General features: G+C 67.1%; 35 protein-coding genes. 11 read left to right on the top strand and 24 right to left on the bottom strand.

Features of this window, described 5'->3' with window-relative positions; all coding sequences use genetic code 11:
* The first annotated feature begins 22 nt into the window (after positions 1-22).
* On the top strand, positions 23-814 hold the full coding sequence (locus tag P2Q66_RS17515) for a putative hydro-lyase (RefSeq protein ID WP_275730208.1): 792 nt from the start codon (positions 23-25) through the stop codon (positions 812-814).
* A gap of 24 nt (positions 815-838) precedes the next feature.
* Here P2Q66_RS17515 and P2Q66_RS17510 read toward each other — a convergent pair whose 3' ends face one another.
* The 6 genes from P2Q66_RS17510 to P2Q66_RS17485 all read right to left on the bottom strand — a co-directional run bounded on the left by P2Q66_RS17510 (position 839) and on the right by P2Q66_RS17485 (position 8,771).
* A complete protein-coding gene (locus P2Q66_RS17510) occupies positions 839-1,552 on the bottom strand; it encodes a GntR family transcriptional regulator (RefSeq protein ID WP_275730203.1) in 714 nt (237 codons plus the stop codon).
* A gap of 46 nt (positions 1,553-1,598) precedes the next feature.
* Positions 1,599-3,332 carry a biotin carboxylase N-terminal domain-containing protein gene (locus tag P2Q66_RS17505; RefSeq protein ID WP_115523977.1) on the bottom strand — a complete coding sequence of 578 codons (1,734 nt, stop codon included), beginning with the start codon at positions 3,330-3,332 and terminating at the stop codon, positions 1,599-1,601.
* Positions 3,329-5,008: a 5-oxoprolinase/urea amidolyase family protein gene (locus P2Q66_RS17500; protein WP_275730199.1), complete on the bottom strand. Its 1,680-nt coding sequence runs from the start codon at positions 5,006-5,008 to the stop codon at positions 3,329-3,331. The genes P2Q66_RS17505 and P2Q66_RS17500 overlap by 4 nt, the downstream gene beginning before the upstream one ends.
* Positions 5,005-5,763: a 5-oxoprolinase subunit PxpA gene (locus P2Q66_RS17495; RefSeq protein ID WP_275730196.1), complete on the bottom strand. Its 759-nt coding sequence runs from the start codon at positions 5,761-5,763 to the stop codon at positions 5,005-5,007. The genes P2Q66_RS17500 and P2Q66_RS17495 overlap by 4 nt, the downstream gene beginning before the upstream one ends.
* 158 nt (positions 5,764-5,921) lie before the next feature.
* Complete coding sequence (locus P2Q66_RS17490; protein WP_275730194.1) at positions 5,922-7,151, bottom strand: beta-ketoacyl-[acyl-carrier-protein] synthase family protein; 1,230 nt, start codon at positions 7,149-7,151, stop codon at positions 5,922-5,924.
* A gap of 6 nt (positions 7,152-7,157) precedes the next feature.
* Positions 7,158-8,771: a peptide chain release factor 3 gene (locus tag P2Q66_RS17485; RefSeq protein WP_275730192.1), complete on the bottom strand. Its 1,614-nt coding sequence runs from the start codon at positions 8,769-8,771 to the stop codon at positions 7,158-7,160.
* Positions 8,772-9,040: 269 nt separating this feature from the next.
* Between P2Q66_RS17485 and P2Q66_RS17480 the strand changes: the two genes are divergently transcribed.
* A complete protein-coding gene (locus P2Q66_RS17480; RefSeq protein WP_275730189.1) occupies positions 9,041-9,277 on the top strand; it encodes a hypothetical protein in 237 nt (78 codons plus the stop codon).
* A 41-nt stretch (positions 9,278-9,318) separates the two neighbouring features.
* A complete protein-coding gene (locus tag P2Q66_RS17475) occupies positions 9,319-9,825 on the top strand; it encodes a 2'-5' RNA ligase family protein (RefSeq protein WP_275730187.1) in 507 nt (168 codons plus the stop codon).
* A 27-nt stretch (positions 9,826-9,852) separates the two neighbouring features.
* Here P2Q66_RS17475 and P2Q66_RS17470 read toward each other — a convergent pair whose 3' ends face one another.
* A complete protein-coding gene (locus P2Q66_RS17470; protein WP_275730185.1) occupies positions 9,853-10,875 on the bottom strand; it encodes a DUF808 domain-containing protein in 1,023 nt (340 codons plus the stop codon).
* A gap of 400 nt (positions 10,876-11,275) precedes the next feature.
* On the opposite strand from P2Q66_RS17470, the gene disA reads away from it, so the two are divergent.
* Positions 11,276-12,352 carry a DNA integrity scanning diadenylate cyclase DisA gene (gene disA / locus P2Q66_RS17465; protein ID WP_079596836.1) on the top strand — a complete coding sequence of 359 codons (1,077 nt, stop codon included), beginning with the start codon at positions 11,276-11,278 and terminating at the stop codon, positions 12,350-12,352.
* Positions 12,353-12,378: 26 nt separating this feature from the next.
* On the opposite strand, the gene P2Q66_RS17460 is transcribed toward disA, so the two are convergent.
* Positions 12,379-13,071: a hypothetical protein gene (locus P2Q66_RS17460; RefSeq protein ID WP_275730182.1), complete on the bottom strand. Its 693-nt coding sequence runs from the start codon at positions 13,069-13,071 to the stop codon at positions 12,379-12,381.
* A 283-nt stretch (positions 13,072-13,354) separates the two neighbouring features.
* On the opposite strand from P2Q66_RS17460, the gene P2Q66_RS17455 reads away from it, so the two are divergent.
* From P2Q66_RS17455 to P2Q66_RS17445, 3 genes are all read left to right on the top strand, one after another.
* Positions 13,355-14,173 (top strand): A/G-specific adenine glycosylase, encoded by an 819-nt coding sequence (locus tag P2Q66_RS17455; protein ID WP_275730207.1) that lies wholly within the window; start codon positions 13,355-13,357, stop codon positions 14,171-14,173.
* Between the two features lie 72 nt (positions 14,174-14,245).
* The gene (locus tag P2Q66_RS17450) at positions 14,246-14,677 is read left to right on the top strand and encodes a DUF3592 domain-containing protein (RefSeq protein ID WP_275730180.1); all 432 of its coding nucleotides are present in this window, start codon (positions 14,246-14,248) and stop codon (positions 14,675-14,677) included.
* Positions 14,678-14,787: 110 nt separating this feature from the next.
* Complete coding sequence (locus P2Q66_RS17445) at positions 14,788-15,279, top strand: hypothetical protein (RefSeq protein WP_275730179.1); 492 nt, start codon at positions 14,788-14,790, stop codon at positions 15,277-15,279.
* A gap of 16 nt (positions 15,280-15,295) precedes the next feature.
* Here P2Q66_RS17445 and P2Q66_RS17440 read toward each other — a convergent pair whose 3' ends face one another.
* The 6 genes from P2Q66_RS17440 to P2Q66_RS17415 all read right to left on the bottom strand — a co-directional run bounded on the left by P2Q66_RS17440 (position 15,296) and on the right by P2Q66_RS17415 (position 19,444).
* On the bottom strand, positions 15,296-15,466 hold the full coding sequence (locus P2Q66_RS17440; protein ID WP_176156831.1) for a hypothetical protein: 171 nt from the start codon (positions 15,464-15,466) through the stop codon (positions 15,296-15,298).
* A gap of 80 nt (positions 15,467-15,546) precedes the next feature.
* Positions 15,547-16,242 (bottom strand): dihydroxyacetone kinase phosphoryl donor subunit DhaM, encoded by a 696-nt coding sequence (gene dhaM, locus P2Q66_RS17435; protein ID WP_275730176.1) that lies wholly within the window; start codon positions 16,240-16,242, stop codon positions 15,547-15,549.
* Positions 16,239-16,871, bottom strand: coding sequence for a dihydroxyacetone kinase subunit DhaL (dhaL, locus tag P2Q66_RS17430; RefSeq protein WP_275730206.1), 633 nt, complete (start codon positions 16,869-16,871; stop codon positions 16,239-16,241). Before dhaL ends, dhaM begins: the two co-directional genes overlap by 4 nt.
* A 2-nt stretch (positions 16,872-16,873) precedes the next feature.
* Entirely contained in the window at positions 16,874-17,875 is a 1,002-nt protein-coding gene (dhaK, locus tag P2Q66_RS17425; protein ID WP_115523967.1) for a dihydroxyacetone kinase subunit DhaK, read from the bottom strand.
* 208 nt (positions 17,876-18,083) lie between these two features.
* Complete coding sequence (locus tag P2Q66_RS17420; RefSeq protein ID WP_275730174.1) at positions 18,084-18,773, bottom strand: FAD-binding oxidoreductase; 690 nt, start codon at positions 18,771-18,773, stop codon at positions 18,084-18,086.
* A gap of 161 nt (positions 18,774-18,934) precedes the next feature.
* A complete protein-coding gene (locus P2Q66_RS17415; RefSeq protein ID WP_079596844.1) occupies positions 18,935-19,444 on the bottom strand; it encodes an amino-acid N-acetyltransferase in 510 nt (169 codons plus the stop codon).
* 449 nt (positions 19,445-19,893) lie between these two features.
* Here P2Q66_RS17415 and P2Q66_RS17410 point away from each other — a divergent pair, with 449 nt between their 5' ends.
* Positions 19,894-21,369, top strand: a complete 1,476-nt coding sequence (locus P2Q66_RS17410) for an amino acid permease (protein WP_275730172.1) — start codon at positions 19,894-19,896, stop codon at positions 21,367-21,369.
* A gap of 173 nt (positions 21,370-21,542) precedes the next feature.
* Here P2Q66_RS17410 and P2Q66_RS17405 read toward each other — a convergent pair whose 3' ends face one another.
* The 5 genes from P2Q66_RS17405 to lysS all read right to left on the bottom strand — a co-directional run bounded on the left by P2Q66_RS17405 (position 21,543) and on the right by lysS (position 29,269).
* Positions 21,543-23,660 (bottom strand): prolyl oligopeptidase family serine peptidase, encoded by a 2,118-nt coding sequence (locus P2Q66_RS17405; RefSeq protein ID WP_275730170.1) that lies wholly within the window; start codon positions 23,658-23,660, stop codon positions 21,543-21,545.
* A 552-nt stretch (positions 23,661-24,212) separates the two neighbouring features.
* The gene (locus P2Q66_RS17400; protein WP_079596847.1) at positions 24,213-26,705 is read right to left on the bottom strand and encodes an ATP-dependent Clp protease ATP-binding subunit; all 2,493 of its coding nucleotides are present in this window, start codon (positions 26,703-26,705) and stop codon (positions 24,213-24,215) included.
* A 357-nt stretch (positions 26,706-27,062) separates the two neighbouring features.
* On the bottom strand, positions 27,063-27,398 hold the full coding sequence (locus tag P2Q66_RS17395; RefSeq protein WP_079596848.1) for an Lsr2 family protein: 336 nt from the start codon (positions 27,396-27,398) through the stop codon (positions 27,063-27,065).
* A gap of 138 nt (positions 27,399-27,536) precedes the next feature.
* On the bottom strand, positions 27,537-27,728 hold the full coding sequence (locus P2Q66_RS17390) for a hypothetical protein (protein WP_275730165.1): 192 nt from the start codon (positions 27,726-27,728) through the stop codon (positions 27,537-27,539).
* Positions 27,729-27,730: 2 nt separating this feature from the next.
* The gene (gene lysS / locus P2Q66_RS17385; protein ID WP_275730162.1) at positions 27,731-29,269 is read right to left on the bottom strand and encodes a lysine--tRNA ligase; all 1,539 of its coding nucleotides are present in this window, start codon (positions 29,267-29,269) and stop codon (positions 27,731-27,733) included.
* Positions 29,270-29,338: 69 nt separating this feature from the next.
* On the opposite strand from lysS, the gene P2Q66_RS17380 reads away from it, so the two are divergent.
* Positions 29,339-30,235, top strand: coding sequence for an alpha/beta hydrolase (locus tag P2Q66_RS17380; RefSeq protein ID WP_275730160.1), 897 nt, complete (start codon positions 29,339-29,341; stop codon positions 30,233-30,235).
* Here the strand turns inward: P2Q66_RS17380 and atzF are convergent.
* From atzF to P2Q66_RS17355, 5 genes are read right to left on the bottom strand one after another with little or no spacing between them, the layout of a single operon-like run.
* The gene (atzF, locus tag P2Q66_RS17375; protein WP_275730159.1) at positions 30,183-31,967 is read right to left on the bottom strand and encodes an allophanate hydrolase; all 1,785 of its coding nucleotides are present in this window, start codon (positions 31,965-31,967) and stop codon (positions 30,183-30,185) included. The genes P2Q66_RS17380 and atzF overlap by 53 nt on opposite strands.
* The gene (gene uca / locus P2Q66_RS17370) at positions 31,964-35,725 is read right to left on the bottom strand and encodes an urea carboxylase (RefSeq protein WP_275730158.1); all 3,762 of its coding nucleotides are present in this window, start codon (positions 35,723-35,725) and stop codon (positions 31,964-31,966) included. Before uca ends, atzF begins: the two co-directional genes overlap by 4 nt.
* Entirely contained in the window at positions 35,722-36,399 is a 678-nt protein-coding gene (locus tag P2Q66_RS17365; protein WP_275730156.1) for an urea amidolyase associated protein UAAP2, read from the bottom strand. Before P2Q66_RS17365 ends, uca begins: the two co-directional genes overlap by 4 nt.
* Positions 36,396-37,271 (bottom strand): urea amidolyase associated protein UAAP1, encoded by an 876-nt coding sequence (locus P2Q66_RS17360; RefSeq protein ID WP_275730154.1) that lies wholly within the window; start codon positions 37,269-37,271, stop codon positions 36,396-36,398. The genes P2Q66_RS17365 and P2Q66_RS17360 overlap by 4 nt, the downstream gene beginning before the upstream one ends.
* 54 nt (positions 37,272-37,325) lie before the next feature.
* The gene (locus P2Q66_RS17355) at positions 37,326-38,828 is read right to left on the bottom strand and encodes an amino acid permease (protein WP_275730153.1); all 1,503 of its coding nucleotides are present in this window, start codon (positions 38,826-38,828) and stop codon (positions 37,326-37,328) included.
* 226 nt (positions 38,829-39,054) lie between these two features.
* Between P2Q66_RS17355 and P2Q66_RS17350 the strand changes: the two genes are divergently transcribed.
* Together P2Q66_RS17350 and P2Q66_RS17345 are read left to right on the top strand one after the other, a co-directional pair.
* Positions 39,055-39,726, top strand: a complete 672-nt coding sequence (locus P2Q66_RS17350; RefSeq protein ID WP_275730152.1) for a TetR/AcrR family transcriptional regulator — start codon at positions 39,055-39,057, stop codon at positions 39,724-39,726.
* Positions 39,727-39,797: 71 nt separating this feature from the next.
* Positions 39,798-40,595 (top strand): alpha/beta hydrolase (locus P2Q66_RS17345; RefSeq protein ID WP_275730149.1); only part of this gene is annotated, 798 nt, incomplete at its 3' end.

Below are 40,595 nucleotides of genomic sequence, written 5' to 3'. Positions count from 1 at the left end.
CGCAAACCCGCCCGCCGCCGTCGTGCGTCCGGAGAACCCGGCCGCGTTGTCCCCCGCCCAGGCGCGGGCCCTCTTCCGGGCTGGCCTGGTGACGCCCACGTCAGGGTGGAGTGCAGGCTACACGCAGGCCAACCTGATGATCGTTCCGAAGGCGCAGGCCTTCGACGTGCTGCTGTTCGCGCAGCGGAACCCCAAGCCGTGCCCCGTCCTGGGGGTGCTCGACGCCGGCGAGACGAGCAGTGCGCTGCTCGCCGGCGGTGACATCCGGACTGACGTGCCGAAGTACGCCGTCTACGAAAACGGCGTGAAGGTGGACGAGCCAACGGACATCACGGAGTACTGGCGGGATGACTTGGTCACCTTCATCGTGGGCTGCAGCTTCACGTTCGAGGCCGCGCTGCAGGAGGGCGGCATCCGCATCGCCCACATCGACCAGGGCGTCAACGTCCCGATGTACCGGACCTCCGTCCGCTGCGAACCGGCCGGCGCCCTGGCCGGGCCGCTGGTAGTGTCCATGCGGCCTGTTCCGGCCTCGCAGGTGGCCGACGCCGTCCGCATCACGTCGCGCTACCCCGCCGTCCATGGCGCCCCGGTCCACGTGGGCAATCCGTCCGAGATTGGCATTGCGGACCTGTCCCGTCCCGACTTCGGCGATCCCGTCCGGATTCCGGAGGGGCACATTCCGGTGTTCTGGGCATGCGGGGTGACCCCGCAGGCAATGGTGATGGAATCCCGGCCGGCACTGGCCATCGGGCACGCGCCGGGGCACATGCTGATTACGGACGCCCGGGACAGCTCCTACCTGGTGCCCTAGGCACTGCTGCAGAAGCCAGGCAGCTTAGGCAGGGTCCACGGCGGCCGGCCCGGCCGGGACAGCGCCGATATGGACCAGCAGCTCATGCTCAGCGGTGTCCAGGTAGCGCCGGAGCTCGGCGGCTGCCTCTTCGCGCTGGCCGGCACGGATTTGCTGCACCAGGGCGACGTTCCGGTCCACGTAGTGGCTGTGGAAGTCAGGCGTGGTGGCCATTGCATGGAAGACCAGGCGCATTTCCGCGAGCACCTTTTCCATCAGCTCGGACAGTGATGCGCTGCCGGACAGGGCCACCAGGGCCTTGTGCAGCTCCTGGTTGGCGTCGGCCATGTCGGGCACCGAGTTGGCAGCCTTGGCCGCCTGCGCCCTGGCAACAATGGCCTCCAGGTGTTCCAGCGCCCCGGGCGGCATCTCGCCCCATTGGACGGCGGCCGGCTCGATCAGCCGGCGAACCCGGTAGATCTCCCGCACATCCTCAGCTCCGGGAGCGGCAACATAGACGCCCCGGTTGGGAATCCGCTGCACCATCGACTCCCCGGCCAGGACCGTAAAGGCCTCCCGCAGGGTGTTCCGGGAAACGCCGAGGGCTTCAGAGAGCTTCTGCTCGGAAAGTTTGGTCCCCGGCGGAAGCTCACCGGCCGAAATGCGCGAGCGGAGCACGCTGGCTACCCACGCCCCCGTGTGGGCGTGGGCTGCCTGGGCGCCGTCGGCGATCCCCTGGAGTGCTGCGTTCATGGGCATCGTTCCAATCTATCGAAAGATTGGCCTTCCCCAGTTCAGGCGGCCGCTATGCGATCCGGCAAAGGACGTCACCGCGGCCGACGACGTTGCCGGGCTCCTGCGGGCCCCGCGCCAGGGTGCCGCTGCGGTGGGCGGGCACCACGGTTTCCATCTTCATCGCCTCCAGCACGGCCACCGGCTGGCCGGCCTCAACGTGTTCGCCATCCTCGGCCACCCATTTCACCAGGGAACCTGACATCGGTGAGGCGAGTTCGGCGTCGTCCTCTTCCTCGGCCGCCGCAGAGGAGTGGCCTGCGCCGCCGCCTCCGCTGAGCAGGGCTTCGTACAGCTTCGCCGGCAACCCGAGCTGCACGGCCTTGCCGTCCAGCTCCACCGTGAAGGTCCTGCGGGCGGCACCGGGCTGGGTGCGGGCTATCTCCGGAGAGGCCGCCAGCTGCTCCGCGAATTCATTCTCGATCCAGGTGGTGTGCACGCCCAGTCCTTCCTCGGCCGTGAAGGCGGGATGGCGGACCACGGCACGGTGGAACGGCAGGACGGTGGGCAGCCCCACGATGCGCATCTCCTCGAGCGCGGCGGCGGCGCGGCGGAGCGCCTGCGGCCGGTCCTCGCCGTGGACGATGAGCTTGGCGAGCAGGGAATCGTATTCACCCGGGACCACGGAGCCGGACCGGACGCCGGAGTCGACGCGGATGCCGGCGCCGGTGGGCGGTTCAAAGGCCTCAATGGTGCCCGGGCCGGGGAGGAAGCCGCGGGCCGGGTCCTCGGCATTGAGCCGGAATTCGATGGCATGGCCGCGGGGCTCGGGGTCGGACGTGATGCCAAGGACGCCGCCGGCGGCGATGCGGAACTGCTCGCGGACCAGGTCCACGCCGGACGTTTCTTCGGTGACGGGATGCTCCACCTGCAGGCGGGTGTTCACCTCAAGGAAGGAGATGATCCCGTCCTTGCCCACCAGGAACTCGACGGTCCCGGCGCCGTGGTAGTCCGCTTCCCGGCAGATCGCCTTGGCGGATTCGTGGATCAGCGAGCGCTGCTCCACTGTGAGGAACGGTGCCGGGGCTTCCTCCACGAGCTTCTGGTTGCGGCGCTGCAGCGAGCAGTCGCGGGTTCCCAGGACCACCACGTTGCCGTGGGTATCGGCCAGGACCTGCGCTTCGACGTGCCGGGGCTGGTCCAGGAACCGCTCCACAAAGCACTCGCCGCGGCCGAACGCCACAGTGGATTCACGGACCGCGGATTCGAACGCGTCTTCCACGTCCTCCATCCGCCGGGCCACCTTCAGTCCCCGGCCGCCGCCGCCGAACGCGGCCTTGATGGCCACCGGCAGGCCGTATTCCCGGGCGAAGGCCAGCACTTCCTCGGCATTGGCTACGGGTCCGTCGCTGCCGGGCACAAGCGGCGCGCCGGCCCGGACGGCGATCTCCCGGGCGGTCACCTTGTTGCCCAGGGCACGGATCGAATCGGGCGACGGACCCACCCACGCCAGGCCAGCATTGATGACGGCTTCGGCAAAGTCCGCATTCTCGGAGAGGAACCCGTAGCCGGGGTGGATGGCGTCCGCACCTGAGCGCTTGGCGGCGTCCAGGAGCTTGGCGATGTCCAGGTACGTTTCGGCGCTGGCGGTGCCGCCCAGAGCGTACGCCTCGTCAGCGAGCCGCACGTGCAGGCTGTCGGCGTCCGGGTCGGAGTAGACGGCGACGGACCCGAGCCCGGAGTCCGAGCACGCCCGGGCAATCCGCACTGCAATTTCGCCGCGGTTGGCAATCAGGACTTTTTTCATGGCTGGCTTCCTTCAAACGCGGTGGCGCCTACGGCTGATTCACGGGGGGTTTCCTGGCGGGCTGCCTGGTCAACAACTTCCTGGTCAACAGGCTCCAGGGTGCGGGGGTCCACGATGGTGAACTCCACGTGGCGCCCGGGCGGCAACTGCGCAGCCAGGGGCAGGTCTTCGGGCACGACGACGGCGATCACCGGGTATCCGCCGGTCACCGGGTGGTCGGCCAGGAACAGGACCGGGTGTCCGTTGGGCGGCATCTGCAGTGCCCCGGCCACCGTTCCTTCACTGGGCAGTTCACCGTCCCGGGCGCGTTCAAGGGCGCGGCCCTCCTCCGGCGGGGCGAGCCGGACACCGATCCGGTTGGACTGCTCGGTGACCAGCCACTGCTGGCCGGTGAAGAGACCGATGGCTTCGGCGTCGAACCAGTCGTCACGGGGGCCGAGTGTCACGCGCAGAGTGGTGGTCGATGATCCGTCTTCCAGCATGCCGTCCTCCGGTATTCCCACCGGCCGGACTCCTGTTATCGGGGCAACGGGCAGGAAAGTCCCCGCCGCCAGCGGGGCCGGTCCGATGCCGGACATCGAATCGCTGGAACGGCTGCCCAGGACCTGGGGAACATAGAACCCGCCGCGCACGGCCAGGTAGCTCCGCACGCCGGCGCTGGGCGGACCGATGGTGAGTGTCTCGCCGTCGAGCAGGGCAAAGGGTGTATGCATGGCCGGGTGCCGCAGGAGCGTCCGGGATTCGTCGCGGATTTCAAGGACAGCCGGAGCACCGGCAACAGCCAGCACCTGGTCGCCATTCGCCCGCACAGTGAGGCCGCCGAGGAGGTTTTCGACGACGGCGGCATCGGGTTCGTTGCCTGCCAGGCGGTTGGCCTGGCGGACGGAGCGCTGGTCGGCGGCGCCGGACACGGAGACACCGAGGTCTCCGAAACCGGGCCGGCCCAGGTCCTGGACCAGGGACTGCAGCCCCGGGGCCTGGACGGTGAGCCCGGAGCGGGATTCCGTGTTTTCTGGAGCAGCCGGCTTGGCCTCTTTAGCTGAGGGGGCTGCCACTGCTTCCCGCACCGCGACGTAGCGGACGGTATCTCCCGGGCGGACCAGTGCCGGGGACTCCCGGCCCAGGTCCCACATCACCGCGCTGGTGTGGCCGAGGAGCTGCCAGCCGCCCGGGGACTGACGCGGGTAGACGGCGGAGAATGCGCCGCCAAGCGCCACGGAGCCGGCGGGCACGGCGGTGCGGGGCGAGCTGCGGCGGGGCACGTTCAGCGAGCCGTTCTCGCCCACCAGGTAGGTGAAGCCGGGGGCGAAGCCGCCGAACGCCCCGGTCCATGCCTGCCCGGTGTGGGCGGCAATCACGCCGTCGGCACCCAGCCCGGTAAGCCGGCCCACTTCGGCGAGGTCTTCACCGTCGTACACCACTTCAATGGTGACCTCGTTGCCGGTGCCATGGTGGCGGGCCGTGAGGTCAAGGTTCGGAAGCAGTTCGCGGGCGGCGCCGGTGTGGAACCGGGAAGCAAACTTGACCAGCACGGTGGCTGCGCCGGCGATGGCATCGAGCTGGCCGGGCAGGGGTTCGGCCTCCAGCCGGTGGTGCAGGGCGAGCACCGATGCGAGGTCGGTCAGTTCCACGAGGACCGCACGGGGGCCGGCCCAGCGGAGGCCTATGATGCTCATACAAAGCTCCGGACGGTCACGCCGGCTTGTTCGAGCCCCGCGCGTACGGCTCCGGCCATGGCAACGGCGCCCGGGGTGTCACCGTGGACGCAGATGCTGTCCGCCTGGACCTGCAGCACGGACCCGTCACGGGCAATGATCGTCCTGTCGGTGGCGAGCCGGACCATGTTCTCGGTGATGGCGCTGTGGTCGTGCAGTACGGCACCTTCCTCCCGGCGGGAGACGAGGGTTCCGTCGGGGTTGTAGGCGCGGTCCGCGAAGGCTTCGGAGAGCGACGTAAGGCCCCGGGCAGCGGCCTTTTTCGCTGCAACGGCGGCCGGGAGGAGCAGCAGCGGGAGGTGCGGGTTGAACGCATGAACGGCGTCCACCACGGCCTGGGCGTGGACCTCGTGGTGCACGATGGTGTTGTAGAGGGCACCGTGGGGTTTGACGTACTTGACCTCGGCGCCGGCTGCGCGGGCAAGTGCCTGCAGCGCGCCGAGCTGGTACAGGACATCATCGGCAAGCTCGGTGGCGGAGCAGTCTAGGAACCGGCGGCCGAAGCCGGCAAGGTCACGGTAGCCCACGTGCGCACCGATGGTGACGCCGGCAGCGACAGCGTCCCGGCAAGTTCGGGCAATGGTGGAGGGATCGCCGGCGTGGAAGCCGCAGGCCACGTTGGCGCTGGTCACGTGGCGGAAGACGGCGGCATCGTCGCCCATGGTCCAGTTGCCGAAGGATTCCCCGACGTCGCTGTTCAGATCGATGAAAGGCATGTGACCCTCGTCTCAGGTTGGATTCTTCATCCATCATGCCTTACGAACCAAGATTGTTCAACAATCTTTTTACCGCAGTCTGGTTAAAGCAACGCGGGGTCACTTTCGGCCCAATCCGCACCTCGGATTGGGCCCGTAGTGACCCCGCGTTGCTGTGCTTACTCCCCGGTGATCACCAAGGCGACACTGTGCCCGCCGAAACCAAAGGCGTTCACCAGGCCGGCCCGGGGGTTTCCCGCCGGCAGGGCGTGCGCTTCCTCGGTGATGACGTTCAGGTCCACTTCGGGGTCCTGCGCCTCAACGTTCAGGGTGCCCGGAAGCTGGCCTGTCCGCAGGGCTTCAAGCACAACGACGGCGGCCAGCGCGCCGGCCCCGCCCAGCAGGTGGCCGGTGTGCCCCTTGGTGGAGGTGACGGGCACGTCCGCGCCGAAGATCGCGTTGATGGCCTGGCCTTCGAGCCGGTCCCCCACCGGGGTGGAGGTGGCGTGGGCGTGGACGAAGCCGATGTCCGCGGGCTGCATGCCGGCCGATTCCAGCGCCTTCTGCATCACGCGCCGCTGCATGGCGGGGTCTGCCGCCACGATGTCGTTGGCGTCGGAGGTGACCGCGCCGCCGGCTACGGCTCCCAGCACCGAAGCGCCGCGGGCGCGGGCGTGCTCTTCGCTTTCCAGCACCACCACGCCGGCGCCTTCCGCGAGAACAAAGCCGTCCCGGCCGCCGTCGAACGGGCGCGAGGCCCGCTGTGGGTCGTCGGAGCGGGTGGACAGTGCGCGGATCTGGGAGAAGCCGGTGATCACCAGGTCGTTGACGGAGGCGTCAACGCCGCCGGCGATCACGACGTCGGCAGCGCCGGAGCGGATCATCTCGGCTGCCTGGACAATCGCCTCGGCGCCGGATGCGCAGGCGCTGACGGGCGTGCGGGCGCCGCCGCGGGCGCCGAGGTCGATGGATACCCAGGCCGCGGGGCCGTTGACCATGAGCCGGGTCAGGGTATGGGGAGACACCTTGCGGGGCCCGGATTCCGCGAGGGTGCGGTCCTGTTCCAGGGTGGAGCCAAGGCCGCCGTACGCGGAGCCGATCACCACGGCGAAGCGTTCCGGGTCCACCTCAGGGGCGCCGGCCTGCTTCCACGCTTCCCGTGCGGCAATGAGCGCGAGCTGGCCGCAGCGGTCCATCCGCTTGATCTCGCGGGTGCTCAGGTGCTCCGAAAGGTCCGCGGGCGCCTGGCCGGCGATCCTGACGGGCAGCTGCTCAGCCCATTCCTCCTCCAGGGCGGCGATGCCGGACTGCCCGGCCAGGAGGGCCGTCCAGGTTTCGGCCACCGACGATCCGAGCGGGTTGATGGTCCCGGCACCGGTGACCAGCGCGCGTGGTTGTGATGCTGTCATGTCGCCCTACTTCGCGGGGTTGTGGGTGCCGATGGGCACCAGGGTGAGGTCCGGGTGGTTCTTTTCGATCCGCCGCAGTGCCCAGACGTCGTTGAACAGTGCGAGGTATTCGCCGTCTGACCGCAAAAGCACCTCGGCGCCCGGCACGTTTGCCAGCGCCGGCATGGCATCCGCCGTCGAAATCCTGGCCAGTGAGTACGGCAGGCGCTCCAGGCGCATGGGGGCGCTGAAGTCGTGGGCCATGCGGTCCTCCACCACTTCGAACTGCATGGGGCCGACGGCGGCGAGCACGGGCGCCTGGTCTCCGCGGACGTCGGAGCGGAGCACCTGGATGACGCCCTCGTGCTCGAGCTGTTCGATGCCGCGGCGGAACTGCTTGAACTTGCTGGGGTCCTTGGAGCGCGCAACCTGGAAGTGCTCGGGAGCGAACAACGGGATGGCGGGGTACTCCACCGGTTCCTCCAGGAACAGGCTGTCGCCGACGCGCAGGGAGGAGGCGTTGACCAGGCCCACCACGTCGCCGGGGTAGGCCTCGTCAATGACTTCGCGTTCCCGGCCGAACACCTGCTGCGCGTATTTGGTGGCGAAGGACTTGCCGGTGCGGGTCTGGGTGACCACCATGCCGCGCTCGAAGACGCCGGAGCAGACGCGGATGAAGGCCACATGGTCGCGGTGGGCCTTGTTCATGCCGGCCTGGACCTTGAAGACGAAGCCGGAGAACGGTGATTCGACGGGCCTCGGGGTGCCTTCCACGTCCGGGCGGGGCGCTGCGGGCGGGGCGAAGTCCACCAGCGCGTCCAGCAGTTCCTTGACGCCGAAGTTGAGCGCGGCGGAGCTGAACAGGATGGGGGTGGCCTTGCCGGCGTGGAAGCTCTCGACGTCGAACTCGAGGTTCGATTCGATCACCAGGCCGGCCTCGTCCACGGCGTCCGACCAGTTGCTGCCCTGGCTTTCCGCCGCTTCCTCGGGGGTGAAGTATTCGGTGATGGCGATCTGCGCGCCGGCGTTGTTGCGCTGGAACCGGGCGAAGCGGTCATTGCGCAGGTCCCACACGCCGCGGAAATCGCCGGAGATTCCCACCGCCCAGGTCAGGGGCATGGGCTGCAGGCCGGTGCGCTCGGTAATCTCGTCCATCAGGGCCAGGGCGTCCAGGCCGGGGCGGTCCCACTTGTTGATGACGGTGATGATGGGAAGGTTGCGCTGCTTGCAGACCTCGAACAGCTTCATGGTCTGGGTTTCCAGGCCCTTGGCGGCGTCCACCAGCATCACGGCGCAGTCGACGGCGGCGAGCACGCGGTAGGTGTCTTCGGAGAAGTCGGCGTGGCCGGGGGTGTCCAGCAGGTTGATGACGGTGTCCCGGTAGGAGAACTGCAGGGCGGCCGAGCTGATGGAGATGCCGCGGTCCTTTTCCATCTGCATCCAGTCCGAGACGGTCTCCTTGCGGTTCGCCTTGCCGCTGGAGGCGCCGGCCGTGCCGATCACCTTGGCGTGCAGTGCAAGCGCCTCGGTCAGCGTGGACTTGCCGGCGTCAGGGTGCGAGATGACAGCAAAGGTCCGACGGCGGCCTGCCTCTTTGTGAATCGCCGAGATCCGGGCGGGGGTCAGGACATCTTGGGACACGGTGCTACTTTCGCTGCGGGTGGGACTGCCCGGGCGCCTTTCGGGCACTGCGCACCGGGGCGCTGGGGCCCGGGGCCGGGAAACGGGCTGGCGGAAAGCCAAGTTCCAGTTTATCGCAGCGCGGCAAATCCCAGCGGTCCCGCTTAACGCCGCCGAAACCAGCAGTTCAAAGCCGCGAAATGAGTCCCCGCTACCGTGGCCGCATGATGACGCGTGGCAATGCCTTCCGCGGCAGTTGCACATCCTGCGGGGAAAGGAACTGATCAGCCGTGCACGGTATCTCTTTTTCGGGCAACCTCTTTTTTGATCCCCTTGCGGGCGGGCTGTCAGCACCCGGCGGTGGCGCCGGTGTGCGCGGCAGCGAATCCGTGGACGGTGCAGGCGGCAGGCCCCCGCGCCGCGGGACGCAGACGCTGGCTGAACAGAAGGCGCTCCGCGCCGCGTCCCTTGTGAAAGTCAGCAGGGATCTGGAACGGATGCTGCGGGAGCGCACACGCTCCCGGTGACGCTTCCTGGTGTTTATGGCCTGTAGCGGCATGATGGGTGCATGCGCAGTATCGAGTTGACGTTCGACGACGATACGGACGCCCGCATCAGGTCCGACTGGGCCAGGCTCGCCGGGGCGGACGTGTCCAGCCTTGCTGCCCACACGGCCCCCAGCAACCGCCCGCACATCACCCTCGCGGCGGGTGCCGGCCTGCAGCTGTCCGGCGAAAGCCAGGGGTTTCTGCAGATGCTGCCGGTTCCTGTTGAGTTTTCCGGTGTCCTCGTTTTTCCGGGCGGTCCGGGAAAGTACGTTCTCTCCCGGTCCATCGTGCTGACCCGGCAGCTTCTGGAACTGCATCGCCTCGTGCATGAGGCGGCGGCTGGAGCCGTACCCCTCACGCGGCCCGATGCCTGGACACCGCATGTCACCCTCGCCCGCCGCGTCCCGCCTCACCTGCTCGGCAGGGCAGCAGAACTTCTCGACCTGCGGCTGGAAGGCGAATGCACCAACGCCAGGCTGTGGGACAGCGGCACCAAGACCGTCACGTCACTGGGAAGCCACCCCTAGGTCTGGCTTGGGCGTACCGGCCGGAACCTAAGAGGCGGGATCGTGAGGTTTCGTCGGCTTATAGCCGGCGAGTTCGGCGCGGATGTCGCCTTCCTCGTGCCCGCCCTTTTTCTTGCCAATGGACAGCGCTTTCAGCAGGGGGTGCACAACAGCCATGACGACGAGGCCCCAGGCCAGGCCGACGACGGCCGAGCACAACGTGTTCACAAGCCAGGCCAGGAAGCCGCCAACTACGGCGATGCCGGCGAAGGGCTTCTCCAGGACATGGACCAGGTCGTAAGGGGCGTGCCAGCCAAGGTCGTGTGCACCCTGCAGCATGATGTGGCCGCCCACCCACAGCATGGCGATCGTCCCCACAAACGTGATCCCGGCCAGAACGGCGGGCATCCCCTTGACAAGCAGCTCGCCAAAGCGCTTGGAGCCGGCAGAGTCCTTGGTGGTCAGGTGGAGGCCGATGTCGTCCATCTTGACGATGAGGGCAACGGCACCGTAGACCAGCACCGTGATGACGAGAGCCACCACTACCAGGATGAGTGCGCGGACCCACAGGGATTCATCGGCCACCTCGTTCATCGAGATGACCATGATTTCGCAGGACAGGATGAAGTCGGTGGTGATGGCGCCCTTGACCACCTTGGCTTCCGCGCCCGGTCCGCGGTCCACCGCCGGTGCGTCCTCCTCGGCGGTGTGGTGGCCGCGGAGCTTGTGCCAGACCTTTTCGGCACCCTCGTAGCAGAGGTAGGTGCCGCCCAGCATCAGGATGAACGGGATGGCCCAGGGGACGAAGGCGCTCACCAGCAGCAGCGCCGGCAGGATGATGAGCAGCTTGTTCCGCAGTGAGCCCCAGAAGATCTTCTTGATCATGGGAAGTTCGCGGGACGGGTCCCTCCCGGACACGTACTGCGGTGTGACGGCGGCGTCGTCAATCACCACGCCGGCGGCCTTGGCGCCTGCCTTGGCGGCGCCGGCCGCGACGTCGTCCACCGAGGCTGCCGCGATGCGGGCCAGGGCTGCGACATCGTCCAGCAGGGCGACGAGACCGCCGCTCACAGGAGGTCCCCGTGCTGCGCGACGGCGGACGGCTGGGCGGAGATGCGTCGGTTCAGGCGCGTGTTTGGCATGTTTGGAGTATATGACGGCGGGACTGCCGTGGGTGAGAGCATGAGCGTTAACAGGGAGGGTGCCAGCGCCCGGGTGCACCCAACCTGCTTCTCCGTCCGGAAGCAGGTCCAAGCCAAAGTGCCTTTCGGGCACCCGCCGCGGAACGCGCTTCCAGCGGCTTCCGCAGCAGCCCCTAATGGGGCACTTTGGGGCTTGCCCGTGCGGAAGTTGGGGTTTCTTACCCCTATCATTGAGCTTGCGGGAAACTGAGCATTTTCAGATCCTGCCGGCCATCCAATAAAGCCGGCATTCTTGCGGGCGGCGGTCCGCACCTTTGAAGGGAACACCTATGGCGCGGAGCCCCGAAGAGTCACTCAGGGCAACTCTGGGCAGGGTGGCACCCGGAACCCCCCTCCGTGACGGCCTCGAGCGGATCCTGCGGGGGCGGACCGGCGCGCTGATTGTCCTGGGCTCGGACCGGACCATCGACTCCATCTGTTCCGGCGGGTTCGATATCGGCATCGACTTCTCCCCCACCCGCCTCCGCGAACTCGCCAAGATGGACGGCGCCATCATCTGCGACAAGGACGCCGGAAACATCCTCCGCGCCGCCGTCCAGCTTGTCCCGGACTCAAGCATCGAAACGCAGGAATCCGGCACCCGGCACCGCACCGCGGAACGCGTGGCCATCCAGACCGGCGTTCCCGTGATCTCGGTCAGCCAGTCCATGCAGATCATCGCCCTCTACGTGAACGGCCTGCGCCACGTGCTGGAAGGCTCGGAAAAGGTCCTGGCCCGGGCCAACCAGGCATTGGCAACCCTGGAACGCTACCGCTCCCGCCTGGACCAGGTCACCAGCTCACTCTCGGCCCTCGAGATCGAAGCAATGGTCACCGTACGGGACGTCGCTGTCACACTGCAGCGGCAGGAAATGGTCCGCCGCATCTCGGAGGAGATCTCCCAGTACGTCCTGGAACTCGGCGAGGATGGCCGCCTGCTCTCGCTGCAGCTTGACGAACTGACCGTGGGCCGCGGGCCGGGCAGCGACGTCATCATCCGCGACTATGCAAGCCCGGATGCCTCCGCCGAGGACATCGAAAAGGCCGTCAGCGAGCTGGTGAACCTCGGCCCCACCGAGCTGATCGACCTCGGCAAAATCTCCGGGATTGTTGGCTTCGCCGGCGGTGAAGCCAACCTTGACGCCGTGGTCCAGCCCCGCGGCTACCGCCTCCTGTCCGGCCTGAAGGCAGTACCCAAGGCCGTCGCCGACCGCCTGGTGGACCACTTCGGGGGGCTGCAGTTCCTGATGGCCGCCACCATCGACGACCTCATGACCGTGGACGGGATCGGCGACCAGCGCGCCCGGACAGTCCGCGAAGGCCTGAGCCGCATGGCTGAGGCAAGCCTGCTGGACCGCTTCCTCTAGGCAGCCCTCCGGAGCCGTCGTGAGCCTCAGTTCAGCTGGAAAACAGCCTTGGGGCTGGCCTTCGAACCGAGCTTCGCGGTGAAGATGTAGTACGCCCCGCCGGTTCCCGGCTTGGACTCCACCGCCTGGCAGCCCTCCACGGTCCTGTTCCGGGACCACGGGAAGTTGGCCGTCTCGCTCGCGCCGGGTGCGATGGTCTTCACCAGGTCCTCGCTGGTGGCCTGGCAATCCCGCGACGAGAAGATGCGGTCCGGCCCGCTGGTCACCAGGAATTCCATCTGGGAGGTGCCGATGTTGACCTGGCACGGCATGGTGCCGCCGTTGGTCACCTTCAGTGTCAGCATGGGGTTTTCCTCCGGACCGTACGCGGCCTTGTCCGTGGAAGCGGAGACCGTAACCAGGTTCTGGTTGCACGTGGGCGTGGGGGAAGGAGTGGGTGTGGCGGGCGGTGCGGAGGCGGACGCGGACGGTTCAGGCGTGGCGGTTGGCGACTCTGAAGCCGCAGGGCTGCCCGCGGGATCCGTGGACGAGGCCTGTTCGGACCCCGAAAACACTCCCGCCAGGGCGAACCCGCTGACCACCAGGGCGATGACCATCAGCAGCGCGCCGCCCGCAAACAGCCGGCGGCGGCGGTAAACGGCAGGGCTGGCCTTCCGGACGCTGCTGGAACCGGATGCCGATGCTTTGCCGCGCGCTGATGAATCCCCTTGCCTGCCCATCCTCCTAGGCTAGAGAAGCGCACCGGTTCTGCCTGGCCACCACGCCGCCGGGCCGCCATTGCTCTGGTCACATCCGCTTTTCAGGCTCCCGGAACACATCCATTACAGTGTTGGGATCGACACTAAGACTCCCCCTCCGGCCGCGCCCGCAACACTGCAGGGAAGCGGCGTGGAGCTTCAGCAGCTGCACAGCAGGATCACCGGCTGGTTCGCCGAAACCGCCCGGGACCTGCCCTGGCGCGAACCCGCATGCTCCGCGTGGGGCGTGCTGGTCAGCGAGATCATGCTGCAGCAGACGCCCGTGGTCCGCGTGCTGCCGGTCTGGCAGGAATGGCTCAAACGCTGGCCCACACCGGCAGGCCTGGCAGGTGAACCTGCCGGTGAGGCGGTCCGCTCATGGGGCAGGCTGGGATACCCCCGCCGCGCCCTTCGCCTGCACGCGGCGGCAGTTGCCATCGTCCAGGACCACGGAGGCAAGGTCCCTGACACCTACGCGGAACTGCTGGCTCTTCCCGGCGTGGGAAGTTACACCGCCGCAGCCGTCGCGGCGTTCGCCTACGGCCGCCGGGAGACGGTGGTGGACACCAACATCCGCCGCGTCCACGCACGTCTGGTTTCCGGCGTCGCGCTTCCCGCCCCGGCGCTGACGGCAGCGGAGATGCGCCTTGCCGCCTCCCTTCTGCCGGACGACGACGGCACGTCCGTGCGCTGGAACGCCGCGGTCATGGAGCTGGGCGCCTTGGTATGCACCGCGCGTGCGCCAAAATGTTCCGCCTGCCCTGTGAGGGACTCCTGTGCATGGCTCGCGGCAGGTGAGCCGCCGCCGTCGTACGTCCCCAAAGGCCAGGCCTGGCACGGCACTGACCGCCAGGTCCGCGGCGCCGTGATAGCCGTGCTGCGCGTGGCTGAAACGCCCGTGCCGGCCGAGATGTTCACCCATGAGCCCGCCGACCTGGGCTTTGCTCCCGAAGGAATCGGCGTGCCGCTGGCAGCCCTGCACCGGCTGAACCCGCCCCCCGAGCAGCTGGAACGTTCCCTGTCGGGGCTGCTCGCGGACGGACTCGCCGAAATTCACGACGGCGGATACCGGCTTCCTGCCTGAGCCCACCAGGATTTGACGTGCAATTATGCCTGACCTGGCATACTTCTTGGTGACCGGAGCCGGGGGGAAGCCATGAAAATCATCCTGTACATCGTGTGGGCGCTGTTCGTCGCCGCCGCCGTCTTTGCACTGATCCATGCGGCGCGGAAGACCAGGCGCCAAGAGCAGCTCATGACGGGCTGGCCGAAGGCGCAGGCTACAGTGACCGGCAGCGTGGCTGGTTGGACAAGCGGCGGCGGCGGCTCCAGCCGGAACCGTCGCTTCTTCCCCACCTACCAGTTCACCGACACCCGTGGCACCCTGTTCATGGGCAGGTCCGAGATCTCCCTTGCCGCCCAGCCCGTTCCCGGTTCGCTCATTGAGGTGGCCTACAACCCCGCCGACCCGAATGAATCGCTGCAGGTTTCGTCGGCCCCGCGGACCACGCTCGGCTGCCTCATCCCGTTCTTTGCCGTCTTTGCCATCGCCCTGTTCTGGTTCATCGGCATCTTCCCGGTGGGCTGACGCGGCGCCCGGTCTCTTTTTGGCTGTCGACAGGCCTGCAGCCATAACAATGCCGGTACCAGTTTGGCCGCTCCGGGGAACACTTGCGCGGGCCGGTCCTACGCTGAAGTATGCGCAAGCCGGGGCTGCTTTTGGCATTGATGACGACGGCGGGACTCGCCTCCGGATGCGGGCCCGGCCCCGGCGCGGTCCCCTGCCCTGCCATCGCGCAGGCGACGGCTGTTTCCGTGACGGTCGCGGCGGACTATGCGCCGCAGGTTGGCGCTCTCAACCTCAAGGCATGCCAGGACGGCACCTGCAAGGAATCCGGCGTCGAGCTGCATCCCGGGAGCGCCTCAATTGACCAGGGCTGCACCCCGGACGGCGTCTGTTCCGCAACGGCTTCGCCGGACGGCACCAAAGTGGGGGCGCTGATGCTGGAGACGCTGACGGAATCGCCCATGACGGTAACTGCTTCCGGGACCGCCGCCGACGGGACGGCCCTGCCTGTCCGCACCCTTGATTTCCGGCCCCGCGGTGAGTACCCCTTCGGGGAGCAGTGCGGCAGGTTCGTCACTGCATCAGTGACCCTGGACGCCTCCGGCCTTAGCGAGAGGATCTGACCCGGGAAGGCTTGATTCAGAACAGTGCAGGTTGGCTGAAGGGATGTCCCGCTTCCCCCGCGGCACCGGCAGCCGCAGCTTCGGCATCCCAGTCCAGGCCCAGTTCGGCGAGCAGCTCCTCCACAGACATCTGCCCGTCCAGCACTTCAATTTCGGGGGAGTTGTCGTCAAGGTGGAGCCGTTCCATGGCATCGAGCTTATTCGCAGCTTTCCCCAAAGATGCCCTGAACACACCGCGATGTCGCGATTCGGCACTCGCGGAATAACCTACGGCTCGCCGAAGCCCGCCTGCACCAGCCCGCCCACGTAGTTCACGGCCCGTTCGGCGTCCACGCCCCACGCTTCAACATGCAGCAAGGACCCCTTGCCGGCAGCCAGCGTCATGAGCGACGTCATGGAAGTGCCGTCCACCCCGTTGATGGTGACCTCGGCGTCCAGCGAGGACAGCCCGCCGGCGATCTTCGCCGCCGGCCGCGCATGCATTCCGGCCTGGTTGATGAGTTCGAACTCGCCGGTGCAGGCCGGACCCTGGCCGGTGACCGAGCCCTCCTCCACTACCTGCTGCGGCGGAACGTCGGTACGCCGCGGCGGGCCACCCGCTGTCTCCGCAGCGCGCCGGACCGCCTGGAGGTCCGCTCCGCCCTGCGCCGCGACGGCGGCCGCCACCAGCCCCTCTACCAGCGGCGCGTCCGCCAGGACCACACCGGCCGGGCTGTCCGCGAACTCCAGGGCGGACTCCGCCGTCATGACCGCCGACCCCAGGTCCGTGAGGATCACGGCGCCGTCGTTGCCGGCGGCCTGGTCCAGGGCGGCCAGCACCTTCTCAAGGCTGGTGCCGATCCTGCCGTCGCTGGTGCCGCCGGCTGCGACGATCACGACGTCGGGCGCCATTTGGGCGGCGAGTTCCACGGCGCCGTCGGCAATCTTTTCACTATGGGAGACCACCACAATGCTTACGGTCACGCAGCCGCCCCCACCGCAGCCCGAAGAATCAGCGCAGTGGACGCCGCCCCGGGGTCCCGGTGCCCGATGCTCCGCTCGCCCAGGTAACTGGCCCGGCCCTTCCGCGCCATCAGAGGATCGGTGGCCACAGCCCCGGCTTCAGCAGCCTCCGCAGCCGCCACCAGAACGGTCAGGACGTCGGGGCCGCCGTTCTCGGCAGCGGCCCGGGCAGCCTCGGCTGCGGGCGTCCAGGCATCCACCATCGTCTTGTCCCCGGGCTCCGCGTTGCCCCTGGCCACGATCCCGTCCCGGGCAGCGGCCAGGGCGCCGGCCCAGGCGGCCGGTTCGATCTCCGCTGAGTCACCCAGCGCAGCGGCCGCGCGGAGGAACGCCGTACCGTAAAGGGGCCCGGCCGCGCCGCCCACCTTGGACATCAGGGTCATCGCCGTCAGCTTCAGGGCCGCACCGGGTGTTTCCGGCGCGGCTTCGGCCAGCTTGTCCAGCACGGCCTGGAAGCCGCGGTCCATGTTCTCGCCATGGTCGGAGTCACCGATTGCGCGGTCAAGCTCAATCAGTTCAACGCGGTGCTCGGCCATGGCCTGGGCGCACAGCGTCAGCCATTTGACTGCCCACACAACATCCAGCACCACGGCTACACGCCCCAGCGCAGCGCTGCGGTGTGCACGGGCGCGTCCCACAGTTCGGTCAGTTCATCGTCCAGCCGGAGGACGGAGATGGAGCAGCCCTGCATCTCCAGGGCTGTGATGTAGTTCCCCACGAGTGAGCGTTCCACCACGGCTCCCCTGTCCGCCAGGATCTGCGCGGCCCGCCGGTAGACGATATACAGCTCGCTGAGCGGAGTGCCGCCCATCCCGTTGACGAAGAGCAGCACCTTGTCGCCCGGCTGGACTTTCAGGTCACCCAGGACCGGCTCAAGCAGGCGTTCGGTGATTCCGTCCGCATTTTCCATGGGGATGCGGTGCCGGCCCGGCTCCCCGTGGATTCCGATCCCGATCTCTATCTCATCCTCGCCAAGGTCAAAGCTGGGTGACCCGGCGTGGGGAACGGTGCAGGCGGAGAGGGCCACGCCCATCGTGCCAACGTTCGCATTGACGCGCTCACCGATGCCGGCCACGGATTCCAGGTCGTCGCCCCGTTCGGCGGCGGCGCCGGCAATCTTCTCCACCAGCAGTGTTCCTCCCACGCCGCGGCGCCCTGCCGTGTACAGGGAATCCTCGACGGCGACGTCGTCGTTGACAAGGACGGTGCGGACACTAACGCCTTCCGCTTCGGCCAGTTCGGCAGCCGTCTCGAAGTTCAACACGTCGCCGGTGTAGTTCTTGACGATATGCACGACGCCGGCGCCTGAGTTCACAGCGAGGGTTGCGGGAAGGATCTGGTCCGGCGTCGGTGAGGTGAACACCGCCCCCGGCACGGCGGCGTCGAGCATTCCCTGCCCCACGAAGCCTGCGTGCAGCGGCTCGTGGCCACTGCCCCCTCCGGAAACCAGCCCGACCTTCCGGTTCACCGGCGCGTCCTTGCGGGTGATGAACGTTGGGTCCGTGCTGACGGTGACCAGGCCTGCGTGCGCCAGGCCGAAGCCCTGGACAGATTCTTCGACGACAGACCGCGGATCGTTGATGAGCTTTTTCATGGCGGTGCTCCTGGCCGTGTTCCTGGAGGGTATCCCTTTGACCCTACTACCGGCACACCGCGCGACGGTAGATTTCCGCTGGTGGGAGGCAGACGCAGCAAAGGGACAGCCCCCAATGACTGTCCCTTTCCTGAGGCCCCCCATTCCTGGCCTCGAGTAGTTTATCCATCAACTCGAATAAAGCCAATGCCTGCCGTATGTGACGCTGCTAGCTGGCCAGGACGTCTTTGGCGTGAGCGCCGTCGTAAAAAATGCCGCCGGCATACAGTTGGCCGGCCGGGAAGAGAGAGAGCTCCATTGCGGTGACGATTCCGAAGTTGCCCTTGCCGCCGCGAAGCAGGGAGAACAGTCGCGGCTCGCTGACGGCGTCCACACGCCGCAGTTCGCCGTCGGGCGCGACCAGGTCAAAAGCCAGGACATGGTCAGAGGCGAAGCCGTATTTGCGGCCCATGAGCGGCAAGCCGCCGCCAGGGGTGTAACCAATCACGCCGACGTCGGTGGTGGACCCGTGCAGGCCGGTCAGCCCGTAGGGTGCAGCCGCATGGAGGACGTCGCGCCAGCGGACGCCGGCCCCAACGTGGGCAGTCTGCTCCTCCGGATCGATGGATAGCTCCAGCATGTAGCGGGTGCTGATAAGGAGCCCGTCAGTGATGGCGTTCGCGGTGCCATGGCCGGTGGACTGGACGGAAATGGACATGTTGCGGGCAGAGGCCCACTTGACCGCAGCCACGACGTCATCGGCGTTGACTGCGGCCAGGACCAGGTCCGGCGTGTGCCGGGTGGCGAGATTGAAGGCTGCGGCTTCTGATTCGTAGGAAGCGTCGCCGGGGGCATAAACCAGGCCGCGGACAAGCAGCTGCAGTTCGGTTTTTGCCGTATGGGTAGGGGGATTGTGCATTTCTGGCTTTCACTAGTTGGGCCGCTCCCCAGCAAGCCTCAACCAGTTTATCCATCGAATGGATGGATAGGAAGGGCCGAAAAATCATCCATAATCCGGCACAGTACTAGGCACGATGGGACGACCCCGCGCTCGCGCCCCTGACCCGGTTCCGCGCGGTCCTAAAGGAACCTGATCATGCGGGTGTTGCCCAAGGTGTTCGGCTTGACCCGGGCAAGGTCCAGGAATTCGGCAACGCCTTCGTCGTGGGAGCGGAGGAGTTCTGAATACACCACCGGGTCCACCGCAGACTGGTCCGCCATGACCTCGAAGCCGTGGCGCTTGAAGAAGTCCACCTCAAAGGTCAGGCAGAAGACGCGTGCCACACCCAGGGCGCGGGCTTCGTCCAGCAGGCTCTCCACCAGCACGTGCCCCACTCCCCTGCCGCGCCAGTCCTCCGAGGCCGCCAGGGTGCGCACCTCCGCCAGGTCCTCCCACATGACGTGCAGCGCCCCGCAGCCGATGACGTCGCCGTCACTGGACTCCGCAATCCGGAACTCCTGCAGGCTTTCGTAGTAGGCCACCGTCTCCTTCGCCATCAGGATCCGCTGGTCCGCCAAAGGCGCCACCAGCTTCTTGATGGCGGACACATCACTCGTGCGGGCAGGCCGGATATGGAAGGAGTCAGTCACAGGCCAATCCTAGTTCGATCAAGCCGACCACCCGCCAACCGAACGCCTACTCCCGTTTCCGCGGGAGGGGCAGGTCGGTGCCGCCAACCAGACCTTTGCCGGCGCCTGCTCGTTCCTCGCTTTGACGGCGCCTACACAAATGCCTGCCAGGCTGCACCTTGTGCGGCACAAGCGAGGGCACCGGGGTCATTTGTGTAGCTTGCGTCAAAGCGACGGAGGAGCAGCAAGCGGCAAATGGCGCCGGCGCCGGAGCGGAGATGAGCAGCAGACGCTTCATGAGGCGGTTGAGTTGAAGTTCTGCTTATGCTCAGTAGTCGGATATGGGTGTGACTGCACAGAGTTCTGAGATGTGCCGCGGTTGCGTTTGCGCAGGTGGACGCCGAACAAGGAGTGTTTCCGGTGTTACCCCCGTCACGCCGATGGGCAATGATGCCCACCCCGGAGGAAAAATGGCTTTAGGCTCCCCCACCCTGTCCGACACCCCACCGAAGCGCGACCAGGAGCACAGCGAGAAACGCGGCTTACGGCGCTCCATGGAGGCCCGCCACCTGGTGATGATCGCGATGGGAGGTGTCATTGGTTCCGGCCTCTTCCTTAGCTCCGGCTACACGATCGCCCAGGCCGGCCCGCTCGGCGCCATCATCGCCTACCTGATCGGGGCGGCCGTGGTCTACATGGTGATGGCCTGCCTGGGCGAACTCGCCGTTGCCTATCCTGTGTCCGGAGCTTTCCACATCTACGCGGCGAGGTCCATTGGCCCCGCGACCGGGTTTGCCACCGCGTGGCTTTACTGGCTCTGCTGGGCAGTTGCCCTTGGCTCTGAATTCACCGCTGCGGGACTTTTGATGCAGCGCTGGTTTCCGGAGGTGGATGTCTGGATCTGGTGCTTTATTTTTGCCGCGGTCCTGTTCACGCTGAATGCGATTTCGTCGCGGGTCTTCGGTGAATCCGAATTCTGGTTTGCGCTGATCAAGGTAAGCGCAGTCATCGGGCTGATCGTCCTGGGCGGGGCGGCGTTGTTTGGTTTCCACCCGCTGGCTGAAAATGCTTACCCCTTCCTCGGCGAGAACCTGAATACCCCCCAAGGACTGTTTCCCAATGGAATTACTGGTGTCCTCATCACCACGCTTGCCGTGTTTTACGCGTTTTCCGGTTCGGAGCTAATTGGCGTTGCCGCCGGAGAAACCGCCAATCCCGCCGTCAACATCCCCAAAGCGATGCGGACCACCGTTATTCGCCTGCTGATTTTCTTCGTTGGTGCCATTACTGTGATTACCTGCACTGTTCCATACGAGGACGCCTCGTTGGAGGCAAGCCCCTTTGTCACCGTCTTCTCACAGCTCGGCATTCCCTACGCCGCCGACGTCATGAATTTCGTCATCATCACCGCCCTTTTGTCCGCGGGAAACTGCGGCCTGTTTTCCTGCGCGCGGATGCTTTTCTCCCTTGCGGATGAAGGACATGCACCCAAGGCGCTGGGGAAACTGACAAAACGTGGAATTCCCATGCTTGCCCTGTGCGTCAGCATGCTGGGCGGCCTGGCGTCCCTGGTGAGCAGTGTGGTGGCCCCCACCACCGTGTACCTAGTGCTTGTGTCGATCGCCGGGTTCGCCACGGTGGGGGTGTGGATGTCCATCACGGCATCCCACTTCTTCCACCGCCGTGCTTTTGTGCGGTCAGGAGGCCGCACCGCAGACCTCGCATACAAAGCACCACTGTTTCCGCTGCTGCCCATCGTGGCATTCGTCCTGTGCCTGATCTCCCTGATAGGCATCGGCTTCGACCCCACCCAGGCCACCGCCCTCTACTTCGGCATCCCCTTCGTGGCAGCCTGCTACGCCTACTTCCACTTCAAGTACGGTCGCACGCAAAAAGGCCGGCAAAAGGAGCAGGACGAGCACCTCGAAACGGTAGACGCACCCTAACTCCAAATACAAAAGGCTGACGGTGCGGGACGGGCGGGCTACAACTGCACCGCTCTCAGCACTTTCGGCACGAGTCGGGAAGGCTGGGACATTTACGTAGCTTGCGTCAAAGCGACGAAGGAGCAGCAAGCGGTAAATGTCCCAGCCTTCCCGCCGGACTCAGCCGAAAAGAACTAGAGCCCCAGATCAGCAGGCAGAGGCAGATCCTGGTCCAGGACGTGCCGGGCCAGGAAGTGCTCTACGACGCCGTACCAGACTTTGGCGTGCTGTGGCTGGAGGACCCAGTGGTTCTCGTCCGGGAAGTACAGGAAGCGGTGGGGCGTCTGGCCGTCCTGGTCTGCTGCGAGCTGGGATTTGGACAGCAGCTCGTACCAGAGCCGGAGGCCTTCCCCGATGGGTACCCGGTAGTCCTTGTCCCCGTGGATGACCAGCATGGGGGTGCTGATCTTTTCCACGTGCAGGTGCGGAGAGTTGTCCAGGGCCATCTCCCCGGTCATTTCCTTCAGCCAGTATTGGGAGGCGTCCGTGGTGGGACCGAACTGGTCGAGGGCCCACAGGCTGGCGTGGGTGACGATGGCCCTGAACTGGTCCGTTTGCCCGGCCACCCAGTTGGCCATGTAACCGCCGAATGAGCCACCCATGGCCGCAATCCTCTCCGCGTCAATGTCAGGGCGGCCGACGGCGGCATCCGTCACCGCCATGAGGTCCGTGAAAGGCGCCTTGCCCCAGGAGCCCCAGCCGCGCTGGATGTACGCCTGGCCGTAGCCTGTGGACAGCGCCGGGTCAGGCAGCAGCACAGCATAGCCCCGGGCCGTCAGCAGCCACGGGTTCCAGCGCCAGGTCCAGGCGTTCCACGAGCCCAGCGGCCCGCCGTGGATCCAGAGCAGCATCGGCGCCGGACTTTCAGCTGAAGCACCATCGGGCAGTGCAAGGTAGGCGGGGACGCGGGAACCGTCCGCAGCCGTCGCGGCAATGCGCTCAAGCCTGCCCGCACAGGCGGGCCGCTCCGCAGGTGCCGGCAGCCTCGTGGTTTCCCCGGTCTGCAGGTTGATGCGTACCGCCTCCGGCGGGAACTCGTACGAGCTGCGGAGGGCGTAGGCGCTGCGGCCCTCCGGCGAAACCACGACGTCGGTGTACGCCGCGGCGTCCTGCGTCACCCGGGTGACGCTCACTTCCGCGGCAGCCGCCGGAACGCTGATCCGGAAAAGCGGCGACGCGCCGTCGTCGTCCGCGGTGACCAGGACGGCTGAACCGTCCGGCAACCAGGCTGCCGGTTTGGGCCAGCGGTCCCAGTCGTGGGCCAGGGGTTGCAGGCCCGCCCCGTCCGCACTCCCGGAAATGTCGAGCAGGTGCAGCTTGACCTCAGGGGCACGTCCCGGGGTGGAGTCGCTCTCGCTCACCACCAGCAGGGTCCTGCCGTCCGGGCTGACGGGACCCGGGAAATAACTCATGCCTTCTCTGTCCAGCAGCACCTCGTGGTTGCCGGAAGCGACGTCCACCGCCACCAGGATGGACCGGCTGTCCGCCCGGGCGAGGGGTTTGGTGTAGCTGGTGAAGATGGTCCGGCCGTCGGGGCTGGTGACGGTTTCCGCCTCCCGCAGCCGGGGACCGGCGCCGGGCGTCAGGTTGCGCAGGACCAGGGGCGCGGTGGCATCCACTGTTGCGGGCTTGCCGGCCGCCTTATCCTCGCCCGGTTCGACGGCGAAGATCCGGGGCTGGCCGGGGCCAAGGTCGGAGTCCCAGTACCGCACGGGATATTCGCTGTGCAGGATGGCCGAGACTTTGTTGTCCTTGCGTGCTTTGCGGCGGCGGGCGTCATCTTCCTCGTCGACGGAACCGGCCAGGATCTCCGCCGTGACGAATACTGAGCCCGCGTTCCTCGCCGTCAGCACGCTCCCCACACCGCCGGGCCGGCTGAGAACCACCCGGGCCTCGCCGCCGTCGGCAGGGAGCAGCCAGAGGGCACTGACGGGATCCTCGTCCGGGTTCTCGGGGTCGGGTCGCGCGGAGGTGAAATACACATCGCCATTGGCAGCGAAGGCGGCACCCGCCTCACCCTTGGCGCTCCGCGTGATTCGCCTGGCATGCTTCTGCCCCGCGGGATCCAGCTCCCACAGTGCCGTGGCGTACTCGGTGCCTTTACCGTTCAGGGTGGCCACGGTAGTAACCAGCCGGGTGCCGTCCGGGCTAAGGCTCAGCCCACTCACCCGTGGGATGGACAGGTAATGGTCAAGGTCATGGAAAGGGGTCAAAGGTTGCTCGTCCGGGATCACCGGGTTCTCGATAGCCATGCCCCTGATTCAACCCGACTGTGCCCCACATCACAAAGTGTCATGTGCGTGCGCCTCCGTGGCTGGGTCCGCTCCGGCCCCGGCGTCATTTGCCGCTTGCTGCTCCTCCATCCCCACTGGCCCCCTAGCCTCGCAAGCTCGGCCAGGGAACCCTGCCAGCGTGGGCCCTAAGCAAGCTACACAAATAACCCCGGCACCTGCGCTTGTGCTCGGGAACGATCCGCAATCAAAGGCTTTCCGTAAGAGCGGCCCTGCCCCGCTTGAACGGTGTTGGGCAGCAACGGTTATGCGGGTCAAAGCCGCTTGTGCCGCCATCCAATGCCTGCAGAGGGTGGGGACGCACGAGGTGCCGGGCATCAGGGATTTATGTAGGCGCCGTCAAAGCGAGGAACGAGCAGGCGCCGGGAAATCTCTGATGGCCGGCACCGGACGCAACCACGGAACGGCACCAGGCCCAGCCACGGGACCCGCGGACTCAACCTTTGAGTGGTGCGGGTTAAAAGCGGAAGGCCCCGCCTGCTCTGGGAGCTGGCGGGGCCTTACGGTGATGCTTTAGACGCTCGGGGCGATTTCCGGGATGCGCGGCTTGGCGTTGCCGGCGAACGTGAACTTGGCGTCGTCGCCGTCGCCTTCCACGTCCACTACGACGATGTCGCCGGCGTGGATCTCGCCGAACAGGATCTTCTCGGAGAGCTGGTCCTCGATCTCGCGCTGGATGGTGCGGCGCAGCGGCCGGGCACCCATGGCGGGATCGTAGCCGCGGGTTGCGAGGAGCACCTTGGCCGCGGGCGTGAGCTCAATGCCCATGTCCTTGTCCTTGAGGCGCTTCTCCAGGCGGGTGACGAACAGGTCCACGATCTCGATGATCTCGTCCTGGGTCAGCTGCGGGAACACCACAACGTCATCAACACGGTTCAGGAACTCGGGGCGGAAGTGCTGCTTGAGCTCCTCCGTCACACGGGCACGCATGCGGTTGTAGCCGGTCTGCGTGTCGGTGCCCGACTGGAAGCCGGTGGCAACGCTCTTGGAGATGTCCCGGGTACCCAGGTTCGTGGTCATGATGATCACGGTGTTCTTGAAGTCCACCACGCGGCCCTGGGAGTCGGTCAGGCGGCCGTCTTCCAGGATCTGCAGCAGCGAGTTGAAAAGGTCAGCGTGGGCCTTCTCAACTTCGTCGAACAGCACCACGGAGAACGGACGGCGGCGGACCTTCTCGGTCAGCTGGCCGCCTTCCTCGTAGCCCACGTAGCCCGGAGGGGCACCGAAGAGCCGCGAGACGGTGTGCTTCTCCGAGTATTCGGACATGTCCAGCGTGATGAGGGCATCCTCTTCACCGAACAGGAACTCCGCGAGTGCCTTGGCCAGCTCGGTCTTGCCGACGCCGGTGGGGCCGGCGAAGATGAACGAGCCGCCGGGACGCTTGGGGTCCTTAAGCCCTGCACGGGTGCGGCGGATGGCCTGCGACAGGGCCTTGATGGCCTCGTTCTGGCCGACCACGCGCTTGTGCAGTTCGTCTTCCATCTTCAGCAGGCGCGAGGACTCTTCCTCGGTCAGCTTGAAAACGGGGATGCCGGTGGAGTTGGCCAGCACCTCGGCGATGAGATCCTCATCCACCTCGGAGATGTCGTCCATGCCGCCGGACTTCCAGTGGCGCTCCTTCTCCGAGCGCTCGGAAATCATCTTCTGCTCCTTGTCGCGGAGCGCAGCGGCACCTTCGAAGTCCTGCGCGTCAATCGCGGACTCCTTCTCCATCTTCAGCTTGGCGATGCGCTCGTCCATGGCCTTCAGCTCCGGCGGAGCGGTCATGCGGCGGATGCGCAGCCGTGCGCCTGCCTCGTCGATCAGGTCGATCGCCTTGTCCGGCAGGAACCGGTCCGAGATGTAGCGCTCGGCGAGGCTGGCAGCGGAGGCCAGGGCGCCGTCGGTGATGGTGACGCGGTGGTGTGCCTCGTAGCGGTCACGCAGGCCCTTGAGGATCTCGATGGCGTGTGCCACGGAGGGTTCCTTGACCTGGATCGGCTGGAAGCGGCGCTCCAGCGCAGCGTCCTTTTCGATGTGCTTGCGGTACTCGTCCAGCGTGGTGGCACCGATGGTCTGCAGCTCACCGCGGGCCAGCATGGGCTTCAGGATGGATGCAGCATCGATGGCGCCCTCGGCGGCACCGGCACCAACGAGCGTGTGGATCTCGTCAATGAAGAGGATGATGTCGCCGCGGGTGCGGATCTCCTTGAGGACCTTCTTCAGGCGCTCTTCGAAGTCACCACGGTAACGGGAGCCGGCCACCAGGGAGCCAAGGTCCAGCGTGTAGAGCTGCTTGTCCTTGATGGTTTCCGGTACGTCGCCGCGGACAATGGCCTGGGCCAGGCCTTCGACGACGGCAGTCTTGCCGACGCCGGGCTCGCCGATGAGGACCGGGTTGTTCTTGGTTCGGCGGGAGAGGACCTGCATGACGCGTTCCATCTCCTGCTCGCGTCCGATGACCGGGTCCAGCTTGTTCTCGCGGGCAGCCTGGGTCAGGTTGCGGCCGAACTGGTCCAGGACAACGGAACCGGCAGGGGCGCCTTCGGGCTGGCCCGAACCAACGCCTGCACCGGTGGTCTCCTTGCCCTGGTAGCCCGAAAGCAGCTGGATGACCTGCTGGCGGACCCTGTTCAGGTCGGCGCCAAGCTTGACCAGCACCTGCGCGGCAACACCTTCACCCTCACGGATGAGGCCGAGCAGGATGTGCTCCGTGCCGATGTAGTTGTGGCCCAGCTGGAGTGCCTCGCGCAGCGAGAGCTCCAGTACCTTCTTGGCACGGGGGGTGAAGGGGATGTGGCCGGACGGCGCCTGCTGGCCCTGTCCGATGATCTCCTGCACCTGCTCGCGAACGCCGTCGAGCGAAATGCTCAAGGACTCAAGAGCTTTGGCGGCAACGCCCTCACCCTCATGGATCAGACCCAAGAGGATGTGTTCGGTACCGATGTAATTGTGGTTCAGCATGCGTGCCTCTTCTTGGGCAAGCACAACTACGCGACGGGCACGGTCCGTAAATCGCTCAAACATTTCGCCACACTCCTAGCTACGACGTACTTTGATGCTACGTGGCGGGCCCGGACTTGTGGAGCGTGTTCGCCACAGGGGAAACCGGAGGGGTTGCGGGAATATCGGCAGGACCCTTCCCTGCCGCGTACAGGCCGGCCTCACGGACTGGCTGCTGTGGGTGCCAGGGCCCCTTTGACGACGGAACTGGTGAGTTGATCCCTGCATGAAGGAAAGAGGAGCAGCTAACCCCGCCACCCCAAAAGTTTGGATTAATTACGACGACGGCGGGCCGCCTTGGTTTTTAGCGTTTGCGGAACCGAAAAAGCCCTGCTTCCCGGTGAGGGGAAGCAGGGCTTAATACGGGCACCGGGCCTGCGGCTAGGAATTTGCCTTTTGGTAGGCTTCCTGGATTTCGGCCTGAATTCGGCCGCGGCTGTTAACGGTGTAGCCGTTATCCCGCGCCCATTGGCGAATCTGTGCTGAATCGTGGCTGCGGCCTCCGGAAGGAGCAGCCTTGGTGCGGGTGGCGGCGCGGCCACCGGAAGCCTTTCGCGCTGCGGCAATAAACCGCTCAAGCGAAGACCGGAGTTCAGCGGCATTGGCCGCCGAGAGGTCAATCTCGTAGTTGGCCCCATCGAGGCCAAACTTTACATTCTCGTCTGCGGATCCCCCATCCAGATCATCAACGAGGATGATGTTTACTTTCTGTGCCATTAAAGGTCTTCCTCTTGGAAAGGGTCGGTTTTCAGAAAAGCAGGATGTTTCCTTTAAAAGTATGACTCTTTTTATGGCAACGCGTCAAAGCGCCTAATGGTTCCTTGGGGATAAAGGCAGGAGATTAGGGGTTTTTATCTATTTTGATTCGGCGTCCGGACGGTCCGCCGGCGGCCCGTCAGGACGCTGCGCGGCGCGGGCATCGGCTTCAGCCTGGGCCCGGGCCTCCGCCTGGCGCTCGGACTTGTCCGCATTGAAGATTGCCCTCATGGCGAACCAGAAGATGAGGCCCACCACCAGCGAAGGCAGGAGGACTGCCACGTATTCCATGATCAGTGCCCTTCGGGCTTCAGCAGGGGGAAGAGGATGGTTTCCCGGATACCCGCACCGGTGAAGAGCATCACCAGGCGGTCGATTCCGAGGCCGATGCCGCCCATGGGCGGGGCGCCGTACTCAAGCGCGCGCAGGAAGTCCTCGTCCAGCTGCATGGCCTCGTCGTCGCCGGCCGCGGCATGGCGTGACTGCTCGGTGAGCCGTTCGCGCTGGATGACGGGGTCGATCAGCTCCGAGAAGGCGGTGCCGCGCTCCATGCCGCCGATGATCAGGTCCCAGGCCTCGATGAGCCGGCCGTCCTCGCGGTGCGGGCGGGCCAGCGGCTGCGCGGAGGGCGGGTAGTCGTAGACGAAAGTGGGGTTCAGCAGGGTGGGCTCCACGATTTCGCCGAAGAGTTCCACCACCAGCTTTTCAGCGTCCCACTTGGGATCGACCTTGACGTCGTGCTTCTCAGCGATTCCGCGAAGCACCTCAAGCGGAGTATCCGGCGTGACTTCCTGCCCAACGGCGTCGGACAGCCCGGGGTAGACCGCCAGCCAGGCCCACTCGCCGTCGAGGTTGATCTCCCCGGCGTCCGTCTGGATAGTGCGGCCCGCACCCACGGCGTCTGCGGCGTCGAGGATGATCTCCTTGATGCGTTCAGCCATAACGAACTGGTCCGCCCACGCCTCGTAGCACTCCAGGGTGGTGAACTCGGGGCTGTGGGTGGAGTCCACGCCCTCGTTGCGGAACACGCGGCCCATGTCGTAGACGCGGTCGATGCCGCCCACCACGGCACGCTTGAGGTAAAGCTCCGTCGCGATGCGCAGGGTCATCTTCTGGTCGAAGGCGTTCATGTGCGTCTCGAACGGCCGTGCCAGCGCGCCGCCGTGGACCAGGTTCAGGATGGGCGTTTCCACCTCGACATAGTTGTGGCGGAAGAGCGTTTCGCGGATGGACCGGGTGATGGCGGCACGCGTGTAGACCATTTCGCGGGCTTCGTCGCGGACCATCAGGTCCACGTAGCGCTGGCGGACGCGGGTTTCCTCGTTCAGCTCGGCATGCAGCACCGGCAGCGGACGGAGGGCCTTGGAGGCCATGGTCCAGGATTCGGCCATGATGGACAGTTCGCCGCGGCGGGAGGAAATCACCTCGCCCTTGATGAACACATGGTCGCCGAGGTCCACCAGGGCTTTCCAGTCGGCGAGCGCTTCCTCGCCGATGTTGGCGAGGCTGAGCATGGCCTGCAGCCGGGTTCCCTTGCCGTCCGTGCCGCCCTCCTGGAGCGTGGCGAAGCACAGCTTGCCGGTGTTGCGGACGAAGACCACGCGGCCGGTGACGCCCACAATGTCGCCCGTGGTGTCGTCCGCCTCGAGGTGGGCGTACTTTTCACGGATTTCGGCGAGGGAGTGGGTCCGTTCCACGCCCACCGGGTACGCCTCCGAGCCGCGCTCAATCAGCTTGGCGCGCTTCTCCATGCGGATCCGCATCTGCTCGCTGGCGTCGAGGGGCTCTGGGGCGTTCTTGGGGGCGGGGGTGTTTTGGGAAGTCACAGTCATCAAGTTTACCGGGAGTTGGGCTGGCCCGGCTTCGCGGCTGCTCCCCCGGCTCCCGCCTACGATGGGGTGGTGAAAGAACAGGTCATTGCAACGCACGACGGCGGCCGCCTGGCCTTATACAGTTACGGCACCGTTGATGCCCCGGGAGAACGCCGCGTGGTGCTGATCGGCGGAGCGTTCCTGACCGCACTGATCTACCGGCCGTTTTCGGTGGCGCTGGCGAAGGGCCTGGGCGACGGCTGGGCGGTGGACGTGTATGACCGCCGCGGCCGCGGCAGTTCATCGGAACAGCCTGCCGACTACTCGATGGCCACCGAAATCGCAGACGTGCGGACTGTCCTTGATGCCACGGGAGCCCGGAACATCCTGGGCCACAGCCTGGGCGGGGCGGTTGCCCTGAACGCCGTCCAGGAGTTCACCGGAACCTCCTACGTGCCGGACAAGCTCGCGGTGTACGACGCCGCCGTGAATATCGACGGAAGCATCGACACCGCCTGGCTGGACGGGTTCGAGGACGCCGTCAACAACGGCAAGGTGGGCCACGCACTGGCGCACATGAAGAAGGCCACCAGCCCCGGCACTGCCCTGGCCAGGATTCCGGAGCCGGTCCTGGCCGGGCTGATGGCGCTGGTCTCGAACACCAGAATCAACAGGATGTTCCGGGACGTCATGCCCAGCGGCGTGGGCGAGCTGCGCGCCGCCTACAACGAGGCCGACCATGCCAGGGACTTCAGCGTGCTGCCCGCCTCGACCCATTTCATGGCCGGCGGCAAGAGCCCCAGCTACTACAAGGTCACGGCGGAGCGGCTGCACGCCGCCGTCCCCGGCAGCACCTACGAGCTCTCCCCCAAAGGCTTCCACGGCTCCATCCCCGCGGCCGTCAATGAACTCGTCGCCGATATCTCGGAGTATTTCAAGGGCTCGCGAGCTCCTTCCGGTCCGCCAGCCAGTCACCAAAGCGCGTGATGTCCTCGCCGCCGGCGGCGGCCACGGCGTCGCAGGCGAACCCTACGGCGGTTGAACCGTCGGAGAGCTGCACGGATCCGAGCAGCATCGGTTCGGGAAGGGACGCCAGGAACGAGCCCAGCCCCGCAGGCGACAGAAGCCACCGTTCACCCACGAGCTCCGCGCCGTCGTCGGACCGGTAGACGCCCGGCTTGGGCGGCATGGTGTCCAGGGACACCATGCGGTAGCGGGCGGCCGTCCGGACGGGGCCATCCCAGACCGCCCCGAGTTCCTCCAGCTGCGGAGCCAGCGGCTGGCCCTTCCGGTGGGCACCGACCACAACCAGCGGGACCGCCACAGCACCGGCAGCCACCGGCCAGGGAACGGACGACGACGGCTGGCCGGCTGCCGCCGTCACTGCCGGTACTGCGCCGGCAGCAAAGAGTTCCGGTGCGGCGGGGGTTGTTTCGATCCTGCGGGCGATGTCAGCGGCGACTGCGTCGTCAAAGGTCCGGCCCACCACTGTCAGCCCGAACTGGGAACCTTCCACCACGCCTGCCGGGACGGCCACCGCGCAGAGGCCGAACAGGTTGCAGAAGTTCGTGTAGGTGCCCAGGAGGGAGTTCACCCCCACAGGGTTGGCGGCCACCTCGGCCAGCGTGGGGTGGAACGGCGCCGTGGGCACCAGCAGGGCGTCGAAGCCTTCCAGCCCTGCCATCGCCCTGCGTTTCAGTTCTTCCAGTTTGGCGGTGTCCGCAACGTAGTGGTGGGCGGGCAACGTGCCGGCCGCCCGGATGATTCCGCCCACCGTGGGGTCGATGCCCGCCTGCCCGTCCGTGCCGGCGTCGGCCGTTTCAATGAACGTGCCCACCGCGGCATGGCGCTCGGCCACCAGGGCTCCGTCGTACAGCAGCCGCGCCGCGTCCAGGAAGGCGTCGAATTCGATGGGCCGGACGTCCACGCCCGAGTCGCGGAGCCGGTCCACCTGGCGTCCGAACTCTGCTGCCCAGGAGTCCGGAAGGGCGGGCAGGCTGGCGGGGTAGGCCACGCGGGGCGTCGCCGGTGCTGCCAGCCGGGTATCGCTGGGCCAGGTCCGCGCGCCGCCGGCCATCACTCCCATCGCAAGCTCCGCCGTGGACAGCTGGCGGGCAAAGATGGTGACGGCGTCCCACGACCGGCAGGCAGGCACTACGCCGGTGGTGGACACAACGTGCAGCGTCGGCTTGATTCCCACGATCCCCTGCAGCCCCGCCGGCACCCGGCCTGATCCTGCAGTGTCCGTACCGATGGCTATGTCCACCAGGCCCAGCGCCACTGCCACCGCGGAGCCGGAGCTGGAGCCGCCGGAGATGAACTCCGGGCGGCGGGAGTCCCGGACAGCACCATACGGGCTGCGCGTGCCGACGAGCCCGGTGGCGAACTGGTCCAGGTTGGTGGCACCGAGGACCAGTGCGCCGGCGGCCCGGAGCCGGGCCACCGCGTCGGCGTCCTTCTCCGGCACGTAGGCGAAACCGGGGCACGCCGCCGTCGTGGGGATGCCCTCCACGTCCACGTTGTTCTTGACGGCCAGCAGGAGCCCGGCGAGCGGCAGGTCGGCGCCATCGGCTACGGCCGCGTCGATGCCAGCTGCCTCGGCCAGCAGCTCCGCCTCACCGCGGAGGGTGATCCAGATTTCGGGACGGTCCACTGCTTCGACGGCGGCGAGCGCCGCCTTGACCCGCGCTGTGGCCGTACCGGTGGTGGGGTTGCTCATACTGCTGCCTCTTCCAGTTCCGGGGCATCCAGGTCCGCAGGCTCCAGGTCATCGCTGCCGAGAACCACCACGGCCTCGCCCGCCACCACTTGCGAACCGGCGGCCGGCAGGACGCGGAGCACCACGCCGTCGCAGGGCGCTTCCAGCACCGTTTCCATCTTCATGGCCTCGAGGGAAACCAGCGGCTGGCCCTTGATTACCCGGTCCCCGACTCCAACATCAACCTTCCAGACGCTGGCGGCAAACGGCGCCGACACAAGTGACCCGCCATCCGGAACCACTACATCGTCTGCCGCGGGGGCCACGACGGCGGCCAGCGCCTCCGCGCGGTCGAACTCGCCGGCGTCGGCCCATGCCTGCCGTTCCACCGCAAAAGCCGCGCCCTGCGTCTCGCGGAATGCCGCGATGGACTCACGGTTTTCCTCAAGGAACAGCTCATGCTCGGCCAGGGAGAAGGTGCCCTCCTCGATCTCGACGCCGCGGCCCCTGCCGGCGGCCATATCGGCACGCAGGTCAAGGAGTTCCTCGGGGCTGACCGGGTACCACGAGATCCGGTCGAAGAAGCGCAGCAGCCAGGGTGAGCCCGGCTCGAACGGAGCGGAGTCCGCGTAGCGCGACCACACCTGGGTGGTGCGGCCGACGAACTGGTAGCCGCCGGGGCCTTCCATGCCGTAAATGCACATGTAGGCCCCGCCGATGCCCACCGCGTTCTCCGGTGTCCAGGTGCGGGCCGGGTTGTACTTGGTGGTCACCAGCCGGTGCCGCGGATCCAGCGGCGTGGCCACCGGGGCGCCGAGGTAGACATCCCCGAGGCCCAGGACCAGGTATTCCGCGTTGAAGACGGTGTCGAAGACGTCGTTGACGGAGTCCAGTCCGTTGATCCGGCGGATGAACTCGATGTTCCAGGGGCACCACGGCGCGTCATCACGGACGCCGGCCATGTAGCGCTCAATGGCTTCCCGCGTTGCCGGATCATCCCAGGACAGCGGCAGCCGGACGGTGCGGCTGGGAACCACCAGTTCGGAGCTCGCGGGCAGTGCCGCCTCAATCTCCTGGACGAGGCCCAGCAGCCGCTTGGTGGTCAGGACCGACGGCTCCACCTTGATCTGGAGGGACCGGATCCCGGGGGTCAGGTCCACAATTCCGGGCACGCGGAGCTGTTCGAGGTGCTGGTGCAGGGCGTGCACCCTGGCGCGCAGCCCCAGGTCCAGGACCATCTCGCCGTATTCCACGAGCAGGTTGTCATCGCCGGAGCGGCGGTAGGTGACTGCCGGCCGTCCGGCGCCTTCCGGGACCCGGCCCAGCACGCCGTCGTCGCCGTCTCCCCGCCCGGCGCGCCTGCCTGCCGGCGCTGCTGCAGTCTTTGTTGGCAGGTGCGCTGACAGGTTGCCTGACAGCTCTGCCGACCAGCCGGCGTCACCCGGCAGCACCAGCTGCCGGCCGGGCCCGAGGTCCCTGGCGGACGGTGCCTGGCTGACTTCGATGGGAACGAACCGGACCTTGTCCCCCGGCCGGAGCTGGCCGAGCTTCCAGCGGTCGGCCGTCACCACGGTGACGGGGCAGACGAAACCGCCCAGGCTGGGGCCGTCCGGGCCGAGCAGGATGGGGGTGTCGCCGGTGAAGTCGAGGGCGCCCACGGAGTAGGCGGTGTCGTGGATGTTGGACGGGTGCAGGCCGGCCTCGCCGCCGTCGGTCCTTGCCCAGCGGGGTTTGGGACCGGTCAGCCGGACGCCGGTGCGGGCGGAGTTGAAGTGCACCTCGTACTCGGCGGCGTACAGTTCCTCGATGTCTTCGCGCTGGAAGAATTCCGGGGCGCCGTGCGGGCCTTCGGCCACGGCCAGTTCCCAGGTTGAAGTCAGGGCGGGGCGGCTGTCGAGGGGCACCGCTGCTTCCGGCGCTGTTACTGCGGTGCCGGCGGCGGGCTTCACGGTGCGGAGGACGTCACCGGTGCGGAGGACGCGTCCGGCGTGTCCGCCGAACTGCCCGAGCGTGAAGGTGGATGCGCTGCCAAGGTACTCCGGAATGTCCAGGCCGCCCTGGAACAGGATGTACCCGCGGAGCCCGTGCCCTGCTGCGGTGCCGACGTCGAGCGTGCCGCCTGCGGGCACTGTCACCGGCGCCCATGCTGGAACCTCCGTCCCGTCAACCGTCACTGTTACCTCGGTGCCGGTGACGCAGAGGGTGGTGGCGTGGGTGAAGGTCAGGCTGGGCCCGGTCATGGTGAATTCCAGGCCGGGGGCGCCTTCGGGGTTGCCGAGCGCGGTGTTGCCGAGCCGGAAGGACAGGTCATCCATGGGGCCGCTCGGCGGGACGCCGATCTGCCACAGGCCGGTCCTGCCGGGCCAGTCCTGCACGCTGGTCTGCAGGCCGGGGCGGTCCACGGTGATCCGCGGTTCCGGATCGCCCACGGAGTCCAGGGTGCTGGTGGAGTGCTCGACGCTGCGGACCACGTCCAGTCCCGCCACGGCGCGGAGCATTCCAAGGTTGGTTTCGATGCCGTCGATCCGGGTTCCGGCGAGTGCTGCGGCCAGCCGGTCGAAGGCCTCAGCGCGCGTTGCTGCCGAGGTGATGATTTTGCCCAGGAGGGGATCGTAGTTGGTGGACACCTCGGTGCCGGTTTCCACCCAGGCGTCCACGCGGACATCCTCCGCGGCGGGGTACACGGCGTTGGTGACGGTTCCGGCGCTGGGCTGGAAGCTGCGGGCCGGATCCTCGGCGTACACGCGTGCCTCCACTGCGTTGCCGAAAACCGGCAGGCTGTCCGGGACGCCGGCGAGTACGCCCTGGGCTTCCGCGCCGCCCTGCGCCAGCCGGAGCATCCACTCCACGAGGTCCACCCCGGTGACGGCCTCGGTGACGGGGTGCTCCACCTGGAGCCGGGCATTGACCTCCAGGAAGGACGCTTCTCGGCGGGAGGAGTCGTAGACGAACTCGACCGTTCCTGCGGAGCGGTAGTTGAGCGAGGCGCACAGTGCGCGGGAGCTGCGGTGCAGTTCTTCGCGCAGCTCCTCGGGCAGGTCGGGGGCCGGTGCTTCCTCAAGAACCTTCTGGTGGCGGCGCTGGAGGGAGCAGTCGCGGTCCCCGAGGCTGACCACCCGGCCCTTACCGTCCCCGAAAACCTGGACTTCGATGTGCCGGGCGTTTTCGACGTAGCGTTCCGCGAAGACGCCCGCGGTGCCGAAGCTGGCCCCGGCCAGGCGGGCAACCCGGGGGAAGCTCTCCACCAGTTCGGCCTCGGTGCGGCAGACCGTCATGCCGATGCCGCCACCGCCGCCGGTGGCCTTGAGCATCAGGGGGAAGCCGATGGCGGCACTTGCCTCTACAGCCTCAGCCACGTCCGCCAGCAGTCCGGATCCGGCGATCATGGGGACGCCGGCGGCGCGGGCGGCATCGCGCGCCGTGTGCTTGGTGCCGAAGATGCGCAGCTGTTCCGATGTGGGGCCAACAAAGACCAGTCCTGCCGCTTCCACGGCTTCGGCGAAAGCGGCGTCCTCGGACAGGAACCCGTATCCGGGGTGGATCGCTCCTGCCCCGGTTGACTTCGCCGCTGCCAGGAGCGCATCCACCCGGAGGTAGGACTCTTTGGCAGGTGCGGGGCCGAGGAGCACCGCTTCGTCTGCCAGGCGGACGTGGCGGGCGCCGCGGTCCGCTTCGGAGAATACGGCGACGGTCCGCAGTCCGAGTTTTTTGGCTGATTCGATGATGCGGCAGGCGATTTCGCCGCGGTTGGCAATCAGCAGGGTGTCGAAAGTGTTCACAGCGCTGCCTCCGGCCGGGTGACGATCATGCGGACTGGGGTGGGGTGGAAGCCGTTGCAGGGGTTGTTGACCTGCGGGCAGTTGGAGACGAGGACCAGGGTGTCCACCTCGGCCCGCAGCGCCACACGCTTGCCGGGGGCCGACAGTCCGTCAACGATGCCCAGAGCACCGTCCGGGTCCACGGGTACGTTCATGAACCAGTTGATGTTGGACACCAGGTCCCGCTTTCCCAGGCCCCAACGGGAGCCTTCGATGAGGAAGTTTTCAACGCAGGCGTGCTGTTCGCGGGTGTGCTGGCCGTAGCGGAGGGTATTGGATTCCTGCGAGCAGGCCCCGCCTATGGTGTCGTGCACGCCCACTTCGTCTGCCACCACGGTCATCAGCGGAGCTCCGGTGTCTGCGCGAAGCACCGAAGCCGTGGTCAGGACGATCGACTGCTGCCGGGCGATGGTGACGGGCGCCGAGTAGCGGACGGATGTGTCTTCAGCGGCGTACAGCAGGCAGTCCACGGCCTGGTTGCCTTCCAGGTCCACGATGGTCAGCACGTCGCCGGCTGCCACTACCGCTGACCAGGGGCCTCTGGCTTTCACGAATTCGTCGAGGACCACGGCGCCGGGCACCAGGGCGGTTTCGCCCGCGGCCGGGATGGGTTTGGTTTCAATGGCGGTGTTCATCGGGCGTTCCTTGCGGTGAGGTCGTGTTCGGTGTTGCGGAGTGCCTGCAGGTGTTCGGGCGCCAGGGGGCCGGCAAGAGTGCCCGCCTCGAGCGCGGCGAGGTCCTGCGGCGCGTGCCAGGCGACGACGTCGACGGCGGTTCCGGTGAAGGTTGCGCGGGGGTCAAGGGGGTGGGCGGTGTTGGCGAGCACCAGCACCGCGTCCATCTGGAGCAGGAGTTCGACGGCGGCGCCCGGGCCGGCACTTCCGGTGAACGTGATGGTGCCGGCGGGGTCCACGTTGATGCCCTTGAAGAGCGTCAGCGACGGTGCCACGTCGCGGGGGCCGAGCCCGGTTTTGAGGGCTCCGAGAGTGAGGAGTTCGCGGGCTGCCGGGGATGCGCTGTGGGCGGTTCCGGCGCCGTACCGCTCGGTGTTTCCGCTGAGCGTGGTGGCCCCGGTCAGGGCATCGTGGCGGGAAGAGGAGTCCGCCACGATGGTAGCCATCAGGCGTCCGGCATCGGACAGCAGCGGGTGGCCCGTCCCGGGGTACGCCTGCCACGGGACCTTGACGGTGTCCGCGGTGTTGAGGCGTTCGTGAAGGGCCCCGGCCAGGTACAGGAGGGTGTGCACGCAGGCATCACCGGCTGTGTCCGTGAGCCGGACCCGGGTGCCGCGGGCAAGCGTCATGGTGGTGTACCGGCCGAAGGCCAGGGACTCGGCCCAGGTGGGGCGAACGCCGTCGGGCAGTTCCTCGGTGAAGCGCGCGGGGGCGGAAGCGGCCGGTACGAAGCGCATGGTGTCCGCGGTCCGGCCGTGCTGTTCCCGGGCGTGGGCACGGGCGCCGGCGGTGGTGGCTGTGCCGGTTGCTGGTGTTTCGATGGTCTGTGTCATGTCAGTCCTGTTGTTCTAAGGCTTGGGTTCTAAGGCTTGGTTGCTTGGCGATTGTTATGCGCTGGCTGCCAGGTTCCGGCGGCGGACCCAGAGGCCCAGGAGCAGGACCGCCGTCACCATCAGCGGCGCCGAGTAGAGGAGGATCCCGTTCTCGCCGGAGGGGTCGTAGACCTCGGGCCGGGGCCAGGCAAGGTTGACCACCATCACGGCGCCGTAGAGGACGGCGAGGATGTTGACGGGCAGCCCCCAGCGGCCGAGCGAGAAGAGGCCCGCGGGCATGGTCTGCCCCACCCGGTTCCAGTCGCCGCGGAGGCGGTTCACCAGCTGCGGCACGGTGACCAGGAGGTAGGCAAGGTAGACCATCACGATGCACACGCTGCACAAGGTGGTGAACAGGGCGGCGTTGCCCACGTTGATGGCCAGCACACCCACCGCCAGTGCGCCGATGACGATGGACGGCCACATGGGCGTGCCCCGGGTGGGGTGGACGGAGGAGAGCAGCGCGGAGGCGGGGAGTTTCCCGTCCCTAGCCATCGAGAACACGAGGCGGGAACCGGCGGTCTGGATCGCCAGGGTGCAGACGAAGATGGCGATGGCCACGTCCACCAGCAGGACCTTGCCCCAGAACGTGCCCAGCACGGCGGTGAGGACGTAGGGAAGACCTTCGGTGGCGAGCCGGCCGTCGTCGAGGCTGGGTGCAGCCATCAGGGCGGTGATGATCATCAGTGCGCCGCCGATGCCGGAGATCAGCAGCGCGGAGAGGATGGTGCGGGGTGCGGTGCGCCGCGGGTCCTTGGTCTCTTCGGACAGTTCGCCGGCGGAGTTGAAGCCCACCATGACGTAGGCGGCCATCAGACCGGAAACCAGGAAGGCTCCCACTGCGCCGAGCTCTGAGTTTTGCAGCACCGTGGTGTCCGCGACGACGTCCGGACCGCGCTGGGCAGCGCTAATCAGCGCGAGGATCACGGCCACGACGCCGACGATCTCGCACGTGACACCGACGGAGTTCACGTGCGCCATGAGCTTGACGCCCAGCGAGTTGATGATGGTGGTGGCCACCAGGAGCACGGCCCCGAGGACCACCGCGTTGGCGGCACCGCTGACCGTGTTGAGGGCGGGATCGCCGCCCACAATCTGGAAGCCGTCCCAGAGCTGGGGCAGCACCACCTGCAGGGCGATGGCGGCGGCCGCGGCAGTGACCACCTGGGCGATGGCCATGAACCAGCCCGCGAACCAGCCGACACTTTCACCGCCCACGCGCCGGGCCCACTGGTACACGGCGCCGGACAAGGGGTAGCGGGCGGCCAGTTCGGCGAAGTTCAGGGCCACCAGGAGCTGGCCCACCAGGACAACCGGCCAGGTCCAAAAGAACGCAGGCCCAGCGAACGAGTAGCCGAACGCGAAAAGCTGGAAGATGGTGGTCAGGATCGAAACGAAGGAGAAGCCGGCGGCAAAGGAAGCGTAGCGGCCGAGCTTTCGGTGAAGGGTGGGCTCATAGCCAAGGGACGTCAGGTCCGCATCGTCCTGCTGGACGGTCGGGAGAACGGTTGATGTCATCGGAATCTCCGGGGCTGGAATGGCAGGGGGGATAAAACCTCCCGGCAGCGCAGCGCTCGGCCGAAGGCTGCTGATTACCGGTCAATTGATAGTTTTCCAGCGCCATGTCCCCAAACAGTTTCACCTCTGTAAAAGGCACATAGACATCTTGTTTCGGGTTCATTTCCGTCCCCTCACATTGCCGGTCCGCGGTTTTCGGGCCGGACGGGAATGCAAGAATGATGCGGTGACTTCAGCCGGACCGGGACGCCCTCGCCACCAACAGCCCTCCCGCCCGGGGGCCACCGCCCGCGACGAAATCCTCGATGCGGCCGCCGAACTTTTCACCACCCACGGCTTCGCCAGCACCTCCACCCGGTCCATCGCGGACGCCGTGGGAATCCGGCAGTCCTCGCTCTATCACCACTTCAAGACAAAGGACGACATCCTCGAGGACCTGCTGGAGGGAACCGTGAGCGGCGGATTGCAATTCGCGCGGGCCGTCGCAGCCGACACCACAGGTGAAGCTGCCGCCGGAAGCCGGCTTCACGCCGTCGCGCTTTACGACGGCACCCAGCTCTGCAGCGCCCGATGGAACCTCGGAATCCTCTACCACCTGCCCGAAGTCCGCACCGCACGCTTTGCCCGGTTCCTCGCGGACCGGCAGGAGCTGCGCGGCCTGTACGGGCAACTCGGCGCCGGCCTGTCCCCCTCCCACGGCGACGGGCACCCGGAAGCCAGGGGCGGCGATTTCGCTTTCCGCCTGGTCGAATCCCTGATCAGCCTCCGCGCGGATGGCATGGCCACCCCGGATTCTCCACTGGAGGCCGCGGACGCGGGACTGATCCTCTGCGAGCTGGCCGGAGAACTGCCCGCCATCCGGGCGGAAAGCGCCGCGCTCATCTCACGCCTCGCCTAGATCCCCTCCGGATCCTTCAGCCGGCAGTGTCCATGGTGCCCGCGCTCAGGTTGCTCAGCTAGGCTCGGAACATGACGCGTGAGAACATCAGGACCCCCGACGGCGGCACTCTGGAGCTCTTCTCCACCGGCACGGACCTGGCTTCCGCCGGCTCCGGCGTGGTGATTGTCCCGCCATCCATGGTGACGGCAGCGGATTACACCAAGTTCGCGCAAAAGCTGAGCGCCGCCCTGGGCCGGCCCGTCCACACGTTCAACCGCCGCGGCCGCGGATCGTCGTCCCCCCAGCCGGAGGACTACACGCTGAATGTGGATATCCGCGACTTGGACACGGTCATGAAACACACGTCCAGCACGGACGTGTTCGGCCATAGCTTCGGCGGCGCGGTGGCACTGCACGCGGCGCGGACGCTGCCGGTTGAGCGGCTGGCCGTGTACGACCCCGCGGTATCCGTGAACCACAGCGTAAAGGCGGAGTGGATCGCCGAATATGAGGCCGCGGCTGCCGCTGGCGATGACGACCGGGCCCTCGCCGTGATCCAGCGCGGGCTCGAGGAAGGTGGACCGTTCTCGTCCCGGATGCCGCTGTCCATGCTGACCCTCGCCAACAAGCTGACCGCCGGCACGTCAGAAGGCAAGCAGCAGAGGGAGCTGATGCGGACCGGCGTCCGGGAGATCAAGGCGATCATCGCCGCGGACATGCCGGCCGAGCCGTTCCTGGCGCTTCCGCTCGAAACGCTGATCGTGGTGGGCGAAAAGAGCCCGGCCTACTTCGGTGTGGCCTGCGGGCAGATCCACGACGTCCTCTCCGGCTCCAGCTACACCATCCTCCCCGGTTTCGGGCACGACGGCGCCATCAGGGCCCCGGAC

Source organism: Arthrobacter sp. Cr_A7, assembly GCF_029222765.1.
Lineage (GTDB): Bacteria > Actinomycetota > Actinomycetes > Actinomycetales > Micrococcaceae > Arthrobacter.
This window is presented reverse-complemented; position numbering and strand designations above follow the sequence as displayed.

Bases quoted from the DNA above. Each gene is read 5' to 3' on its own strand.
- P2Q66_RS17450 (WP_275730180.1), top strand. From the start codon at position 14,246: ATGAAAATCATCCTGTACATCGTGTGGGCGCTGTTCGTCGCCGCCGCC.
- P2Q66_RS17475 (WP_275730187.1), top strand. From the start codon at position 9,319: ATGCGCAGTATCGAGTTGACGTTCGACGACGATACGGACGCCCGCATC.
- atzF (WP_275730159.1), bottom strand. From the start codon at position 31,967: ATGAGCAACCCCACCACCGGTACGGCCACAGCGCGGGTCAAGGCGGCG.
- P2Q66_RS17390 (WP_275730165.1), bottom strand. From the start codon at position 27,728: ATGGAATACGTGGCAGTCCTCCTGCCTTCGCTGGTGGTGGGCCTCATC.
- P2Q66_RS17455 (WP_275730207.1), top strand. From the start codon at position 13,355: ATGCTGCAGCAGACGCCCGTGGTCCGCGTGCTGCCGGTCTGGCAGGAA.
- disA (WP_079596836.1), top strand. From the start codon at position 11,276: ATGGCGCGGAGCCCCGAAGAGTCACTCAGGGCAACTCTGGGCAGGGTG.
- P2Q66_RS17505 (WP_115523977.1), bottom strand. From the start codon at position 3,332: ATGAAAAAAGTCCTGATTGCCAACCGCGGCGAAATTGCAGTGCGGATT.
- P2Q66_RS17440 (WP_176156831.1), bottom strand. From the start codon at position 15,466: ATGGAACGGCTCCACCTTGACGACAACTCCCCCGAAATTGAAGTGCTG.
- P2Q66_RS17360 (WP_275730154.1), bottom strand. From the start codon at position 37,271: ATGACACAGACCATCGAAACACCAGCAACCGGCACAGCCACCACCGCC.
- P2Q66_RS17490 (WP_275730194.1), bottom strand. From the start codon at position 7,151: ATGACAGCATCACAACCACGCGCGCTGGTCACCGGTGCCGGGACCATC.
- P2Q66_RS17445 (WP_275730179.1), top strand. From the start codon at position 14,788: ATGCGCAAGCCGGGGCTGCTTTTGGCATTGATGACGACGGCGGGACTC.
- P2Q66_RS17365 (WP_275730156.1), bottom strand. From the start codon at position 36,399: ATGAACACCGCCATTGAAACCAAACCCATCCCGGCCGCGGGCGAAACC.
- P2Q66_RS17400 (WP_079596847.1), bottom strand. From the start codon at position 26,705: ATGTTTGAGCGATTTACGGACCGTGCCCGTCGCGTAGTTGTGCTTGCC.
- P2Q66_RS17395 (WP_079596848.1), bottom strand. From the start codon at position 27,398: ATGGCACAGAAAGTAAACATCATCCTCGTTGATGATCTGGATGGGGGA.
- P2Q66_RS17460 (WP_275730182.1), bottom strand. From the start codon at position 13,071: ATGGGCAGGCAAGGGGATTCATCAGCGCGCGGCAAAGCATCGGCATCC.
- P2Q66_RS17495 (WP_275730196.1), bottom strand. From the start codon at position 5,763: ATGCCTTTCATCGATCTGAACAGCGACGTCGGGGAATCCTTCGGCAAC.
- P2Q66_RS17420 (WP_275730174.1), bottom strand. From the start codon at position 18,773: ATGCACAATCCCCCTACCCATACGGCAAAAACCGAACTGCAGCTGCTT.
- lysS (WP_275730162.1), bottom strand. From the start codon at position 29,269: ATGACTGTGACTTCCCAAAACACCCCCGCCCCCAAGAACGCCCCAGAG.
- P2Q66_RS17405 (WP_275730170.1), bottom strand. From the start codon at position 23,660: ATGGCTATCGAGAACCCGGTGATCCCGGACGAGCAACCTTTGACCCCT.
- P2Q66_RS17500 (WP_275730199.1), bottom strand. From the start codon at position 5,008: ATGAGCATCATAGGCCTCCGCTGGGCCGGCCCCCGTGCGGTCCTCGTG.
- P2Q66_RS17510 (WP_275730203.1), bottom strand. From the start codon at position 1,552: ATGCCCATGAACGCAGCACTCCAGGGGATCGCCGACGGCGCCCAGGCA.
- P2Q66_RS17355 (WP_275730153.1), bottom strand. From the start codon at position 38,828: ATGACATCAACCGTTCTCCCGACCGTCCAGCAGGACGATGCGGACCTG.
- P2Q66_RS17410 (WP_275730172.1), top strand. From the start codon at position 19,894: ATGGCTTTAGGCTCCCCCACCCTGTCCGACACCCCACCGAAGCGCGAC.
- dhaK (WP_115523967.1), bottom strand. From the start codon at position 17,875: ATGAAAAAGCTCATCAACGATCCGCGGTCTGTCGTCGAAGAATCTGTC.